General features: G+C 65.9%; 44 protein-coding genes and 1 CRISPR repeat array. Of the genes, 8 read left to right on the forward strand and 36 right to left on the reverse strand.

Annotation, left to right across the window (positions count from 1 at the left end):
• Both NV1_RS38775 and NV1_RS38780 read left to right on the forward strand, forming a co-directional pair.
• Positions 1-617, forward strand: a 617-nt coding sequence (locus NV1_RS38775; protein WP_067903628.1) for a DUF5919 domain-containing protein, incomplete at its 5' end; no start/stop codon positions are given.
• A gap of 16 nt (positions 618-633) precedes the next feature.
• The gene (locus NV1_RS38780; protein WP_067903631.1) at positions 634-1,101 is read left to right on the forward strand and encodes an NUDIX hydrolase; all 468 of its coding nucleotides are present in this window, start codon (positions 634-636) and stop codon (positions 1,099-1,101) included.
• Here the strand turns inward: NV1_RS38780 and NV1_RS38785 are convergent.
• From NV1_RS38785 to NV1_RS38795, 3 genes are all read right to left on the reverse strand, one after another.
• On the reverse strand, positions 1,089-1,652 hold the full coding sequence (locus NV1_RS38785; RefSeq protein WP_067903634.1) for an HD domain-containing protein: 564 nt from the start codon (positions 1,650-1,652) through the stop codon (positions 1,089-1,091). The genes NV1_RS38780 and NV1_RS38785 overlap by 13 nt on opposite strands.
• 338 nt (positions 1,653-1,990) lie before the next feature.
• Positions 1,991-2,599: a GNAT family N-acetyltransferase gene (locus NV1_RS38790; RefSeq protein ID WP_067903637.1), complete on the reverse strand. Its 609-nt coding sequence runs from the start codon at positions 2,597-2,599 to the stop codon at positions 1,991-1,993.
• 269 nt (positions 2,600-2,868) lie between these two features.
• Positions 2,869-3,452: a CRISPR direct-repeat array (repeat unit 28 nt; unit sequence GGATCATCCCCGCGTGCGCGGGGAGCAT).
• A 120-nt stretch (positions 3,453-3,572) separates the two neighbouring features.
• Complete coding sequence (locus NV1_RS38795; RefSeq protein WP_157117666.1) at positions 3,573-4,103, reverse strand: AAA family ATPase; 531 nt, start codon at positions 4,101-4,103, stop codon at positions 3,573-3,575.
• Between the two features lie 220 nt (positions 4,104-4,323).
• Here NV1_RS38795 and NV1_RS38800 point away from each other — a divergent pair, with 220 nt between their 5' ends.
• The 3 genes from NV1_RS38800 to NV1_RS38810 are packed head-to-tail and all read left to right on the forward strand — an operon-like array spanning position 4,324 to position 8,193.
• Positions 4,324-5,346, forward strand: coding sequence for a tyrosine-type recombinase/integrase (locus NV1_RS38800; protein WP_084526557.1), 1,023 nt, complete (start codon positions 4,324-4,326; stop codon positions 5,344-5,346).
• Positions 5,343-5,696, forward strand: coding sequence for a helix-turn-helix domain-containing protein (locus NV1_RS38805; RefSeq protein ID WP_067903642.1), 354 nt, complete (start codon positions 5,343-5,345; stop codon positions 5,694-5,696). The genes NV1_RS38800 and NV1_RS38805 overlap by 4 nt, the downstream gene beginning before the upstream one ends.
• Positions 5,689-8,193, forward strand: a complete 2,505-nt coding sequence (locus tag NV1_RS38810; RefSeq protein ID WP_067903645.1) for a site-specific integrase — start codon at positions 5,689-5,691, stop codon at positions 8,191-8,193. Before NV1_RS38805 ends, NV1_RS38810 begins: the two co-directional genes overlap by 8 nt.
• A gap of 129 nt (positions 8,194-8,322) precedes the next feature.
• Here NV1_RS38810 and NV1_RS44235 read toward each other — a convergent pair whose 3' ends face one another.
• Both NV1_RS44235 and NV1_RS38825 read right to left on the reverse strand, forming a co-directional pair.
• The gene (locus tag NV1_RS44235) at positions 8,323-9,255 is read right to left on the reverse strand and encodes a hypothetical protein (RefSeq protein ID WP_157117667.1); all 933 of its coding nucleotides are present in this window, start codon (positions 9,253-9,255) and stop codon (positions 8,323-8,325) included.
• Positions 9,256-10,014: 759 nt separating this feature from the next.
• The gene (locus tag NV1_RS38825) at positions 10,015-10,608 is read right to left on the reverse strand and encodes an HIT family protein (protein ID WP_067903654.1); all 594 of its coding nucleotides are present in this window, start codon (positions 10,606-10,608) and stop codon (positions 10,015-10,017) included.
• Positions 10,609-10,987: 379 nt separating this feature from the next.
• On the opposite strand from NV1_RS38825, the gene NV1_RS38830 reads away from it, so the two are divergent.
• The gene (locus NV1_RS38830; protein ID WP_157117669.1) at positions 10,988-11,584 is read left to right on the forward strand and encodes a P-loop nucleotide/nucleoside kinase family protein; all 597 of its coding nucleotides are present in this window, start codon (positions 10,988-10,990) and stop codon (positions 11,582-11,584) included.
• Between the two features lie 78 nt (positions 11,585-11,662).
• Here the strand turns inward: NV1_RS38830 and NV1_RS38835 are convergent, their stop codons facing one another.
• The 5 genes from NV1_RS38835 to NV1_RS38850 all read right to left on the reverse strand — a co-directional run bounded on the left by NV1_RS38835 (position 11,663) and on the right by NV1_RS38850 (position 15,248).
• On the reverse strand, positions 11,663-11,953 hold the full coding sequence (locus tag NV1_RS38835; RefSeq protein WP_157117670.1) for a hypothetical protein: 291 nt from the start codon (positions 11,951-11,953) through the stop codon (positions 11,663-11,665).
• Positions 11,950-12,195 (reverse strand): hypothetical protein, encoded by a 246-nt coding sequence (locus tag NV1_RS44245; protein ID WP_157117671.1) that lies wholly within the window; start codon positions 12,193-12,195, stop codon positions 11,950-11,952. Before NV1_RS44245 ends, NV1_RS38835 begins: the two co-directional genes overlap by 4 nt.
• Positions 12,192-13,016: an alpha/beta fold hydrolase gene (locus NV1_RS38840; RefSeq protein ID WP_169813528.1), complete on the reverse strand. Its 825-nt coding sequence runs from the start codon at positions 13,014-13,016 to the stop codon at positions 12,192-12,194. The genes NV1_RS44245 and NV1_RS38840 overlap by 4 nt, the downstream gene beginning before the upstream one ends.
• Positions 13,017-13,322: 306 nt before the next feature.
• Entirely contained in the window at positions 13,323-14,576 is a 1,254-nt protein-coding gene (locus tag NV1_RS38845; protein ID WP_157117672.1) for a coiled-coil domain-containing protein, read from the reverse strand.
• 147 nt (positions 14,577-14,723) lie between these two features.
• Positions 14,724-15,248, reverse strand: a complete 525-nt coding sequence (locus tag NV1_RS38850) for a hypothetical protein (RefSeq protein WP_067903666.1) — start codon at positions 15,246-15,248, stop codon at positions 14,724-14,726.
• A 576-nt stretch (positions 15,249-15,824) separates the two neighbouring features.
• On the opposite strand from NV1_RS38850, the gene NV1_RS38855 reads away from it, so the two are divergent.
• Entirely contained in the window at positions 15,825-16,037 is a 213-nt protein-coding gene (locus tag NV1_RS38855; protein WP_218027351.1) for a hypothetical protein, read from the forward strand.
• Here NV1_RS38855 and NV1_RS45330 read toward each other — a convergent pair.
• Together NV1_RS45330 and NV1_RS45335 are read right to left on the reverse strand one after the other, a co-directional pair.
• A complete protein-coding gene (locus NV1_RS45330) occupies positions 16,034-16,369 on the reverse strand; it encodes an SAM-dependent methyltransferase (RefSeq protein ID WP_218027352.1) in 336 nt (111 codons plus the stop codon). The genes NV1_RS38855 and NV1_RS45330 overlap by 4 nt on opposite strands.
• Positions 16,350-16,793 carry an SAM-dependent methyltransferase gene (locus tag NV1_RS45335; RefSeq protein WP_218027353.1) on the reverse strand — a complete coding sequence of 148 codons (444 nt, stop codon included), beginning with the start codon at positions 16,791-16,793 and terminating at the stop codon, positions 16,350-16,352. Before NV1_RS45335 ends, NV1_RS45330 begins: the two co-directional genes overlap by 20 nt.
• 197 nt (positions 16,794-16,990) lie before the next feature.
• Here NV1_RS45335 and NV1_RS38865 point away from each other — a divergent pair, with 197 nt between their 5' ends.
• Positions 16,991-17,518, forward strand: a complete 528-nt coding sequence (locus NV1_RS38865; protein ID WP_067903673.1) for an NUDIX domain-containing protein — start codon at positions 16,991-16,993, stop codon at positions 17,516-17,518.
• 13 nt (positions 17,519-17,531) lie between these two features.
• On the opposite strand, the gene NV1_RS38870 is transcribed toward NV1_RS38865, so the two are convergent.
• From NV1_RS38870 to NV1_RS38985, 24 genes are all read right to left on the reverse strand, one after another.
• Positions 17,532-18,443 carry an OST-HTH/LOTUS domain-containing protein gene (locus tag NV1_RS38870; RefSeq protein ID WP_067903676.1) on the reverse strand — a complete coding sequence of 304 codons (912 nt, stop codon included), beginning with the start codon at positions 18,441-18,443 and terminating at the stop codon, positions 17,532-17,534.
• Positions 18,444-19,349: 906 nt separating this feature from the next.
• Positions 19,350-19,550, reverse strand: coding sequence for a hypothetical protein (locus tag NV1_RS38880; RefSeq protein WP_067903682.1), 201 nt, complete (start codon positions 19,548-19,550; stop codon positions 19,350-19,352).
• Between the two features lie 177 nt (positions 19,551-19,727).
• The gene (locus tag NV1_RS38885) at positions 19,728-20,234 is read right to left on the reverse strand and encodes a hypothetical protein (RefSeq protein ID WP_067903685.1); all 507 of its coding nucleotides are present in this window, start codon (positions 20,232-20,234) and stop codon (positions 19,728-19,730) included.
• A gap of 516 nt (positions 20,235-20,750) precedes the next feature.
• Positions 20,751-26,312, reverse strand: a complete 5,562-nt coding sequence (gene mobF / locus NV1_RS38890; RefSeq protein WP_169813529.1) for a MobF family relaxase — start codon at positions 26,310-26,312, stop codon at positions 20,751-20,753.
• Positions 26,313-26,711: 399 nt separating this feature from the next.
• Complete coding sequence (locus tag NV1_RS38895; protein ID WP_157117673.1) at positions 26,712-26,891, reverse strand: hypothetical protein; 180 nt, start codon at positions 26,889-26,891, stop codon at positions 26,712-26,714.
• A gap of 81 nt (positions 26,892-26,972) precedes the next feature.
• Entirely contained in the window at positions 26,973-28,379 is a 1,407-nt protein-coding gene (locus NV1_RS38900) for a hypothetical protein (protein WP_067903694.1), read from the reverse strand.
• Between the two features lie 400 nt (positions 28,380-28,779).
• Positions 28,780-29,337: a single-stranded DNA-binding protein gene (locus NV1_RS38905; RefSeq protein WP_067903697.1), complete on the reverse strand. Its 558-nt coding sequence runs from the start codon at positions 29,335-29,337 to the stop codon at positions 28,780-28,782.
• Positions 29,338-29,467: 130 nt separating this feature from the next.
• The gene (locus tag NV1_RS38910; protein ID WP_067903700.1) at positions 29,468-31,234 is read right to left on the reverse strand and encodes a ParB/RepB/Spo0J family partition protein; all 1,767 of its coding nucleotides are present in this window, start codon (positions 31,232-31,234) and stop codon (positions 29,468-29,470) included.
• A gap of 125 nt (positions 31,235-31,359) precedes the next feature.
• A complete protein-coding gene (locus tag NV1_RS38915) occupies positions 31,360-31,593 on the reverse strand; it encodes a hypothetical protein (protein WP_067903703.1) in 234 nt (77 codons plus the stop codon).
• Between the two features lie 44 nt (positions 31,594-31,637).
• On the reverse strand, positions 31,638-32,720 hold the full coding sequence (locus NV1_RS38920) for a DUF4192 domain-containing protein (RefSeq protein ID WP_084526551.1): 1,083 nt from the start codon (positions 32,718-32,720) through the stop codon (positions 31,638-31,640).
• Between the two features lie 41 nt (positions 32,721-32,761).
• Complete coding sequence (locus NV1_RS44250) at positions 32,762-32,917, reverse strand: hypothetical protein (RefSeq protein WP_157117674.1); 156 nt, start codon at positions 32,915-32,917, stop codon at positions 32,762-32,764.
• Between the two features lie 157 nt (positions 32,918-33,074).
• Complete coding sequence (locus NV1_RS38925; protein ID WP_067903709.1) at positions 33,075-34,046, reverse strand: DUF4192 domain-containing protein; 972 nt, start codon at positions 34,044-34,046, stop codon at positions 33,075-33,077.
• Between the two features lie 83 nt (positions 34,047-34,129).
• Positions 34,130-34,429 carry a DUF2786 domain-containing protein gene (locus NV1_RS46670; RefSeq protein WP_307631251.1) on the reverse strand — a complete coding sequence of 100 codons (300 nt, stop codon included), beginning with the start codon at positions 34,427-34,429 and terminating at the stop codon, positions 34,130-34,132.
• Positions 34,332-35,048 (reverse strand): hypothetical protein, encoded by a 717-nt coding sequence (locus tag NV1_RS38935; protein ID WP_067903714.1) that lies wholly within the window; start codon positions 35,046-35,048, stop codon positions 34,332-34,334. Before NV1_RS38935 ends, NV1_RS46670 begins: the two co-directional genes overlap by 98 nt.
• 209 nt (positions 35,049-35,257) lie before the next feature.
• The gene (locus NV1_RS38940; RefSeq protein WP_067903717.1) at positions 35,258-36,049 is read right to left on the reverse strand and encodes a class II glutamine amidotransferase; all 792 of its coding nucleotides are present in this window, start codon (positions 36,047-36,049) and stop codon (positions 35,258-35,260) included.
• A complete protein-coding gene (locus NV1_RS46185) occupies positions 36,037-37,233 on the reverse strand; it encodes an amidoligase family protein (RefSeq protein WP_245714155.1) in 1,197 nt (398 codons plus the stop codon). Before NV1_RS46185 ends, NV1_RS38940 begins: the two co-directional genes overlap by 13 nt.
• Before the next feature lie 208 nt (positions 37,234-37,441).
• Positions 37,442-38,341: a DNA-processing protein DprA gene (gene dprA, locus NV1_RS38950; protein WP_067903720.1), complete on the reverse strand. Its 900-nt coding sequence runs from the start codon at positions 38,339-38,341 to the stop codon at positions 37,442-37,444.
• A gap of 77 nt (positions 38,342-38,418) precedes the next feature.
• A complete protein-coding gene (locus NV1_RS38955; protein ID WP_067903723.1) occupies positions 38,419-39,189 on the reverse strand; it encodes a class II glutamine amidotransferase domain-containing protein in 771 nt (256 codons plus the stop codon).
• The gene (locus NV1_RS46190; RefSeq protein ID WP_245714156.1) at positions 39,177-40,271 is read right to left on the reverse strand and encodes an amidoligase family protein; all 1,095 of its coding nucleotides are present in this window, start codon (positions 40,269-40,271) and stop codon (positions 39,177-39,179) included. Before NV1_RS46190 ends, NV1_RS38955 begins: the two co-directional genes overlap by 13 nt.
• Before the next feature lie 147 nt (positions 40,272-40,418).
• Positions 40,419-41,171 carry a class II glutamine amidotransferase gene (locus NV1_RS38965; RefSeq protein WP_067903730.1) on the reverse strand — a complete coding sequence of 251 codons (753 nt, stop codon included), beginning with the start codon at positions 41,169-41,171 and terminating at the stop codon, positions 40,419-40,421.
• On the reverse strand, positions 41,159-42,175 hold the full coding sequence (locus NV1_RS38970; protein WP_245714157.1) for a hypothetical protein: 1,017 nt from the start codon (positions 42,173-42,175) through the stop codon (positions 41,159-41,161). The genes NV1_RS38965 and NV1_RS38970 overlap by 13 nt, the downstream gene beginning before the upstream one ends.
• Before the next feature lie 318 nt (positions 42,176-42,493).
• On the reverse strand, positions 42,494-42,946 hold the full coding sequence (locus NV1_RS38975; RefSeq protein WP_157117675.1) for a hypothetical protein: 453 nt from the start codon (positions 42,944-42,946) through the stop codon (positions 42,494-42,496).
• Positions 42,947-43,135: 189 nt separating this feature from the next.
• Entirely contained in the window at positions 43,136-43,495 is a 360-nt protein-coding gene (locus NV1_RS38980; RefSeq protein ID WP_067903735.1) for a hypothetical protein, read from the reverse strand.
• A gap of 624 nt (positions 43,496-44,119) precedes the next feature.
• Positions 44,120-44,362, reverse strand: coding sequence for a hypothetical protein (locus NV1_RS38985; RefSeq protein ID WP_067903738.1), 243 nt, complete (start codon positions 44,360-44,362; stop codon positions 44,120-44,122).
• Positions 44,363-44,673: the final 311 nt, after the last annotated feature.

A 44,673-nucleotide genomic window follows, 5' to 3' on the forward strand; every position in this document is an offset into this window, starting at 1 on the left:
CACGGCCTCGCCATCGCCGCCACGTCGCCGAGTATTTGTGTGTGGACGAACAGTTCCTGTGGCCAACCGAAGACGAGATAGCCAGGGAGCCAGACGGTTCCGAGGTTGTCGGCACCTACCTCAACCGTGCGGAAGTTCCCCGCGAGCAATGGTTGTCGTTGCTGACCGAAGCTACCGAGCAGATCGACATGCTGGTCTTCTCCGGCACGTTCATCGCTCAGACGAATCCACGGATCGCCACGATGCTCACCGCCCAGGCGGCCCAGGGTGTGCGGATCCGGCTCTGCTTCGGCGACCCCGACGGCACCGCCGTGGCTGTTCGTGGGCGCGAAGAGGGCATCGGAGATACGCTCGCGGCGAAGGTCAAAGCCTCGCTGACCTACTACCGGTCCCTGGTGACCGAGGCGGGATGTGAGATCCGGTTGCACGACACCACCCTGTACAACTCGCTCTTCCGATACGACCAGAACCTACTGGTCAACCCGCACATCTGGGGACAGCCAGCCAGCGCCAACCCGATCCTGCGCCTCAGACGCGTCGACGAGCACGGGTGGTTCGACAGGTACACCGAGAGCTTCGATGCAATTTGGGCTGACGCGCAGCCCTGGAAACCCTAAAGGAAAGGGCAGCACGATGGGCAGGATCGAGTACTACTACGACCCGACAGCACCCAAACCCAATTCGCTTGTGGTGGCCTGCAATATGCTCGTCACCGACGACACCGGGGCAATCCTGCTGCAGCGCCGCCGGGACACCGGACAGTGGGCGCTGCCAGGCGGAGCGATGGACTTCGGCGAAACCGCCGGCGAGTGCGCCATCCGTGAATGCCGCGAAGAGACCGGCATCACCGCCGAAATCACCGGATTCCTCGGCATCTACAGCAACCCGAATCACATCGTCGCCTACACCAACGGCGAAACCCGCCAACAATACGAAAACACCTACATCGGCCGCCCCATCGACGGCGAACCCACCATCAACGACGAAGCCGACGGCGTCGCCTTCGTTCGCCGCGAAGAGCTGGACGAGTACGATATCCACCCGAGCATGCGCCAGCAGATCGGCGACTTTCTGTCCGGGAACTATCCCTACCTCGGGTGAGTTGCCAGCGCATGCTCGATCCGGCTGACAGCCGCGAGGATCTGTGGCGCAGCGCGGTCGATGAACCTGCCCACCACTGTGTCGGAGCGATACCGGGCGCGGATCTCGGCGATCCTGGCGGGAGCGGTTATCGACATTCCGTCCGGGCTCGTGGTCATGTCGCAGTACGTCAGGGCATCCACCAGCACCGGATCGTCCAGAACCGGGAACTCGGCTTGCAGATCCGCGCGCAGCCCCCGCTCCTGGGCCTCCAACAGGGCGAACGTGTGGTTGGCGACCAATCGCCATAGCCGCTCATCGCCGAACTGGTTGTCCCGCAGGAACCGGGCACCGTCCAAAGGGTGAAACCCTGTCATCGCCAAGCGAAGCGCGTAGCCGACATCATGCAAGATCGCCGCATCAGCCAAAAGCTCACCGTCACAACCCAACCGGGCAGACAGACCAGCTGCTGCGGCAGCGACTCCCTGCACATGGGCCCATCGCCGCGGCAAGACCGCAGCCAACTCCGACCGAGCAACCCGCCACGCCCACGACGACTCGCAATCTGCCACCAGATCACGCTACCGCGCTCAATCGCTTTCACCCGCAACAGACTCACCGGCTCGGTGCTCGCATTCCGCGGCCCGGAGCCGGGGCCGACCAGACCTTCACGTATGCCGGCACCACACCGGATTCCGAGGACTCGCTGCGAAACTGAAGAGACTGTCCCGCAGCATGTTTCGAGCAACTGTGCACCTTGCCAGGAATCTGGGTCATCGGATGATGTCGCTGTCATTGGCCTCGCCCCGAGACCAATGACGACACCCAGCCCCCGAACAGGGCCTGAGCGCCCGATTCATCTGTGTACCGAGACGAATCTAGCTGGGCGCCTGCTGGACACCGCCAGTCGTCAGCCGGGCAGTTGGGGCTGGACAGTCGGCCAGGGCCAGTGCTGGCATGGTGTGCGGATATCTTCGCGCGCAAGTGTGGCGATCCACCCGTCGAACGCGCCGTCGGGTTGCACACACAACCCGCGCACACACCCTTCCAACCGGAATCCCTGGCGCCACGCCGTTTTCGCCGAGGCCCAGTTCCCAACCACAGCCCGCCACGTCATCAGTTCCTGGCTATCGGGTCCGAACGCGTAGTCCAGCACTAGTGCCAGCGCGCGAGACATCAGCCCGTGACCGCGGTGGGCGGGATGCAGCCCGAAACCCACGATCGCTGTCCCATGCCCGGACGGCCGGTAGTCGATCGTACCGGCGAACCGAGCCTGTATGGTGATGGCCCAGATCCGGCGGGACGTGGGCGTGTGCTGCGCCCAGTTCGAGCGCGCGAGTTCGAGGAACTCATATGCGTCGCGGTCGGTGTACGGCCGCGGAATCGTGGTGTACCGGAGCATGTCCGGGTCGGCGCATTGCTCGATGATTGCGGGCAGATCCTCGCGACGATGGGCGCGCAGCACCACCGAATCGCCGTCGCTCAGCACGGGCACATTCACTGTCGGGTCTCGTACCATACCGCCAGCAGACCCGGCGTTCGAGCTCAGAGCAACCCCTTTTTTTCCAGATTCCGCAGTCGCCGCTGACCCGCAGTATCATGCGAGCCTTCTCGATCTTCGCATGGAGGTGACTTCATTTGTTGACGGCTTCTGCGATGTGCCGGGCGGCCTGGGCGGGCGTGAGGTGCGTGGTGTCGATGACGACGGCCTCGGCGTGCAGCCACGTGCGGGCCGCCTTGGAGTAGGGCTCGATGTAGTCGAGCCGGAACGCCGAAGGGCCGAGAGCCGGATCATCCCCGCGTGCGCGGGGAGCATGAGGTGCTGGATCAAGCCTGCCGAGCAGTGGGCGGATCATCCCCGCGTGCGCGGGGAGCATAGAACCACGACGATTCCGACGCTGCGGCCCTTCGGATCATCCCCGCGTGCGCGGGGAGCATGAAGACATATCTCGCCATGGCGACCAACGTCGAGGATCATCCCCGCGTGCGCGGGGAGCATGACCCTCATGCTCGCCTGATCAACCTCGAGGACGGATCATCCCCGCGTGCGCGGGGAGCATCGATGGCATGAGCATCCGCCAGATCGCCGCCCTCATGGACGGATCATCCCCGCGTGCGCGGGGAGCATATTCCTGGGGCTCATGCGGCTCCAATCTACTGAGGATCATCCCCGCGTGCGCGGGGAGCATGACCAGCAGCCGCCCATCGGTGGTCACGATCGCGGATCATCCCCGCGTGCGCGGGGAGCATCGCGATGAAGGCATCCAGGACACGATCACCTCGGGATCATCCCCGCGTGCGCGGGGAGCATCGCAGGGATCACCGGTCTGGTGGGGTGCCCGGGGGATCATCCCCGCGTGCGCGGGGAGCATACTTCCTGACCAGCAGGTCTGCCGACGATCAGACGCATTTTCATTCACTTTCGTCCTACCTGATTAAGCCTCTCCAACCGGCCCCCTAGCGCCCCAACGCCGCCATCGCGCATGCGCTGATCAAGTGATGTCTGCATAGATGGTCTCGACGATATCGGCCACGGCCGGGACTGCGTCGATACGAGCCTCGGTCACGAAACCCAATGGATCCCAACCGTGATACCAACCATGCATCTCCTCGGCACCGAATTCGCTGGCCTTGGGACGCCGAGCGTGGCGGTCCAAGGTTTCGGTGAAAGACAGATCGAATGCGTAGAACCAAGCGCGTTCGGCTCGCGCGGCCAGTTGTTCGAGCATGGCTCCGTAACGACGGGCACTGAGAATACCTTCCACGATCACCGTGACCCCACGAGCCAACCCCAGCTCGGCGATATCGCGAATCAGCTCGATATTCTGACCATCAGGAATATCGGACTCGCGCAGGAACTCCCGCCGCACCACATCCTGCGGGATCAACAGACACTCCGCCCGAGCAAACCGCAACTGCAGCGCCTTGGCCACTGTGGTCTTCCCACTTCCGGAATTGCCCCGGATCACCACCAACCGCCCGCTTCCTCCGGAATTGCGTTTGATGACCGATTCGTGTGTCACATAGTCCCCTTTCTGCGAGAACGCAGGTTACCGAGTGTCGGCGTGTACACCGCCGTCTAGCTGCATGTTTGACGATAATCTTTCGTCTGATGCGTGTTCTGCTCGTTGAACGGGAGGTGGTGTGGTGGGGCCTGAGACCGGGAGGCCGGTCGGATCGGCGCGCTTGGAGCTGGCCGACGGAGTCGCGTTGCTGCGGGAGCAGGACGCGGTCCTGGAGGCGATGCTGTGCGGCTGGGAAAAGCAGCAGCGCGGCGGCCGTCGGCTCGACCCGACAACCATAAAATCTCGGCAAGGACATGTCCGAGCGCTCGTTGGGTTCACCAACGAGTACCCCTGGCGATGGACGGCGTCGCTGGTGGAGGAGTGGACGACCCATCTGCTCTCGGAGTTGCATCGCGCACCCTCGACGATCCGCGGCTATCAGGGGTCGATTCGATTGTTCTGCGACTACCTCACGTCGGCTCACTACGAGTGGCCCGAGGAGTGCCAGACCCGGTTCGGCACGCATCCGATACAGGTCTGTCACGAGTGGAACACCGCTGTCCACGTAGAAGAGGACGAGAGCCGACCGAGTCGTAGACCACTGAGCCGCAACGAGATTCAGCTGTTCCTCGACCACGCGGACGAACAGGTCGACCGGGCCGCGAGATCGGGACGCAAGGGGGCGTTGGCGGCGTATCGCGACGCGACGGTCTTCAAGGTCCTTTACGGCTGGGGACTTCGGGTCAACGAGGCATGCCGGTTGGATCGCCACGACTTCTACCGAAACCCCGAGGCTCCAGAACTCGGACAGTTCGGTGTTCTCCACGTCCGCTACGGCAAGGCCTCCCGTGGTTCTGGTCCCCGTCGCCGCGCCGTGGCCAGCGTCATGCCGTGGGCTGTCGAGGCTGTAGAGGACTACCTGGTCAACATCCGGCCTCGGTTCGGCAAGATCGAGCACCCGGCGCTCTGGCTGACCGAACGCGGCGGACGGCTGCAAGGCCGCGACGTCGATGATCGGTTCGCCCGCTACCGTGACGACCTCGGCCTGGACGCCGACCTTACGCCGCATTGTCTGCGGCACTCCTACGTTTCGCACGGTGTCGAGGATGGGATGGACCCCGAGTTCCTGCGTCAGCAGGTTGGGCACCGCTTCCGCAGCACCACCGGCATATATACGACGGTGAGCACCGACCACATGAACACGATGATGCGGAAGGCCCTGAACCGGGCTTTCGCACCGATCCAGGAAGGAGACCGATGACCGCGAAACTGGACTACCGATGGCACCTGCGCACCGTGATGGCCGAACGAGGCATGTTCTCGACCACGAAACTGCGGCCACTGCTGCTCGAGCGCGGGATCGAGTTGTCGGACAGCCAAATCTACCGTTTGGTGACCGAACGGCCCGAACGACTGAGTATGAAAGTGCTGATGGCCTTGCTGGACATCCTGGGTTGCCGGATGGAGGACCTGATCGAGCCGATCCCCGCGGCCACGGCCCGCCGCCGCATCGCTTCGGGCGAAACAGCCTCGCCCACAGGCAAACCGGACAAGGGAGTCGGCTCGTTCCGCCCCAAACAGGCACGGATCGTGCCGCGAACCGATGACTGAGCCCGGCACGCCACCCCGGTACCTGACCGATCCGCTCGGCACGATCGCCGACCTGGTCCGGCATATCGAGCCCGACCTCGACGGCGAGCAGATCACCGCGGCGATCCTGGCCACCGCGTCGACCAGAGCCCGGCTGCGCAAGCTTGCCCAGGCGTTGAACGACGACCCGGGCTTGCTCACCTCGACGCGCCCGCAGGGACCCCGGACGATAGAACAGCTGATCAGGGCCCTGCAGGACTGCGGAGCCCGCCATGTCGAATTGCCACGCTGCGCCCGGTGCGCCCGGCCCCGGCCGCTGGTCAGCCTCGACGCCAAACGACAGCGGATCTGCGGTTCGTGTTTCAGTTCCGAGAGCACCCGAGTCGAAGTCTGCAGCGGCTGCGGGAAGCGGCTCGAGGTCCAGACCCGAGACCGCGCCGGCGCCGCGCGCTGCCGGAACTGTCCACCAGAGCCGGACTGTGATCACCTCAGCGTGATCGTCGCGCACATTCGCCGCGTGGCCGGGGACCACGACAGCGCCCGACTGCGGCAGATTGCGGAACAGGCCGTGCCGCAACCGTTCCAACGCCGCGAGGTTTCGTGGGAACTCGACGCGCACCCTGAGCTTTTGACCGGCGACGCCGCATCGGGTTCGCCGCGGCTGATCGCGTTGGTCGAGCAACTCGTCCTCGCCCTGGTGCCCGGCGTGGTTGCCCCGCGCTGCCCGCTCTGCGACCGCGAGGTCGCGTTGAAGTTCCGCCGCGACGGTCGACGCTGCTGTCGCCGCTGCTACGACGCGGCGCGTCTCGAAACCTGCTGTCGCTGCGGCGAATCCAGAGCTGTCGCCACCCGCACATCCGCCGGAGACCCGCTTTGCACGGCGTGCATGCGCCGCGACCCTGCCGGGCACGAACACTGCACGAACTGCGGACAGACCCGCCTGATCGTGCATCGCGACGGAGACCAACGCTACTGCCGACAGTGTCGGCGCGCCCCGACGGCGGTCTGCTCGATCTGCGGCAAGACCAAGCCCTGCCACCTCGCACACACCGCCAACTCCCGATGCGAGAGCTGCTCGCGCAAGTTGTTCGGCCAAGCCTGCATCAATTGCGGGCGAGTACGGGCCGTGCATCGACGCACCCCGGAAGGACCCCTCTGCCACACATGCGGCCAACGCCGTGCCCCATGCAGCCGCTGCGGCCGAACGATGCGCGTTCAGGCCAGCCTCGCCGTCGGCCCACTGTGTCCTACCTGCTTCCGAAACGAACCCGCCTACTTCCAGCAGTGCATCGAGTGCGGCGTGGTCGAGCACCTCTACCACCACGGCAAGTGCCAACACTGCGCCTGCCCGCCGCTGCTGCGTGCAGTCCTGGTCGGACCCGACGGAGTCGTACGACCCGACCTCGAGCCAATGATCGGCATACTGCTGGCCAGCCCACCCCGAACCGTCCTGTCCTGGATCAACAGCCCCGGCAGCCGAGCGGTCATGACGGCCTTGGCCGCAGCGTCGGGGCCGGTGACTCACGAACTCCTCGACACGCTCACTCCCGAACGGGAAGTCTTCCGCCTGCGGCAGATCCTGGTCGCCGCCGAACACTTGCCCGCGCGCGACGAATACCTCCGCCGACTCGAACAATGGCTCGACACCACCTTGACCACGATCAGCGACTCGGTCGAACGCAACCTCGTCCGCCGCTACGTCACATGGAACCACCTGCGAAAACTCCGGCAGTCCGGCCCGATCACCAACCGCCAGCAGACCACGGTCAGATCCGATGTCAGCAACATCATCAGCCTGTTGAACTGGTTGCGCGACAACGACAGAACCCTCGCAATCTGCCGTCAGGTCGACATCGATGACTGGCTGAACGACGGGCCCGAGGCCAGATGCACGATCCGGAAGTTCCTCACCTGGTGCGCGCACCGCCGCGCGGCCCGCAAACTCACCATCCCGGCGCACATCCGCCCCGAACTCCGAACCGTCTTCACCGAAACACACCATCGCTGGGCCCTGGCGCGGCGGCTCCTGCACAGCGACAGCATCGACGACCGCGACCGCGTGGCCGGCCTGCTCGTCCTGCTCTACGCGCAACAACTCACCAGAGTCGTCGCACTCACAACCAACGACGTCATCGCCGACGACCACGGTGTCCAGCTCAAACTCGGGTCGAAACCCCTCCAGCTGCACCCTCCAATGAGCGAGCTGCTCCTGCGCCTGGTCGAAAACCGCCGCGGGCATGCAGCTCTCGGTCACACCGACGACCACCCTTGGCTGTTCCCTGGAGGAATCCCCGGCCGCCACCTGACCGCGTCGCAGCAGATGCAACGACTTCAACAGCTCGGTATCCCGGCCCGGATCGGCCGTAACACCGCACTCATGGACTTGGCCACCGAGCTGCCCTCCGCCGTGATCAGCGACCTCCTCGGCCTGTCCATCCACACCGCCGATCACTGGACCACCGCAGCAGGAAACACCCATCACGGATACGCCGCCCAACTCGTTCAACGACAGCCCTAATCCGATGGCAACGCACGGACCTACCGCACCGTACCCGTACATCAGCTACCCATTCCGAAAATTTAAATTTAGCGATTACCGCTACGACACTTGTGAATCCAGAACATCATCGAGTCTCCGGCTGCGTCTTCAGTCATTGCCGTACTCGGGCTCGAACCAGTCGTCCAGAGATTCCGGATCAACTTCGACGGTAAACGCGTCCTCACCTAGATCGGCCGCGACGATCAGCTCGTACTTATCGAGCAAGAGATGGCAAGTTGGACAAGTGAAACACTCAGGGCTAACATCGATTTCGGCGATCATTCCGATGAAGTGATCGCCTTCATGATCACCATATTCGCCTACACGACGATCGACAATGTCATTGCCTTCCAGCCTCCCAGCACCGTGACATGCCGGACATTCTGCGGGGATGTGATAGTCCATGATTGGAAACCGGGTCGGGGCGTCCTGCCACTTTGCTTGTTCACTACCACTCATACGTCCCTCGCGAAACCGAGCCAGGGACAGTTTCGCAGTCTCGATTCGCGATGTGAGCTGATGCTCGATGTTCTGTTGGTTCTGCGCGAGATAGGCTTCGACTTCGTCGACCCGTTCAACCCCTACTAACTGCGAAATATCAGCACCCTGTGCTGTCAGCAAGATGTGTGCCTGGGCCCAAAACCTCGGCCACCATGCCTGCGCAGGGATATTGGTGATCCCCAACGCCGCACCGTGAAGGTACTCATTTCGCCCCGAAGCGATCTTCGTAGCTTCATCCTCACTGAAGGGACGAAAGGCCTTCTGGCACCGCTTGAATATCGTCGATGCCCGCGCGGTTGTAAAATGGGTCTCTCCTTCGATCAACCCAGCCGCTCTCAGTGCATGGGATCCATCCGCTGTTGGTTCAGCAACGAGGATGGGCGACACCTTGGATAATGCCGCTTTTGCGAGAAGTTCAAGAGCCAGCGCAGCCCACAGCTGTTTTTCATCCTCAGTTCTATCACCCGATGGGCCCATGGCTCGATTCAGGAACAGCTTTGCCTTGATCCAAAACTGCTCCTCGCCGTATGGAGTCGTCACCGCAGGGGACCCGTCTTGTAGGCAATCCTGGTCAGCTCACGATTTTCACCTTCCACAGTTTTTGCACGGCCATGTAGAACCTTCCGATTTCGAATCAGTAGAAGCGTGTTTGGCTCACTCCAGACATGTTCGTGGACACCTTCGTACGATGTCAGCAGGTCGTATGCTTCCCGTGACCGACTGTCTGCGGGAGCCATACAATAAGGATCAAACCGCAGCCCATTGTAATCGTAAGCACACGCAAGAAACGAGTCACGGCCGACACCGACGATGAATACGCCGTGCTTTAAAGCGGAGGAATTGAGTATTTCGAACTTCGGCCTCCAGATTCGGGTAATAGTCGAACTCACTGTCTCAGAATGCATTACAACAATATCTGGAACAGCGTAGAGATGCGCTCCATCAACATGGAGCATTTGAGCATCCAGTCCAGCTGTCGCGCTGATAGACCGCGCCGGAGCTGCTGCGGCTGCGGTAGGGGTGAGATTTGCCACTGCGGAGTCGCCTCGCCTCGTCGCGATCGGTTCCCATCCCCGCCGACCTGCATAGCTTTGGAACTGAGACAGTGGGATCGTCGCAGTCGCCCATCCAGGCATGGTGCTGGCAGCGACCAGTTGGTTGAGGACCTCATCGGGCGATGTAAGCAATCGCCGGACTCCTTTCATGATGACTCTGCCGAACTACGAAACCCTTGATTTTGTTCACGCATCGAACCCCCATCGTGCCAAAGGAACTGAAGCTATTCCGCAGGTTTGAATTTCACGGGTTACCGGTAGAGGGCTCCCCCACTCCCTCGGGCATGGCGGCGCCTGGCCTGGGACTCGTGGCGGGCAGGCCGGCGCGAATCTTCCGACCCACCATGGCGAACTCGTCACTGCTGTAGTTCAGGACCCCGTGCTCGGCATCGAGTGCCCGGAACTGCTGCTCCCTGTACGGCACTCCTACGGGCAAGGGCACGATATGCCAGTGGATGTGCGCGTTGCCCTGCTTCGAGCCCATCGAGGCCACGTAGACCCGTTCGGGATCGGTCACCGCCGCCACCGCGCGAGCCACGGTATGCACCGCGGCCTGCAACCGCAGATATTCTTGAGAGTTCAGGTCCCGCACAACGTCCTCGACATGGCGACGTGGCACCACGAGCACAGAGAACGGCAGAGTCGGGTACTTGTTGAGAAAGCCCACGTGCTCGCCATCGTCGTAGACCATCTCGTGCTCGAAACCTGCAGTCCCCGAGAGAAATTCGCATATGAAGCACGGCTCCGTCCGCACCCGCATCTCGTAACCATCCCGGTCCCACGGGGTGCGCTGATACACGCCGAACGCACCGAACTCCGCAGCACCCTCACTGACCATCCGCGCGCCCCTCCCACACCTTGCTATCCGGACCGGAACTCATCGGACGATACAACCGAGCACCGACCACTAGACCCGCGCTGCCTGAACCCCGACCCGCGAGGGCGGCCCCTGAACCCGCTGCCTCTGCCACGACCCATAACCACCCTGCTGAACTTTTCGACGTCGGCACCCTCAACGCGAATGTGTGCCAGCTCCTTGCTCTCCCGCAAGTCGCCACCCTCACTTTGTCGCGCCGACTGGGAACCGGTCAGCCAGGCACCTGATGCTTGACTGGGACTGCTGCAAGATCAGGTAACAGCTCGACCCGGCAGGGTGCGGTGGCGTGACCGTTGATCGTGTGTGGCGGAGTCGATTGCCTTGCGGCACAGTCGTGACCATGTCTCTCGACCTCGGCTCTACGACTCAGGCTGCGTTGCGTCAGTGCGCGGAATATCTGGACGGCTCTGGCGCGATTGTGTGCTGCGGGTTTCCCGCGTCCGGAAAATCGACCACCGCACGGTTCCTGGCGTCGCTGACCGATGCGGTCGTGCTGGACAAGGACCGGTACGCGCACGACCTCGAGGTATCGGTGATGACGGTGCTGACCCAGCCACACGATCGTGACAGCGATGTGTACAAATCCGTTGTCGCACCACATATTTACGCCGGGCTGATCCGCACAGGGTTGACAGTGGCGGCCAAGTGCCCAGTCGTGCTGGACGCCCCGTTCCTGACCACGATCCAACACGCCGCGGATCACGGGACAAGTTTGCGCGAGCATCTCCTCGCGATCGCGGACCTCGACGAGCAGGTCCCGGTGACCACCGTATGGATTGACTCCACTCACGCCGACATCCGGGCGCGGATGCGCGAACGGGGATTGGACCGCGACGCAGGCAAACTCGCGGACTGGGATGCCTATCGGACCGCGGTACTCGACAGCGGCCTACGCGACCTGGCCTGCTCGGTTGTGGACCTCGTCATCATGAACTGACCAGACCCCAGGCCAGCAAACCTCCGACAGCACGGTGAGGCTTGAAGTCGTTGCAGGCGAGCCGGATACAGCGGCGAGCTACCGTTCACGAAATTCGCCGAGGATGCCGTGAACGGTCCGGGTGATGTCGGAGTGCTGGTGGCGTGTCGCGGCTACCAGGGGCGGCCGGACATGGGTGGGAAAGCCCGGCAGGCGTGCGACCGCCGCTGCCTTGGCGAAGGCGATGTCCGAGAGCCCGCTGGCTTTGCGGTGATCGGTGTAGCGATCGAACAGCGCCTGCCACCGCTGCGCGCTGTGCCGGTCACCACTGCTGACCGCGGTGGCGATCGCGACCGGAAGCTCTGCGACCGGGCCACCGGCACCGGTCACCACCCTGGCGAGCCCCAACCGCGCACCCGCACTCCCGCCCGGCCATCGCCCAGGAACACCTGCAGTCGCGGCAGCGTCGCCCCGAACACCTCGGGCGCCTCAGCGAGTGCGCGCAGCCGGATCTCGCGAAGCAGCGCCCAGTCCCGGCCGGCGAGCAACCGAACCCGAACGAGGAAGTTCGAGGCTGGGGACAGGGCAGTGTCGCGAGGTTGTCCGTCACGGCACGGGTCGGCGGGAGTCACTGCGCCGGGCAGGATCCGCCTGCGTATCGCAGTTGAGCGGCAGGGATGGTGACCGGCCGGTGGTCGGAGGCCGAGGCGTGTACTGCGCTGATGCAGGCGGCGACCAGTTCGGGTTGGTCGGTGGGGATGTGGTGACCAGCCCAGTCCGCGGTGATCAGCGTCGCGTTGAGCTTGCGCGCCAGCATTTGTTGCTCGTGCTGCCACTGCTGGTCGAGTTGCTCGGGGGTGAGCGGGGCGTATGCGGCCGTGTCGGCAGCGCAGAGGCGAGTCCACCGCCCCGGCGCGCTGGCCAGAACCGCTGTCGGCACCTCGGGCACGGTCGTGGTGGTCAATTCAGTGACCGACCCGGGGACATCGAGGATCGACGACCCCGGGTTCTCTTCGCCGCCTTCGCGTGTGGGCCAGCGGGAGTTCGCCAGGTGCGTGACGGGGGTGCCGTCCACGAGCACCAGCCCGGCGGTGTGGTCGTAGTGCCGGGCGGTGTACATCAGGGCTATCAGCGCACCGATGGAATGCCCGACGACCACATACGGTGGCCGGGCCATCAGCGCATCGAGCATGCGGTGGAGTTCCTCGGCCAACGCGCCGAGGGTTCGGGGCTGGTCGAGCAACTGTGGTGGCAGCGGATCGCTGTCGCCGATGCCTGCGCGGTCGTAGGTGATGGTGGTGTGCTGAAAAAGGCGCGGCACTACGAGATCCCACTGGTCTTGCGTCGTGCCCAGAGCGTTCACATGCACCACAGGTATCGATGTGTCGCCTGGTCTGATGCATGCGGTCAACTCGTAGCCCCCGAGATCGACCGTCTCGTATCGCAGCCCCATCGCACCACCATAACCGGACCGCAAGAGGCCCGTGGTCTCGAAGCTCCGGCCCCTCGGGCGGTGAGTTAGGTGCGAAACCTGATGACTGTCAACGGTCTTGGCTACCCCCGCCTGATGTGGCATCTACCGAGATGCTGGCCCGATCCGCCGGGGTGACGGCGTTCGGTGCTACGCACAAATCCGCGTCCTCGTGCGCGGGCTGGCGGTAGATGGGCGGTGTTTCCGTTGGGATCATCACTGCCACAATCGGTCTCGTGATGTGTGACGCCCCCGCGACCAGGAGACGGACTCCCATCGTTGGCCCGGTTACCGTTCTCGCGGGCCTCGCTCCACGCCCGGGGCCTCAATTGTTTTGATGCGCTTCTCTTCTGCGCGTTCGCGGTCGTAGCGGCGCTGTTCTGCTGCCGTGACGTCCCGCGAGCGCGAGTCCACCACGGCTTGAAACCCGGCGCGTTCCTGCGGGGACATCTCGCCTCGTTGCACCGCCCGATCAAGTTCCACTACCCTCCGTGCCTGTTTTTCTTGGTGTTTCCGCTCGAGCACCTGTTGTAGTTCCCGCTCCTTTTTCTCCCGCGCTTCGACCTCGGCACTCACGGCCACGGCCGCGCCGATCGCGTCGATTCCGCGATTCAGGTCGGCTCGGTTCCGCTCTCGCCCCTCGGCGAGGGTCCGCTGCATCGTTTTCGCGTCCTGCCCGGTCACCCCGATCCCGCGCAGCATTTCGCGCGTCTGTGCTTTTTCTACTCGCCGGACTTTGCGCATGGTGCGCACCACGTCCCTATGTGCGTCGTGCAATTCCTGCGACGAGAAAACTTCGCCTTGCTCGCGTGCTGCCTCGATCTGCCGCGTATTGTTCTCGACCACGCGCGCAACGTCCCGTTTTCGCTCGGCGAGTATGCGGTCCCGCGTTTCCCGGTCTGCCCGCTCGCGTGCCTCCCGTTCCATCCGCTTCTCTGCCGCCTGCGCTTTCTTCTCGTGCCGCGCCCTGTGCTTTTCGATGGTGAGCGCTAGGCGTTGTTTCTCGCGCGCTTCTTTCTCGCGGGCGGCCTGCCAGTCGCGGACCTGCTGTTGGGTCCGCTCTTTCTCTCTTTCTTTCGATATCGCCTGCTGCTCCAGGGCCAGCGAACGAACGCCCGGAAGCTCGATTTGCAGATTGCGGGTGAGCGTCTTCCCGAGATCGACAGCTTTTTGCGCTTCCGTCGCAGAAACTACAAGATGCCGAAACCTTCCCTCGAAATCTCGCTCCAACGCTTGAAGTTTTTCGCGTACCTCTTTAGAGAGTTGGCCACCCTCGACTGTGATCCATTGCCCGGACACGTATCGACCGGAAGCAAGTAACTCCCGGTCAAGCTCAAGCTGTTTCAGTGTTTTTGCGTCGCCATCGACCCGGCCGGACTTATACTCCGAAAATTCTCGACTCTGGGCGTTGATCAAACGCGCCTGATCAATTCGCCGGGAGTCTTTCCCATCCGCCCCTAGCCCATATTCGGTGTGCTCGCGGACCCAGCCGTTCTCGCGGGTCTCGCCACGCCTTTCCGCCATTCCGTAGTGGAATTGCATACCGCGTTCATTATTTTCTTTCCCGCGACTTCTATCCCGGGCTTGTTGGGCACGGAACTTCTCCCGGTCCTGCTGTCTCCGCAACTCATCATCAGGCATAAAATGCCACCCATCCCCCGAGGCATCCGAAGAGACTGAATTGCGGCGTTACTTATTATGCAACTTCCACTCAGCGACATCAGATTTATAACTTTGGGCCGCCAGCCAGATATCGACCCACCCCTCATACATGAACCAGCCCACCAGCACCATTGCTGGAAACTCAATCTCTTCATCGTGCGGAAAAACAACAGCAGGCCCGATCGAGTCATATATCGGCTCGCCGTTTCGATGTGGTGCCTGATTCACCCATTGCGCGCCGGAAAAGTGCACAAAGTGTTCACCGACGAACCGCACCAACTGATCAATAACGTCGGCGTTGTCCGAAGTGACCATGTCCTCTTTATCTATGAACCGCTCGGTTATCGCCGTACCGATGCGCTTCAGCGACTCGTCGTCGTCCCACCATTGAGCCGTTGGCGTGTCCTGTTCGATATCGGGCAGTGTGTCGTGGACCAACTTCCGTATTTGCGATTCCATCCGGTCCGGCGCAATCCAGTCCGTCCACGCCCTCGCGCGCTCGTCGACCGTCACCTCGACGCCGAGGTCCAAACCCATTTGTTCGTCGGACATACTGATTCCCCTCTAGGCGCTCCGGGCCGGGCCCGCGGATGCCTCCTCATAGTCAAGCGAGTGTGACTGGACGCGGGTCATCCTAGCGACTGCCCCAGTGCATTTCAGCTGCTTCTGCTGCTGGTCGCCGACCGAACAGTCCGGACGGATCGAGGCCCTCGGGGTCGGCCGGTCAACTGCGCTGGCTCGCGCTCAGCAAGACGCAGTCGGGCGGCGAACCAAGGCCGGCAACGAGTTCCGATCGTTACCGCGCAAGTCACTACCCGGCGTTCCAGGCCGTGTCCGCCGGAAACTCGGCTACCACCCTCGCCGAACCCGCGGGCTCGCGCCGTCCTGGCCCTCGCACCCATCTCAGCCCCTATCGCCACGCTCACCAAGCCCCGCGTCTCCGCCGCGCCGCGCTGGCCGCCACCGTGGCATCGATGCAAGTATGGTGGAGATGATCTGAATAACGGGAGGGGATACTCGATCATGGAATCATTCGATCACGACTACTCACAGGTTCCGATCACGGAACTGACTGCGCGCTTGGACAATTGGCAGTCCAAGTGCGCGCTCCTCGCTCATGATTTCCCCGTGATCAAGCCAGCGCTCACCGAGTGGCGCGAAATCTGGTCCGACGCGGTCGCGGCGTTTCCCGACCCGGTCGGCGCGCTGAGAAACGAGGTAGCCGACAGCGGTGCCATCGACGACCCTATCGGTGCGCTGCTGTGCCACATGGCTGACAGTGACGACATTCTCACTCCGCTGCTGCGACGGGTCAGCTACAGCCGGAGGCAGGCCGTCTAGGGCTTGCGCCCTACCGCAGCGTAGAACGACACACGCGCATCCAAGCCGTCACCTTCCACGTTCGGCGACCGGTCCGGCCGCCAGCGGTGCGGCACTTCCACATTCGGGTCCACCAGTTCCAATCCGGTGAAGAACCCGGCGAACTCGTCCCGGGTGCGGAACTGCGCGGTGATGCTGCCCTCGGCGTAGATCTGCCGGATCTTGGCGAAGGTGTCCGGGGCGAAATCAGTTGTCGCGGTGGTCAGTACGAGGTAGCTGCCCGAGGGGACGGCGTCCATCAGCGTGGCGAGGATGTCGTGGGGCCGTTTGTCGTCAGGGATGAAGTGCAGCAACGCGATCAGGCTTACCGCCACCGGGTTTCGTGAGGTCGAGCGTTCCGCGGAGGTCAGGAGCGTCCAGGATCGCTCGGGGTGTGGTGACATCGGCATCGACATACGCGGTGCGGCCCTGAGGGCTGCTGGTGAGCAGAGCGCGGGCGTGGGCCAGGACAGTGGGGTCGTTGTCGACGTACACCACCCGGGACTCGGGTGCTTCGGCCTGGGCGACTTGATGCAGGTTCGGCTCGGTCGGGATACCGGTACCGATGTCCAGGAACTGGCGGATGCCTTGTCCGGCGAGCCAGCGGGTGGCGCGGTGCATGAACGCACGGTTGACTCGTGCCGCGACACCGACCGAGGGGAACACCGTCTCCACTCGCGCGGCATGTTCGCGGTCGATCTCGTAGTTGTCTTTGCCGCCGAGGTACCAGTCGTACATGCGCGCGGTATGCGGCTTGTGCGTATCGACGTCTACGCCAACAATCCTGACAGCCCGACCGCAGTTCGGCAGTGCGTTGCTCCTGCCAGGTGCTCTCGCTCGCACGATGCTGGACAGCTGCGACGAGTGACGGCGCCACGCGGTTAAGCAGCAAAATCTGATCCCCCGACCCAACGCCGGAAACGATCGGTGATCTCATGAATCCTGCGCAAGAGCCTCTGTGGGAAAGCGACCCCGACAGTTACCAGGAGCGCCTGGCCCAGGGCAACGCCAGCCAGCCGCGCAAACGCGTCGGCGCGGACGCCCTGATCTTCGACGGCGCCGGTCGCATCCTGCTCGTGGATCCGAACTACAAACCCGACTGGGACCTGCCCGGCGGCATGGCCGAGGCGAACGAACCCCCCGACCATGCCCTACGCCGCGAACTCGCCGAAGAACTCGGAATCCAGCGTGCCGATTCTCTTCCGCTGCTGTGCATCGACTGGGTATCACCCCACGGCGTCTGGGACGACTCGTTGATGTTCATCTTCGACGCCGGTCAACTCACCGACGAACAGATCCGCCACCTGCACCTCACCGACGACGAACTCGACGCATTCGAATTCTGCACACTCGAACAGGCCGAACAACGCCTGCGCCCGTACGTGTGGGCCCGCACCGCCGCAGCGATCCGGGCCCGGGAAACCAGCCACGTCGCCTATCTCCACGATGGCGAAGCGCCCTGACTGTGCTTTAGCGTCACCGGTCAGTGCTGGGTTGAGCGTTTGGCCTGATGTACATCGTGGGGGCGCCCTTGCTTTGGGGGACTTTTCGGATCAGGAACAGCCCGGTCGCGTAGACCAGGCGGGTCAGATTCGGGTGCCCATAGGTCTGCGGGGCGAACGTGGGATCGATCTTCCGGATGACGGATCCGACTTCGGCCATCGAGGCCCATCCGTCCCGGCCGGCTGCGTTGGTCGCTGCCCGGTGCAGCAGGTTCACCAGGGTGGTGTCGTGTTGGAGGCGGCCGATGGGCCGCGGCCCGTGCTCCCCGGCCCCGGCGGCTGTTTGTTCCAGGCCCTTGCTGGTGGTCAGGAAGGTGTGCAGGCGGCCTTGCCAAGCGTCGGCGATCTCCGAGGACATCGCGACTCCCACGGCCAGTGCCTTGCTGTCGGCGGGGTCTGTGGCGAACCGGATGGATGCGGCGAGTCCGGCGTTGAGTACCTCGGCCAGTTTCGGTATACGCGCGGCGACGATGTGGGGGCCATGGACTTCGATCGCGGCGCACGCCAGATCGGCGGGCATGGTTGCCGCCTGGAAGGGCAAACACGCGTACTTGTCGATGTCGGCCAGGCTGACCCATCCGCTGATCGGGGTAGGGGTGCGGTTGGTCGGCGGCAGCCCCGGGGCTTGTTCGAGGTAGCGGATCGCCACCGCGCAGGCGGCGTGGTTGTGGTTGCGCGCGATGACATATCGGTGCGGGACATCCTCGTCGGGCCATTGCTCGACCAGCGCCACGACGACGGTGGCCAGCATGGTGAACCCGTTCCATCCCGCCAGCAGTACCGCGCCGAGGTCCTCGGCGGGGGCGCGCAGGATTTCGATGATCGTGTCGTCGACCAGCTGCAAAGAGGTCGGCAGATGCGCGCTGTTGTGATCTGTCCCAGTCATGACTCATCCCTTCGGGGTGGGGTTTCCACGCCGAAGCACCGGACAATTCGATAGCGCTGAGTGGTCGGTGCCCAGGCATGGCAGATTTAGACGGCCTTGAACACCTGGGTCGACCAGTAACAGGGCCACAGCGGGTTGCTGTCCCTGTGTATCCGTCACCGGCCCCGGGGCTGGTGACGGTCGCATACACACTTGCCGTCGTGATTTCGAGGCGGGCCGACCGTCACAGCCCACCTTGCTATCGGTAGAAACGCACAGGCGCACGGCGGCGTCTTCGCCTGCGTACCGATCCTGGTCATAGTAGAAGCACTTCCTCCCCGCCATGCCGCAAACGCCCTACACCAGAACCGAATCCCGCGTGATCCGGGCATACAGGATCGTGGCGTTGCCCTTCTCCTGCCCACCGGTCATGGTTGCACGGATCTCGTCATACGCCATTGCTACGGCTTCACAGCTCGAGCTGCGCGTTGAGCGCGGTGCGCGCACCTCATGGGTATGGTGCGCGCGATGCGCGCAGTCCGAATGTTCGGGGACGTCGGCGTGCGCGAAGTGAACGGATTCGGCGCAGCTGCATCATGGTGTGGCCCGCATCCCGTCCCTCGTGCCGATTCATTTCTCATGGACTACGGCACGGGCTCGTTCGGCATCGTGGGATCGGACGTACTTTCTTAAGCGTTGATCTTGTTCTCGTACCAGTCGCGCGCATGGTGCGCGGTCATATCGAGCGCGCTACCGACGGCGGACCAGCTGTCACCAGAGCCTCGCGCGCATCGCATGACGAACGAAAGCAGCAGCCATGTACCGGTGGGCCACCACATCACCGCCCTCACCAGTTCGCCCACGCGGCCGGGGCCCCGAGGACGAGGTCCCGATGCTCGCTGGCGCGGTCACGGACGCTTGCAGCCATCACGACTGAAGTTCATTCGTATGACGGTTCGGCGGCTGGTCGCCGGTGTACTCGTCCAGCTGGGTCCAATAGCCGGGCGTATAGAAGCGAGCGATACCAGCGGCGCTCACAGCGAGCACCCCGCTCGGACCGAAGGTATAGCTGTAGCCCGCTCCGTAATCCACGGCGGTCGAATCGGCAAGATATACGACGAAGCCCATACGATCAGGCTATCGCCCGTCCGAATCACCACGGCCCAGTTTGCCGGATAGCTCGAGACGGCTCGAGTGCCGATGGCACGCGATCTACCCAGACCTGCCACCGGCAACGACGGCTGACTCGGCACATGGCTGTGGCGCGGAAAGTCGCTCCAAGCGTTCGGCTGGCGCGGGGCTTTATCAGTGGATGGTGACGAGCCGAGTACTCGGATCCAATACGTGTGGCCAGCCTCGAGCCGGTGCATCGCCCCACCAGCCGCGGCCGTCGGGGGCGTTCCACTCGGGCCGGGCCGGGGGGCCGCCGCCGAGTTGGACGGAGTAGAAGTTCGATGCCTGCTCGAAAGCGGAGTACGGCGGATGCTCCCGGCCGAACAGCGGGGATATCTCGAGGCGCGTAAAGCGGGCGGCGAAGCGGCCCCCGGTGTTGCTGTAGCACAGACACATTGCCAGATCCGTGTCGATCCAGCAGTCATCGATCGTGTGCAGTGCGTGGGGCTGACGCGAGTACCACACCACGTTCTCGGCGACCGCGAGCACCCAGCGCTGCCGGTTGCCGGGCAACAGGTCGGCGTAGAGCAGGTCGGAGGGGCACGCACCACGATCGACGGCCGGGGCCGGAGTAGAGGACTGCGCCCATCCCGGTCCGCCGGCATAGTGCTTGTGCCCGGTAGAGCCGAGGGCGTTCAACGCGCCTGAAGGTTGTTGAGCCAGTCAGGGCATCGAGGCATGTTCTCACAGTACGCGGTGATCACCCCGACCTCTCCTTGCCGTGACCCCGGCCAGCCACCGCCGCAACCCACCGACGGGACCATTCTCTTGTAGCGCAGGTTCCGACGGCGATCTGGGGGCACGGCCGGTGACAGGGTGGCCGGGCCAGGTGGGAGGAAGTCCGGGACGTCGTCGAGTTGCACCGGCGGTGCGATGATTTCTCGCTCGTCCCCGTTGGTGCCGTAGCCGAGAGCGCGTTCGGCGATGTGCGCGTGATGGCCGCGACGTTGCCGCCATCAGCGACGAGCTGGTTCAAGACGAGTTCGGCGGCGACGCGCTGCACCCGACCATCCTGAGCCCTCACTCCGCGCTCGCTCCGTGGGACGAACTCGACCGGCCAGGGCCTTGGGACGGCTTCGGCCGGTAGAGCATCGCCCGTAATCGCCGTGACTCGCAACTGCCGTGCGAAATCAAACGATCTCCGCAGCACCGGGCTCACAAACCGAGATCCTCGTGTCGCGCAGAAGGGTCCCGCCCGTCCGGCGTGGTGCCGTGGTTCGGGTCGGTGGTGAGATCTGGGCGGTGGTGTTGGCGCAGGAGGTGTTCGGCTCTTGCCAGGTCGGGGGTGAGTTGGGTGCGGCGGTGCTGTTCGGCGTGGAGATCGGCGAGTTCGTTGTGCAACCAGCCCACGTGCACTGTTGCCTCGGTCTGTTTTTCTTCGTCGTCGGGGGTGGCGGGTCCGAACAGGATGTTTTCGTCGGCGGGCATCGTGAGGCGGTGCTCGGTGTGGGTGATGTTTGCGGTGAGTTCACTATCGGTGAGCAACTGCACGGGATCGGACACATCGATGGTGGGAGTGGCAGCGTGCGGTGTGTCGGGGAACGGGTGCTGGGTGACCCAGGTGTGGATGGCGTGGCGGTCGCGGCGGGTGGGTGCGTCGCGCCAGTCGCGGCGGAGTTTGGCTTGCGCTTGGTCTGGTGGGTAGGTGGCGGTGATGTGTGCGCAGCGGGCAGGGATGTGGTCGGCGGCTGTGTGGTCCGGGATGCCGGGGTGGCCGCCGTCGCGGCACTCTCCGCATAAGCCGTCGTCGCCGCGGCGCCCGCGTGTGGGGGTGGTGTCGTGGACGGCGCGTTCGATTCCGCAATGCAGGCATCCGAATCCGTGCGTGCGGGGAACCGCGGCGCGGGTGTAGTCCAGGGCGGCGTATCCGTCAGGGCGTGGTGTATCGCGTCCATCAGGTTGGTAGTGGTGGTTGATCCCGTGGGGCAGTGGTAGGTGGTTGGGGTCGTCGTCGATGGTGCCGCGGGTGTTGAGGTAGCCCTCGACGAAGTCCTGACCTGTGTCGGGTGGCCGGCTGGTTCGGCGGGTGTGGTCGGTCCATTCCCGATGATTGCGTGCGGCGGTTTCAGCCCTGGTGTGAGCGGAAGTCGGGTGGCTGGCGCCGTTGTCGGGGTTGTAGATGTGTGGGTCGGTGTCGGGGATGCACGCGATGATGAGGTCGCGGTGTTGTGGGTGTTGGTCTGCGGCCCATCGCAGTCGGGCGCGGGCGACCGGGAAGCTGTTCGCGTAGAGGGTGTTCGCGACCTTCTCCAGGATGTCGCGTTCCTCGAGGGACAATTGTCGAGTCATGGTGCCGAAGCGGCTGGTTGCTTCATCGATGCGGCCGCTGCGGAACAACTGACTGACGGCGTGAAGTTGTTCGGGTATCGAGGCATCGGGGTCCGTACGAGGTGGCCGTGCTGCTGAATCCGGGCGTGGGTCGGTCTGTGAAGGGCTGTGGTGTGTGTCCATGTCGTGTGCCGTCTCGGTTGCGGGTTGAGTGGCTGGTTCGGGGGTGGTCGGTGTTTCGGGGCGAAGGAGCGCTTCGATGCGCCAGGCGAGCGCGGTGGTGAGTCGGTCGGGGCGGGGTTCGGTGGTGTCTGGTTGGGCAGCGCGCAGGAGTTCGTAGGCGGTGGTGAGCAGATCGGTGGGTGTCCAGTCCGTGCCGGTCGCGCGGTCCAGAGCCGCGACCAATCGCGGCCAGGCGAGGTCGGCGGTGACGCGGTCGGCGGTGTCATCGCCGAGCAACTGGTGCAGGTGATCGGTCCACTCGGGCCGCAGATGCTGCGCTGCGGCAGTGGTGGACAAGGCCGCGGGATCGAGTCCCAGGCGCAGCCATAGTGCGGCGGCGGGCATCTGATCGGGTAGCGGGCGCTGTGCGGCGGCGTCGGTGAGGAGGGCATCGATGTCGAGTCCGGCGGTGGCGGCGGTGTCGAGGCGTTCAGCCAGGACTGGCCACCACGGGTCGGCAACTATGCGGGTGTTGACCCGTTTGGCCAAACCCGACCACGTACTGACAGCGGTGTGAAGGTCACCGACAATGTCGGTGACACGGGCATCCAGCAGCGCTTGGTGGTCGCGTTCGAGGACCGGATGACGCGCCGGGCCGGTGGGGCGCAGGTCGGTGTCGGGGACATGGTTGGCCGCGCGCCAGGTCGCGAGATCGGTGATCAGGCGTGGGTTTCCGAGCAATGGCCGTGCCCAGACCGGTGCGTTGGCCGCGTTCCAGTCGCGCGCATCACGAGCGATGTGGCGGGCGAGGTCGGTGATGATCCGCGCTCGGGCGTGCAGTTGTTCGGTGATCGCGTTGTCGGGCAGCTCCGGCGGTACCCCGCGGATCCAGGGCAGCGGACCGGTACCGGCGGAGTGCTTGCCGGAGGGATCGAGCCGCCAGTCCAGCACGGCGGCAGGGTCGTCGGCGGTGTCGAGTTCACGAGCCGCAATTGCGTTGCGCAGGGCGGTGATCGGGTCGCGGCCGGATATCGCGATCGTGGCGAGGTGTTGTCGCAAGACCGGGTAGGCGGGCGCATCGGTGAGCCCGGGCCGCAGGTGTTCGACGTTGTCGTCGAGTCGTGCGACCGCGTCGGCGCCGAGGGCGTGTTCGGCGGCCAGGCCAACCGCGTCGAGGTAGATGTCGACCGCGTGACCGATCCGCCGGTACGGATCGAGTGCGTCGCGCAGCTGTGCGTGCGCGGAGATCTGTGTGGTCTCGCTGGCCAGGATCCGCAGCAGCACATCCAGTTCGGTGCGTGGCATGAGGCCGGGTTCGGTCCAGAACGATGCTTCGCTGCCGTCGATCGCGGTGGGTATGTACAGGTGGTTGGCGTGCGCGCCACGGGTCAACGCCACATACAACTGGTTGCGGGACTCGGCTCCGGTGACCACGATGTGGCAGGTATCAACTGTGATGCCTTGCGCGGAATCGACAGTGATCGCGTAACCCAAGCGCACATGCGCGCGCACGTAATTCGCGGGCAAGACGGTGGAATGGCCGGCGTCGCGGCCGGGCTGTAGGTGAGCGGCGGTGATACTGCCGTCGGGATGGACGGCGGTGACGATCCATCGGTAGCCGTTGCGGACCCAATCGTGTTGGCCGAGACGCAGCTTCGGGTCGTTGCGGCGGGTGCAGATGATATCGCCGGCCGAGGCGGACAGCTCGTCGGACAGTAGCGCATGTAGGCGGGTGTCGGTGGTGCTGCGGGCGAGGCGGTCGGCGCGGGCGCGTTCGTTCAGTTCGGTGACTATCGTATGGGTGGGGGCGAGCATGACGGTGTCGCGCCCGCTGAGATGGTCCTTGATCCAGCCGATATACGCGTGGTCGTGCACGGTGCCCGGGGCGCCGGAATGTATGCGTTGATGGTCCAGGTGGAACGCCAGCCCGGTGGGGTCGCCATCGCGCAGGAGCAGACTCGCGGTTGCTTCGGTGGTGTCGGTGAACCGCACGACGTGGCTGAGGGTGGACGCGCGGGCGGCATCGGCGGTGTCCGCGGCGCTGCCGGCGGCCTCGATCGCGGGGAGTTGGCGGTCATCGCCCACGCATCGGATGGTCGCGCCGCGAGCGGCAAGGAATTCGAACAGGCGCAGGCGTTTGTCGTCGCCGAGCTTGATGTGCTCATCGACGATCACCAGTGTGCGGCGGTCGATCTGCAACACCCACTGCGGTAACGCGGCCGGAAACCTGTCGCGGTACCGGCCGGTGCGAGCGTCGGCGGGGCGGTGAGCGTCGATGATGGTCAAGAGCCGGTCGACCGTTTCCGCACGCGCGCCGGTCGAAGCGCCCAGTTGCGCGGCCGCGCTGGCGGTCGGCGCCAGGCCGAGCACGGTCCCGTCGGAGGAATGCCAGGCATCTACCAGTACGCGCATGGCGGTGGTTTTCCCTGCGCCGGCGGGGGCGTTGGTGGTCTCGATCCGCCACGGCGAACTGCCGAAAGCGCGCACCACCGCTATCTGGCCCGCGTTCAACTGGCGCTCTGTGTGGACCGGGTCGCGGTTGTATGCGTCGATCGCGGCGGTGATCAGGGGCTCGGGGATGGTGCGTGCGCCCGGCTGCAGCGACAGGTCGATCAGCTTTTCGGTGACCCCGAGTCGGCGGGCCGAGGTGTAAGGCGTGCTGGCGTCGGTGCTGTAAACGCTGGCGCCGCTAAGGCGTCGGAAGATGTCGGGGACGTGGCCGAGGACGGGTTCGGCGGCCGCGTCGGGGTCGCCCCGCGGGATCGACTGCGGCGGTGCCAATGCCTGTGCGGTGACTGCTTCGACGGTCTCGGCCCATCGGTCGCGGTCCACCAGCCCCCGCAGGCAACGTTCGGCTTCGGCGCGGATGTGATGCCACTGCCACGTCGAGCGCTGCGCGGACACCGTCTCCACGACGTCCCGTGAAACGCGCGCCACGGCGTGAGCGTCGAGCATTCGTCGTGACGTCACTGGCTGGTGGAATACCGCGGTGAGCGTGTTCGCGACCGCTTCACGCCCACCCAGCACCCCGAGTGCTTGCGCACGCCAGTCCGCGCGTTGCTCGGCCCACGACCGCAGCGCGTGTTTGCGTGGGCGGGTTTCGAGGGTGGCTTGCTGGCTGAGTCCGTACATTTCCTTGGGCATCGGTTCGCGCCCGACCCGCGTCTGGAACGCGGTGGCCAGCTCGCCAAGGCGGGCGGTGATCGCCGCGTCGCGGCGGGACCAGTGCTCGATCAACAGCCAAGGCATACCGATGATTTCGCGGATCGGCCGCTTGCCAGGATCGGTTCCGGGACGCTCGGCGAAACCTATTCCCAGGTCCGCGGTCAGGTGATGCTCGAGGCGGGAGTTGTAGATTTCGCTGACGGTCACCACGAGGCGGTAGATCATCGCGCCGTCCAGGGTCCGCCACCGCCCATCGAGGGTGCGCACGCGGTTCGCGATAACGAGGTGGGTGTGCAGATCCGGGTCCCCGCACCGTGATTCACGATGCGTGAACCGCGCCGCGACGATGCCCTCGACATCGACCTGCCGGACACCGTTGCGGCCCATCCGGGTGTAGATGCCGTGGCGTTCGAGCCATCCCATCGCGTCATCGACCGCCGCCTCGTGCGCGGCGGCGATGCGCTCGGATGTCGCCTTCGGGGCGATCGCCCACAACGCGCTGACCGACTTGACGGGACTGAACGTGATATCGAAACCCGCCACCGCCGCGCCTTTCGGACGCGAGGCGCGTGCCACCCAGGAGGACAATTCACGCGCATCCAACGGTGCACGCCCGAACTCGCCGGTGAACATTGCGGTCGCGACTTCGGTGCGGATGCGCGCGCGAGCGTCATTGGAAATAGCGGCCGCAGGGTCATTCCCGTGGCTAATATTGTGCGCACGAAACGCTTGACCGCACCGTTCTCGGTATTCGTTTTCGGAGTCGTATACACGGTAGGGGTTACCTAATCTGGTGGCTTTTTCCGCCGTATCGCGCGCGGCTTTCGTGGTAGCCCCCCGAGCGACCTCATGATCGAACACGCGGTTCTGGATCGCGATCGCGTCCGGGTGGCGTCCCTGTCCGAACAGTGTCTTCATCTGCTCCTCGGTGACATGGTCGCCAGCGCAGAGGCCGAGCGCGGTCAGTCCGGTGCCGTGCCAGCGGCCGGGTGCTTCCCCGTGCGCGGAGTAATAGTCCGCCAGCGCGTCCGAACCGAGGTTCGTGGAATCGCCTGCGGCTACCTGACGCAGGTAATACAAGTAACTGTTCCCGGCGAGAATCTTGTGCAGCGTCGCTGTCACATATTCATCGAGCACCCAAAAGTCTGGTGATATCAAGGCTCGAAAGTGATGCTGTTTGCATCACTTTCAACAAAACCGCTGGTCGTTATCGAAATGCAACAACAATGCTTCTCGAAAAAAGATTAAATGTGTACGTGGGAAGTGTTTCGTTGCCCATGCGAATCAGGAACTGTGAGGCGGGCAGATATATTGGCAGCCAGTGCCTCGGCGGTGGCTACGCGACCTGGAGGCGCTGCGATCTCAGTGAAACGCTTGCACTTCAGACCTCGATGCAAGAGGTTTGCTTGTCGTGAATGAGTGAGGGAGAGGGGATGTGTGGAAGGGGGAGTGGTCGGTGGAGGTGAGGGGGAGGAGGGAGTGGGGTGGTAGGTGGGCAGGTGATGGGTAGCAGGCGGGTGGTTACTGGTTGTGGTGGGTGGTGGGGTCGGTGAAAGTGCGACCGCACCAGGGGTTCCCGGGCGACTGCGACGGGGACCGCTGGTCTCGGTCGCGGTGGTTGACTTCGATCGAGATGAGCGGTTTGCCCCGGGAGGCCCAGCCGAGAGCGAGTCCGAGGAGGTAGAGGACGGTGTCGCGCACGGCGATCTCCTCACGGGGGTGGTGGTCCGGTCCGCCGCGGGACGGGTGCACCGCGGCGGACCGGAGAACGGGTTGCCGGTGTCAGGCGGCGGTGCGCTGGCGTGGGGGGATGGTGATGAGGCCGAGCCAGACTCGGCATTCGGTGCACATTCCGTCGGTGTCGTTGACGGGGCGGATGCGGGTGCAGCCGTCGCAGCGGGCGCGGTGCTGCCCGGCTCCGGCGACCGGGCCGCGTGAGCGAGCGGGCCGGGTGCTGATCGCGGTCGGCTGCGGCGACGGTTCGGGATCGGCGTCGGTCGGGACGGCCGGTGCGGGCAGGTATTGGTCGAGGATCTCGGTGAGCCAGCGGGGTGCGCGGCGGCGGACCTCGCGCAGGAGGGCGTGGACCGCGCCGGGTTGGGTGTCGGTGAGGAACCGGCAGTAGGTGTGGGCGAGATCGGCGGCGGTGAACCCGGGCGCGAGTTCGGGCAGGCGCGCGATGGTGGGGTCGGTGCGGCACATGTCGCACAGGCCATCGTCGCTGCGGCGTTTCCCATCGCGAACGTGGATGGGTCGCTGATCGGTGAGGGAGCGTTCGATACCGCAGGACAGGCACCGCCACCCGGTGACCGGGTGCATCGCTTCGTGGTCGTAGTCCAGGGCGTTGCCGCCGAACGGGATTGACGGGCGGGCGTCGCCGCGCAGGGTGGTCCGGCGTTCGGCGTGACGAAGGGCGTCTTCCTCGGAGATGGGTCGCTGGCCCGCCAATGCGACAGCATGGTGTCGCTGTTCGGCCACGTAGGCCACCAATTCCTGATCCCAGTTCTCGCGCGCCTGGTCCGCGTCGAGGTGTCGGGTGCTGCGCCGCGAGTGAGTTTGCTTGGTGGGGTGCAGGAGTCCGCGTGCTGCGCGGTGTTCGTCGGTGGCTTGGGCGTGGGCGATCTCGCGGGCCATGGTGTCGACGTAGAGGTTCTGCGCGGCGTAGGCACGGACCACATCGGGCTCCCACCGCTGCACGGGGCGACGCTTGGCGCGGGCGTGAACCCGGCGGGCGATCTGCTCGGGTGCGAAGCGAGACTTGTCGGTGGCATAGCTGGGGGCGGCGTATTCGCGGGTGGGCGGATTGCGCCACATGCGGATCGACTGGCGCGGCATCTCCGCGGCGGCCAACTGCGCGGTCGGTGCCGTGCCGGTGGTGTTGTGGGCTGCGAGTGCGGCCGCGCGGGCGGCGCGGTCGCGTTCATATAGGCGGGGGTTGGTGTCGGGGGTCAGGACCGCGAGCCGGTCGCGGTTGTGCGGCTCGTTCTCGTACCGCTGCTCCAACAGCTGCATCGCTTTCGGGAACGGGTGCGCGGTGAGGGTGCTGACCAATTCGTCGAGGAATGCGCGGTCCTCGGGCGTCGCCGAGGCGAGTGCTCGGTGCGCGGCGTGGAGTGCGGCGCGGCGGTCGGTGGAGATCAGGGTGTGCAGATCGTTGATGGTGTCGAGGAATGCGCTGGTTTCGGTCACGTCGAGGGTTCCTGTTCTGGTTAGTGATTTGAAAGGAGGGCATCCGGCCCGGGTGAGCGCGAAGCCCTCGAGACATGCGGGATGACCAGCTGGTCCGGGCGACCAGCCGAGGGCGGCACGACCGGGTCACACTGCGACGCGCCGGGCGAGAACGCGCCGGAGCGGCGGGGCCGAATTCCCTGCGCTGACACCGCAACCCGGGGAGCACGCCGGTCGCCGCGCTGAGGGAATTCGGTTTCGCCGGGCGCGGGCTCGTTCGGAGCGGCGCGGGGTGAGCTGGTAGCCCTCGCGGTTGGCTGGTCGCCCGGACCAGCCGGGCATCCCACCCCCGCCACCTATGACTCACCCCGCCGCGATGCCGAAGCATCGAGGCGGGGTCAGACCACAGACCAGGAGCTGCTCAGAACCCGGGATCGTCGTTCAGGCTCCGCGAACCCCCGCCGCCGACTCCAGCGCCGGCGAGGGCGGGCTCGGCCCACGGATCGTCGGAGGCGGTCGTCGTGCCGGTCTCGGTGGTCGTGCTGGGGTGGCTGAATCCGTTGCCGCTGTTGGTGGTCCGCTGCCGGGGGCTGTTGCCTGTGGTGGCGTAGGCGGGGGCGTTGCGGGTGAGTTTCGCGGTCGCGTATCGCAGTGAGGGGCCGAGTTCGTCGACGTCGAGTTCGATGACGGTGCGTTTATCGCCCTCGCGGGTGGTGTAGGAGCGTTGCTTGAGACGGCCGCTGACGATCACACGCGCCCCGCGAGTCAACGATTCGGCGGCGTTCTCCGCGGCTTGCCGCCACACACTGCACCGCAGGAACAGCGGGTCACCATCGCGCCACTCGTTGGCGGCCCGATCGAAATACCGTGGGGTGGAGGCGACGGTGAAGTTCACGACCGCATCTCCGCGCGGGGTGAAGGTGAGCTCGGGGTCGGCGGTGAGGTTTCCGATGAGGGTGAGGGTGGTGTCCTGAGCCATGGGGCAGTGTCCTTCCGTTTCAATTCCAGTGAGTGGTGGGGCACGGCTTCGGATTTCGTGAGTGATGCGGCTGCGCCGCCGACCTGTCGGTGACAAGTCGGCGGCACACCGGAGCGATCCGGCAGGCGAGTTAGACGTCCAGGTCGATGTCGTGGTAGTCGATGAGCCCGACGGCGGCACGCTCGACGTCGGTGAGCGTCCAGGGTTCCTCGTCGGCGGTGGTGGGGAGTTGTGGAGCGATCTCGGCCAGGAACGTCAGGTATCGCGGATGGCGTCCGTAGCTGGCGCGCCAGAACGATTTGTCGATCTGCGATTCGAACGCACCCAGGACCAGCGCCAGAGTGATCACCTGCGCCCGCTGCGCGCTCAGCGCCCCGGTCGTAGCGGCCAGATCGCGCGCTGATTCCGAGGTGCCGAGCAACTCGCGTGCTTTCAGCCCCGCTCGCGCGCAGTCGAGCAGATCCGGATACCGCACCAGCGATTCGGCGACGAACGCCGCGGCCCCGGTCGGCGGCTTGGACCGGCGCAGCAACCGGGTCAGGAATTCTTCGCGGCGCTCGGCCGCGGCCAGGGCTTGCTTGTTGAGCTCGCGCACGCGCCGCCGTTCGAGCCGGGCCAACTCCCGCTGCGCCGCGGCCGCGGCTGCGGCTTGGCGGGTCCGCTCGGCCGGGGAGAGACCGTCGGGCGAATCCTGCTCGTCCGCAGCATCTTCCGTGTCCGGGACATCGAGCGGCCGTACCTGCAGCCCCGACTCGGGCAACTGGTCGGCCAGCAGATAGTAGGAGGGCGTCCAGCGGTCGCGGTGCTCGACCGTGTCTGCGTGCCGCAGCCCAGCGCCCGGTTCGCGTGTGCTGTCACCGCGGGTGTCCCAGTCCACCAGGTCCGGGTCGACGAGTTCGCCGGTGTCGCGGTCGATCAGGTCTGCGTCGTGCTCGACATCGACCCACACCACCCACCGCGCCGCGTCCGCGCGGATCAGCTCCGCGCCGATGGGTTCCGCGGCTTCGGTCTCCAGCGTGTCGGCGGGCAGGAACCGCGTCTGGGTGTCGGTGGCGTCGGGTTCGGCGGTCAGCACACCGAACCCCAGCGCCGCGTACAGCGCTGAGGTGTGCAGGCGGGCGCGGGTCTCGGTGCGGTCGTGGGCGATCTTGCGGGCCCGGAACTCGAAGTCGTAGCGAGGGGCCGCGGCGAGGCGCTCGACCGCGTCGGTATCGCCGAGACGCTCGTATTCGGCGATCACCGCGAGCTGATCCAGAGAGAACGTCCCCGCATCGACCAAGCCCTTGGCGGTCGGGGAGGCCCCGATGACGGCCTGTTTCTTGACCTGAGACCGTTTGCGCTGCAACCCGTCCGCGATCCGGGTGACCGAGGCCCCCAGATCGAGCATCAACGCGATCCCGGCTGCATCGTCGGCCGCGGTCATCGGCACGCGCCGATAGTTCACGTTCATCTGCTTCAAGGTGGTTCGGATGCGGCGCTCGTTGTCCGGCAGGCTCGGGTCGGCGTCGGTCACCCACACCGGGACGGTTTCGGTGCCGACCTCGATGGCCGCCAGGACCCGCAACTGTCCATCGATGGCGTGGTGCGTGCCGTCGGGTTGACGTTCCACCAGCACGGGGGTCTCGACGCCGAATTCCCTGATCGAGGCCAGTACCTCGGGATGATCGGCGAGGTCGAACTGTTTGCGCACGTTCTCCGCGATCACCAGATCCTGCGGCGGCAGATACATCGCCCGCGCATACGGCGGCCGGCGAGCGGCCTGACCTGCCGTGGCCGCGTCGACGTCGCCGACAGGGTCGAAGTCCGGCCCGGCGAAGACCGCAGGGGCGGAGTCTTCCGCGGGGTCCGGGGCCGGGTCGAGAATCGCGGTGCTGGTGAGGGTTTCGGTCGATGACACGAGAATGCCTCCTGAACATGACGGTGGCGGGGCCGCCCTCGACCGGAACCAGGTTCGGTCGGAGTGACCCCGCCACAAGGCGAGAACGGGGGCGAACAGTCAGAGGTGGTGCGTGTGCCGGAGAGTCAGGCCGCGTGCGGCGCGCGGGCGGCACGGGTGATGTTCAGCGGGTGCAGCCGCAGCACGCCCGGTGAGTGTTCGGTGTAGGTCCAGTACCGGCCACGCCAGTCCGGGAACGTGGACTGCCACTGCTCGGGAACCGATGCGGTGTTGAGCGCGGAGACTTCTCCGGCCAGCCCGCGGTGGGCGAGTTGGTCGAACTCGGCGCGCGAGACCCGCGACACAGCCGATGCGGACATGAGCAAACCTCCTGAAAGTGGACGACGAAACAGAGGGGATGTGGTCAGTCGTGCAGGCGGACACCGATTTCCCTCGCGCGGGCGTGGCCGGTGTCAGCGAGCTCACGGACCTGATCGGGCGGCAAACCAGTACGCAAGGCGAGGTCGAGCAGCCTCGCGACGGCATGGTCCGGGTTGGCCTCGAGTGCGGCTTCGGCCGCGAGGATCGCCAGCGCGCCGCCCCCGCCGAGGTAGGCGTGGAACGCCAGCAGCGTCGCGGCTTCGGCGCGGTCGGGATCGGGCAGGTTGCGGGCCAGTAGAGCCCAGAACTGTTGGGCCGCTTCGGCCCGGCGGGTGGTGGCCAGCCCGAACATGGACTCCCTCACGAGCCGATCCCGCAGCACGGTCGCCGCCTCAGCATACTCGGGCGGGGTCAGCTCACCCCCTGCGGCCACGGCATCGATCCGCGTGATCAGCTGCGCGACCATCGTCCGCCGCTGCTCGGGCGTGGTCTCGTGCGCCGTATCGCCGATCGCGTGTGACTCCTGCGCTGGAACAGGAGGGGACAGGGTGTCGCGGACCCGGTCGGCCACAGCCGGATTCACCCGGAGCTGGTCGGCGACGTGCTCGCGGGAGGCATGGATGGCGTGCGGTCCCCGGCGTTGCCGGTAGGCCCTCGCAAGCGCGGTAGTTTCCGGGTCCGGGATAGCCCCGGTGTGGTCGGGGCCCAGCAGGCTCCACCACCGTGAGCCGGCCGCGATCTGCGTTGTCGCCCACGCTCCGTCGACGGTGATCCCGCGGCAGGCCAGCGTCGAGACGAGCGAGTGCACCACGCGGTCGTGCAGACTGTCGCGGCTGCGGGAGGCTATTTCGTCGGTGGTGCTGTCGACGATGACCGCCAGCACGCTGGCCGCCTGGTCGTTGATGGCGATCGCGGCCGCGTGCGCGGTAGCATCGAGGAGCTGCTCCCACGGGACCAGCAGGTCGTGCCGGGCCGCCAAACCCACGACCCGTGAATCTGTGCCGGATTGCTCCCGCAGCGTCAACAGCACGAGTGAATCGGACGGGTAGAACCCGAGCGCCACAGGCACCGAGGCGATCACCTCACCCGGGTCCCGCGCCGTGCCGCCGGGGATCGAAACAGACATACAGGACAGGTATCCCTTCGCTGAACAGGAATCAGTGCCAGTCAGATCAATTCGTCGGCCAGGTAGGCCAGCCGAGGTGGGACGGGCCGCAGCTCGCCGCTGCGGTCGGGGATGCCGTGGTCGGCGGCCATGGCTTCCACGTACTGGATCAATGTGGTGGTCGATCCGCCGAACCAGCGCCGCGCCAGCTCTTGCACCGCGCGATGATCGTGCAGCGGCAGATACTCGCGCCCCGTGAGCCGGCCACACCCGCACGCACACGAGCGCGGTCGCTGACTCTCGCTGGTAATTGTTTGGTGTGCAGCAGATTCCATGCGGCTCCTGTCCAGGAATTCTGGGTCCGGTGAGGCCGGGTTACTCGATCTGCAAGCCGATCTGCGCGGCCGCGGCGTGCCCGGAACGCGCGAGGTCGCGGATCAGGTCGCCGACGCTGCGGTTCGGCAGAAGACTGGAAAGGCGTTGGGCGAGGCGGTGGTTCGGGTCGTCGATGAGAATCGCGGCGACGGCGGCCTGGGCGGTGGACCAGTCATCGGTGGCGATCGACGCCACGGCGGCCAGCAGCGCAGCATCAACACGATGTCCCGGTGGCAGCGTCTGCCACGCCAAGGTCCACAACCGCCGGGCGGAGTCCTCGGCGGTGGTGCCGATGAACCCGTACGCACAGTCCCGCACCACCGAATCGCGCAGACAGGCCGTGAGTTCAGCCACCTGCTCCGGGGATGGCCAGTCCCCGGCCGCCACCGCTTGCACGAGGGTGAGCACGAATCGCACCCGCTCCTGAATCCAGGGCAGGTCTGGTTCCTGGCCGCTCACGGGTGGTGGCTGGTGTGTGAGCAGGGCCGCGGTGCGCGCGGCGCGGTCGGGTTCGGGCGCCAGGACGCCCGGTGACGTGGTCGGGCCGGGCTGGGTGTCGGTGGTGTCCGGGTACAGCAGGCTCCACCAGGAGCGGCCGGGTTCGATCGCCGGGGTGACCCAGGCATCGAGCAGGGGGGTGCTCCACACTCCGATGCGATCGTTCAGCAGCGCGATCATCGCCCGGTACCGGCGTGCGGGCGTGGTGGTGTCGACGGTGTCGTCGACCACGACGGCGCACGCCCCGTCCGGGCGGTAGCGCCCGCACAGCGAGAACGCGGCCATCGCCACCTGCTGCGCGGCGACAGTTCCATCGGGCAGGTCCAGATCGACCCGCGCGATATGCCCCACGCGGACCGTCTGCGCGGGAGTGTCGGTGTCGAAGAACAGGATCAGCACCACCGACCGGCGCGGCACGTATGCGAGCCATCGGGGGATCGCCGCGATCAGAGCACCAGGGTTGTCGATGTACACGAGGACGAAACTCCTTCCGCACGAACGAACCCCACAGTCCAAGAGGGCGGAAAGTGGAGTGGGGCAAGGGCAGTGGCCGGGCTTCAGCGCTGCCCGAGGTTTATCTGCCGCCTCACCGGCACCGCGGCGCGGTCGCGGGTGTGGGCCAGGGCTACGGCAGGATCGATCGATCGGCCGGGCGGTCGGATCCGCTGCGCCGCGGCCAGAAACGCCTCGGCCTCATGAGGATTGGTGCTCGACTCGGCCTGGCGCAGCGGCCCACCCACCCAGCCGGCGCATCCGAACTCACGAGCGATCTTGCCCAGTGGTGGTGGACAGGCGATCCGGCGCGACCTGCACGGCCAGCAGATCCAGCACAGTCGGCGCACCCCGGCCGGTGTCACCGTCCTGATCCGGGGCTGGGGTAGCGTCACGGACCTTGCGGATCGCTAGCAACCGCACCCCGCGCATCCGCACGCCGGTCAGCGAAGGGGTGTTCTCGTCGCCACGGTGGTGGACGATCTGGTAGTCGTCACGATCCAGCCACACCGCGTACCAATCGTCGATGGGTTTGCCGGCCCGCCGGTCCTCGGGATAGCCGGTTTGCGGTGGCAGCCAGACGCGGCATTCACACGCCGGGTCATCGCAGCGGGTGAGCCGCGCGGCCGCGGCACGTGAGCGGTAGTGCGTGATCCGCCCAGCCAGCACCGGACACCCACGTGCCGCGTACGCGGCGCACTCGGGATGCAACCCGGGCTCTGGCGCCACACCGAGCACCCAGTCCTGCGGGCGCAGCAACACCACGACCCGGTCCCTGAGCCGCTGGCCGCACACTTGGCACAGGGCGAAGGAGAACACCAGGTCCAGATGGGCCGGGTCGATCGCACCCCAAATCGGGTCCCGCCGGCCGCGGTGACACAACGTGACGAACGGAATGGTGACCCCACCAGCGGTCGGGGCATCGTGCAACCGGGCCAGGATCGGCGGACGCGCCGAACCCGACGCCGGCACAACAGAATCCATGATCAAGACCTCCTCGGAAACGATGACGGGTGAGCAATGCGGTGGCCGCAACGACGTGAGGAGCCTTGGCCCGCCGTGAAGACATCGCTGCGGAGGTGGGCGATGACGGTGCAGGAAGCACAGGGCTTCGCTGGTCAGTGACCGAGGTGAGAGTTGACGAGTTCGCCCGCCACGCGGTGCCTTCGGCCTTGGCGCGGGGGCAACCGGCATCATGCGACCGCGGGCTGCGGGTCGTGGTAGATGTCCAGGTCGGCGTTCCGGCTGTTACCGTCGAGGTCGTCGCAGCCGCAGCGGGGGAACACGTGCCCGCAGTGCTGGCAGAACCCGCAGAAGGTGCAGTGCGCGCCCGGGCGTTCGGGGTCGAACTCGCCGCACATTCCGCAGTACGCCTCGTCCTGGTAGTCCTCGCGGTCGCCGTGCCAGGAGGTGCCCAGCGCCCACTTGTAGGTGGTGTTGGAGTACCAGATTCCGTCATCGGTCCAGTGGCCGCCGTGTTCGTTGAAGATGTAGGCGGTGTGCCGGTAGGCCGGGTCGACGGTGAGTAGCACCATCTTGTCGGTGCGTAACCAGGTTTCGAGCCCGCTGCGCCCGACCCATGAATCCAGCGGCCCGAACGGCTCGCCGGGAAGGAAGTCTTCGGCCGCGATCCGGGTGTCCGACCGGACATCGCCGACAGGTGGTTGCACTGTCGCGGGCAGGACCCCGTTGTGCGCCAGCACGGTTCTTTCGTCACCGCCGACGAGGAAGGGGTGACAATTGTCGGTGGTGATGCGTCCGTGGGTCGCCAGGCGCGAATGAAACAGCGCCCGAGTGTCGGGGAATCGTGCACGCACCGCCGCGAATTCGTCGATGACCTCGTCAGGATTCAGGCCGTGGCCGGTGATTATCCGGTCGTCGGCGATGACGGCGTAGCCGTGCCCGTCCGGATTGACCGCTGCCCCGGCGGCGAGGGTGTGCAGGTCGGGGATGATCCCGGGTTTGAAGAAGGTCAGGATGCACATGCCAGCTCCTGCAACTCGGCCAGCAGCGGCGAGTAGACGGGTTGCGCGCGCAGCCAGGTGACGAACGCGGCCCATTCCCAGCCGCGGCGACGGGTGACATCGGAGCTGCTGAGCGCGCGCGTGTATTCGACCGAGGCGGCCACGAACCCGAGAGCGGCTTGAACACGTTGGGGGATCAGAGAACTGGCGAAGATCCGCACCTCGAAGGTGTGCTCGGGCATGGTGTTGATGGCCTGGTAGCGGCCGCCGTTGCCGAGGCCGAATTCATGGCTGCTCTTGGCGAAATCGACGATTCCCGCGCGCGCGTCGGGTTCGAACGCGGCCCAACTGTCCGACCTCCTGCGTGCGAGCCGGGTGAGGTGGGATTCGTTGCGGTAGAAGAACTTCATCCACCGATACACGTGCACCGCCGAGGTGAACCCGGCGCGGGCGACATGGACGTGAATTCCGACATCGCTATCGGTGTAGGCGCCACGTTCGTGGAGTTCGGGCAGCAGATCCCACGGGAACTCGGTCATCGCGTACGGGTAGGACATCGGGTGGGTGACGATCTCGAACCCGCAGCCATTCCCGATGGACCCGTCGTCCTTGAGGTACCCGAGGCGGCCCAGCGAGCTGGTGGCCAGGCGCGCGCAGTCCCCGCCGGAGGTTTTCAGTTCGAGTTCGAGCCCGAGGAACACCGGCCCGGTCCCGTGGAACAGCGGGGTGGGTTTGTAGCTGTAGTCGTGGATGTAGCGGCTGGCGGGTGTGCAGTCCGAGCAGTAGTCGTCGTAGCCGGTCGTGAGCTGGCCGCACTCGTCGCAGGCATGGTAGTCGATGGCGCACTCGCCGCAGACGTCGTTGCCGTTGTCGGCCTGGCGCAGGTCCCGGGCCAGGAGCCAGCAGTCGTCGCAGCGGGAATAGCCCGCGGTGCAGTGGTCGCACACCGGCCCGTCGTTCACGGTGTCGGTGGTGTCGTGGGTGTAGCGGTCGCATTGCGCGCAGCGGGTCCAGGTGGTGGCGCAGCCGCCGCACAGCACCCCGTCATCGACGGTCGTGTGCGGTTCGGTCGCGGGCAGCCCACACTCGTCGCACCACGGTGTCTGGGTGCAGGTCGCGCAGAGCTGGTGCACGGTGGGTGGGTCCTCGGGCGGCATCACGGTCGAACACGCCGCGCAACGCGTAAGGCTCGGTGCAGAAGGCATGAGCAATCGCCTTTCGGGACACGGGAAGATGCGGACACGGCAACGCCCTGCCCTCAGCGCGGAGAGCGGGGCGTTGCCGAAACAGAGCCGAGAGACGGGCCGTGTGAAGCTGGGCCGGGCGGTGTCACCGATCGGCGCCGCGCGGTATCGGCCGCGTTGACTCGACGGTGCTGTGGGAGGTCGCCGGGTGAGGTCTGTGTGTGCGGTGTCAGCCGTCGACGGTGTCCAGGATCTGGTCGGTGGTGGTCACCAGGCGTGCCGCGCCCGTGCGGATCACGTCGCGGCAGCCCGCTGACGCGGCCGAAGTGATCGGTCCTGGGACCGCGGCCACAGGCCGGTGTAGGCGGGTGGCCCAGTGCACGGTGTTGCCGGCACCGCTGCGCAGTCCTACCTCGCACACGAGCACCCCCGCCGACAGAGCCGCTACGATTCGATTCCGCGCCAGGAACCGGGATTTCGCCGGCGCAGTACCGGGCGGATACTCCGAGATCACCAGCCCGGTCTCCGCGATCCGCGCCAGCAGCTGGTCACGTGCCGCCGGGTAGGGGCGGTCGAGCCCGCACGGCAGGACTGCGATGGTCGGGGCCTGTTCGGTCAAGGCTGCGGCGTGTGCGGCTGCGTCGATACCGAACGCGGCGCCACTGACCACGACCCGCCCCCGGCGAGCCAGGTCGCTGGCGAACTCGTGGGTGACGCGCTTGCCGTAGCCAGTCGCGACGCGGGACCCGACGACCGCGATCGTGTGGGACGCGAACAGATCCGGCTCCTGCGTGCCGCGTACCCACAGCGCGATCGGCGCGTGCACGTCCTCGCCGAGCCCGTCGAGGTCGGCCAGGCGTGCGGGCCAGACCGGATCGTCGCGGGTGAGCAACCGTCCACCCATCACCGCGGTCCGGAACAGGTCGTCGTCGGCGCGCTCCCAATCCCGGAGGCTATAGCGGGCATCGATCACCCCGCTGACGACCCGGTTCGCGGCCTCGACCGGGCCGTGCGCGTGCACGAGTTCAGCGACCATCCCCGGCGCGGACACCGAGACCCGCGACAGCAAAGCCCACGCACGATGCCGGCGCGAATCACGGGCCTCGGCAGTGTCGGTCCTGGACTGCACAGTGGACTCTCCTCTCGGTGAACGGACGCGAACGAGCAAGACGCACCGCCCGGCGCGGGTAATCCGGGTCCTGGCTCTCAAGCGGTGAGGTACTCGTCCAGGTCGGCGTATCGGTCGCGGCCGTGCAGGTCGCAGCATTCGCAATGCGGGAAGGTGCGCAAGCACTCGGCGCAGAATCCGCAGTAGGTGCAGTGCGACCCGGGCCGTTCGGGGTCGTACTCGCCGCAGTCCAGGCAGTACACCTCGTCCTCGATGCTGTAGTTGCCGCCGTAGAAGCCGGGCGGTGTGCGGTAGGACAGGTTCGAATACCAGATCCCGTCCTCGGTCCGGAAGCCTGCGTGTTCGTTGAACACGTAGGCGCGCTGTGCGAAGGCGGGATCGACAGTGAGCAGCACCATCTTGTCGGTTCCGAGCCACCGCTCGAGCAGCCCCCGCCCAGTGGGGGAGTCCAGTGACCCGAACGGCTGGGTGGGCAGGAAGTCCTCGGCGGCGATGCGGGTATCCGACCGGTAATCCCCGCGTTTCGGGTGCATGGTGGCAGGCAGGATCCCGTTGTGCGCGAGCACGGTTCGCTCGTCCCCGCCGACGGCGAAGGGGTGACAGTTGTCTGGTTCGATTGGTCCGTGGGTGGCCAGGCGGGAATGAAACAACGCCGCACCCTCGGGGTGTTCGGCTCGCACAGCGGCGAATTCGCTGATCACCGTTTCCGGATTCAGACCCCGGCCGACCAGGACCCGGTCTGCGGCGATGACGGCGTAGCCGTGGCCGTGCGGGTTGGCGCGGGCTCCGCCGTGCAGGGCGTTGAGGTCGGGTGCGATGCTGGGGGCGAGGTAGGTCAGGATGCACATGCCAGTTCCTCCAGTTCGGTCAGCAGCGGGGTGTAGGCGGGGCGGGCGCGCAGCCACGTGGTGAACGCGGTCCATTCCCAGCCGCGGCGGCGGGCGACGTCAGCGGCGGTGAGGGTGCGGGTGTATTCGACGGTGGCGTCGACGAACCCGAGCGCGGCCTGAACCTGTTGCGGGTGCAGGGAACTGGCGAAGATCCGCACCTCGAAGGTGTCCTCGGGCTCGGCGTTGACCGCCTGCAAACGCCCGAACCCGCGCTCGCCCTTGACGATCCGAGCGGTCCGCGACCGCGCGGTGGTCGTGAAACTCGCCCACTCGTCCGGATCCCGTCGCGCCAGCGTCGTGGCGTGGGATTCGTTGCGGTACAGCAGTTTCAGCCACCGATACGCGTGCGCTGGAGAGGTGAACCCGGCCCGGGACACGTGCACGTGCAGCCCGACGTGGCGGTCGGTGTATGCGCCGTGCGCGGCGAGGTCCGGCAGCAGATCCCACGGGAATCGTTCGAGCGCGAACGCGTAGTCCATGGGATGGGTGACGAGTTCGAAACCGCACCCGATCGAAGAGTCTTCTTTCAGATAGCCCAGACCGCCGAGCCGGTCCAGGGCCAAGTCGATGCACGCGTCCAGGGCCCAGGGCTCGATTTTGATCTCGAGTTCGAATCCGAGGAACACCGGGCCGGGGCCGTGGAATCGGGGTGCGGGTTTGTAGAAGTAGTCGTGGACCCGCTCATCGTCACGGGTTCCGTAGCCGCAGGACGCGCACCGGGTGTGGTCCTCTGCGAGCAGGGTGTAGCAGTTCGTGCATTCCTCGTAGCGGGTCGAGCAGCCCTCGCACACCACCTCGTCGTTGTCGAGGGAGAACGTGCTCTCGTCGTAGCGGTCGCAGCGAACACACAACCGGTAGCCCGCGCAGCAGTCCTCACACACGTCGCTGTCACTGGTAGTGGGGTACAGGACCGCGGCGGGCCACTCGCACTCCGCGCACACCGGCCGGTCTGCGCAGTCCGGGCACAAGCCGGAGTCGGGAGGGTCGTCGGGCAGCGCGGCAGAACAGTTGCGGCACTGCACCTCAGCGGACACGGGCATGACAGGTCGCCTTCCTTTCCAGAGACGACGACGGCCCCGCACCCGAGCCGGAAAGATCGGGTACAGGGGCCGGCGTCAACGAATGCGAAGGGTGGGTCGGTGCACGACCGGCCCGGAAGTCGGCGGTTCAGGCCGTGCTCGACGCGGTCAGGAGCGGATGAGCCCGCTCGATCCAGGCGTGAGTGAGCTACGCCGGGAAGTCAGCGAGTAGCAGTCGCAGTCAGCGAAGTCGGATAGGCAGATGAAGCACCAGCCGCATCGGCCGCAGTACCGGCTTCCCGGTTGGGGGCCGTGGGTACGGCAGTACCGGCACGCGCCGCGCCACGAGATCGGTGGGCGGGGTTGGTAGCCGGTGTTGGAGTACCAGATCCCCGATTCCCAGATGCCGAGGTGTTCGTTGAACACATACGAGCGGTGCGTGTAGGAGGGGTCGAGGGTCAGCAGGACGAGTTTGCTGCGGCCGAGCCATGATTCCAGGCCCCGGAACCCGCGCCGGGTATCGATCGACCCGAACGGTTGCGCGGGCAGGTAGTCCTCGGCGGCGATCCGGGTGTCCGACCGCGGATCGTACGGGCCCGGGTGCACCCGCTGGGGCAGGGTTCCGTTGTGCGCCAACCAGGTTCGCTCATCACCACCGAGCGAGAAAGGGTGACAGTTCCCGATACTGATGGCGCCGCGGGTGGCCCACCGGGAATGGAACACCGCCGGCCCGTCCGGGTATTCGTTCCGGGCACGGGCGAATTCGGCGATCACCTGATCGGCGTTCATCCCATGCCCGGTGATGATCCGCGTGCCGGCGTGCACGGCCCAGCCGTGGCCGTCGCGGTTGACGCTCGCTCCGACCGCTAGCGCCGGGAGGTCCGGCACCACACCGCCGGGCAGGAATGTCAGGAGGCACATGCCAGGTCCACCTCTCCCAGACGCTGCGCCAGCGGCGCGTAGGTGTCGGTACGCGCACGCACCCAGTGGGTGAACCGCGGCCAGTCCCAACCCTGATGACGCGTGATGTCGTGTGAAGTGATTACGCGGGTGTACTCGACCGACGCGGCCACGAACCCGAGCGCGGCCTGCACCCGGACCGGGTCCAGGGATCCGGCGAACACCCGCACTTCGAGGGTGTGGCGGGGGTGCGGGTTCACTGCCTGGTAGCGGTCCACGTCGGTGCCGTGTGGGTGACCTTTGGCGGTGTCCTTGATCGCGCCCCGCGCCTGCGGGGAAAACCGTGCGTATCGGGAGCGGCGGCCCGCGAGGTCGGTCACCGCGGTCTCGTTGCGGTACAGGAACGTCGCCCACCGGTAGATGTGCGCGGGGGAGGAGAACCCGGCGCGCGAGGCGTGCACGTGCAGCCCGACCCGCCGGTCGGAAACGCAGCCCAGCGCGGACAGCTCACCTAATATGTCCCAGGGGAACTCGCGGATCGCGAACGGGTAGTCCATCGGGTGGGTGACCAACTCGAACCCCGCCGGTTCGATCGAGGAATCGTTCTTCAGATACGCCAGCCGCCCGACCGCGTCGGCCACCGCGGACACCGCCCGGTCGCGGCATCGTTGGGGGACAATGATTTCCAGCTCCATCCCCAAATACAGAGGCCCGTCACCATGGAAGCGGGGATCGGGCTTGTAGCTGTAGTTCCACACCTCCGCACCCGAATGACACGCATCACACACGCTGTAGTCCGGCAGCAGCGTGCCACACTCCTCACACACGGCGAACCCGGCCGCGCAACCGTCGCAGACGCGGCGCCCGCCGGACACATACCGCGTCGTCGCTGCCCACAGCGCGCAGGTGCTGCACCGGTCGAAGTGGCGGTTCGCGCACACCGCGCACACGGTGACCGCGCCGAGGGCGGGAACCTGGTTGTCGCTGTAGCGGCCACAATGCGCGCACACCGCGACCCCGGCCACGCACCCACCGCACCAGGACCCCGCATCCGAGGTCACCACCAACTCGCGGCTCGGGGCTCGGCACCGATCACACCACGCCATCCTGGAAAGACATGCGGTACACACGGTTTCGTTCTCGGCGGTGTCGTGACGGACACCAGCAGTTCGCGAGCCGCACAGCGCGCACGGCGGCGCGAGGGACACCGACAGATAGGGCATGGCGATCGCCTCCAAACAAAGGGATGCAGAAACGACGAACGCCGTGACGGAGGGAACCGTCACGGCGTCAACGACATCGACAAAGCAGGCCGCGGGGGTGCTCGCGCCTCTCATTAGGGGTCAGGGGGATCGAAACGCCTCGGGCGGTGCGAAGCTCACCGCGTACTGTCCGGGCATGGCGGTGATGACCAGCCAGCCGTCCCCTTGGGCGTAGTCGCGGATCAACTCGATCAGACTGCCGCCGTCCGGGAAAGGCTCGCCCAACTCGATGTACTCGGCGAAGTCGTCACCACCAACCGGGGTGCGCCCCAGCGCGGGACCGGTCCCCGGACCCCACCCCACCGCGTAAACCACCCTCGCCGGCCCATCGACCACGCGAGGGTCCGCGAGTTGGCGGGGCAGGCCGTTGCTGCGCACATAGATGCTGTTGTGTTTGGCCCAGACCAATGACGCGACCCCGGGCACACCCTCCTCGTGTTGAGCCAGCGACGGGGAATGCTCCCGCGCCCCGGCCGCGTGTTCCGCGATCTCAAGGACTTCGCTCAGGGGGAAGAACAAATCGATCGATGCCACGGCGGCAATTCCTTCGCATTTCGGGATTGGATGGTTCGGACACACCGAGACCGCAACCGCCAGTAGTGCGGGCACGGTTCGGAACGGCATCGCACGCAAGGCATCCGGGACGTGCCCGGTTCGGCAAACTGCCTGCGGCGAAACCGAATTCGTTGCGGCATCACCTGAGCCAGATGAGCGCGTGAGGATTCAGTGCGCTGGGCCGATGAACCGGCAGTGCGGATCGTGGTGCCCGGTGCAGGTGATGGTGCCCAGCGTTCGCGAGCGGATCGCCAGCTTGCGACGGGTGGTGGACTCAGCGTCATCGATCAGGGGACCGACGACGTCTTCGTAATAGTCGCGGCCAGAGTCGCCGACGGCAAGGAAACCGGCCTTGCGCCACATCCGCAGATACAGACCCACACCGGTGCTGTTGAGCGGCGCGGCGAGGCTGGTGGCCATCATCGCCGCAGCGACTTCAGCCGCGGTGCCCGGGCGGGTATCGGCCCCTGCGGCAACACGTTCGAGCAACTCACGCGCGTGGCTGCGGTACACGAACTCGGTTGACATCACCCGATGAGTCGGCCTACACAGCCCATCGCTGTGCCACAACAAATCCCCCGCAGCAGGATGGCGTTTCTGCGCCCGGCCGATCTCATCCTCCATCCACTCCCGTTGGGCGAACAGCGCTTTCACAGTGGGTTCGATGTGCTCGAAGAGATCACGTAGGTCACCGCGCGGTGACGGTTCCGATTGAGGGGTCACGGTCGGCTTCTCCTCGGTACAGGAGGGACAGAATGGGTGCGACTTGTGCACGCCGGGGCGACGAGCCGACAGCACGCGCAGAGCCCCTTGGTCCGGGTTTGTCGCTAGCGCCGAGGCTCTCGTCCCTGGGCTTGTCGTCTCACGGACGGAAGAACTTCTTCATATCGGCGGAAAGAGGGAGATCGGCGTGGGCAATGTGGTTGCGATAAGCGATCGGGCAGTCGATTCGCATAACGTGGCGTGCACGCGGCTGGACCACGCCGCTCGTCCGAAGCGCCCAGATGAAGTCCGGGCGCGGTATGGTGGTTGGTGCGAGGGACTGACCGGATTCACACGTGTCAGGAGTTCGTCATGGACGAGAATCGCCGCCCCCGCCCTGCTCGAGTACGTCGAGGATCATCGCCAGAAGTTGCGGCACGCCTACAACGTTCACGCCGCCGAGCCATGGATCGTCGCGCCGCAGAGCGTGAACGGGAAAAGATCGTCACTGCCGCAGTGCGGGACTACATCAACGCGTGGCACGCCATAGGGCTCGTGCAACAGCGACGTGACAAAGACATCGCCGACCTCAAACGCCGGATCCAGGATGTCACCACCGGTGCCGAGAACGAGATCGCCGACCACGAGAAGGCTCAGGCCCAAGCGGCTGCTGCAATCCACGAGCAAGGCCATACCGAGAACGAGATCGCCGAGCTACTTGAGGTCAGCTCCAAACATGCGCGACAACTGATCTCGGCAACTCGAAGAGCAGGAGCACAAAAGCCGGAGTCGAGGAAGCCGGATATAGCCCCAGGGTGGCCGCCCGTGTCCGGTGTACTTCCGTCCAGGGACACGCCACGGACTGTGAGCCCGAGCGTTCAACCGCACGTAAGCCAGGACGAACGGGCAGGTGTGCCGACCCAAAAGAAGCAAGAAATCGAACCACCGAGATGAGAAGAGGATCAGACTAATGCCAACGGCTATCAATCCGGGTTTGCCATGTC

Origin of the sequence: Nocardia vaccinii NBRC 15922 (genome assembly GCF_001613305.1) — a bacterium.
Lineage (GTDB): Bacteria > Actinomycetota > Actinomycetes > Mycobacteriales > Mycobacteriaceae > Nocardia > Nocardia vaccinii.

What these genes read in the sequence shown, in the direction of transcription:
- NV1_RS38780 (WP_067903631.1), top strand. Translation starts at nt 634, where the DNA reads ATGGGCAGGATCGAGTACTACTACGACCCGACAGCACCCAAACCCAAT.
- NV1_RS38790 (WP_067903637.1), bottom strand. Translation starts at nt 2,599, where the DNA reads ATGGTACGAGACCCGACAGTGAATGTGCCCGTGCTGAGCGACGGCGAT.
- NV1_RS38800 (WP_084526557.1), top strand. Translation starts at nt 4,324, where the DNA reads ATGCTGTGCGGCTGGGAAAAGCAGCAGCGCGGCGGCCGTCGGCTCGAC.
- NV1_RS38805 (WP_067903642.1), top strand. Translation starts at nt 5,343, where the DNA reads ATGACCGCGAAACTGGACTACCGATGGCACCTGCGCACCGTGATGGCC.
- NV1_RS38810 (WP_067903645.1), top strand. Translation starts at nt 5,689, where the DNA reads ATGACTGAGCCCGGCACGCCACCCCGGTACCTGACCGATCCGCTCGGC.
- NV1_RS38825 (WP_067903654.1), bottom strand. Translation starts at nt 10,608, where the DNA reads ATGGTCAGTGAGGGTGCTGCGGAGTTCGGTGCGTTCGGCGTGTATCAG.
- NV1_RS38830 (WP_157117669.1), top strand. Translation starts at nt 10,988, where the DNA reads ATGTCTCTCGACCTCGGCTCTACGACTCAGGCTGCGTTGCGTCAGTGC.
- NV1_RS38840 (WP_169813528.1), bottom strand. Translation starts at nt 13,016, where the DNA reads ATGGGGCTGCGATACGAGACGGTCGATCTCGGGGGCTACGAGTTGACC.
- NV1_RS38845 (WP_157117672.1), bottom strand. Translation starts at nt 14,576, where the DNA reads ATGCAATTCCACTACGGAATGGCGGAAAGGCGTGGCGAGACCCGCGAG.
- NV1_RS38850 (WP_067903666.1), bottom strand. Translation starts at nt 15,248, where the DNA reads ATGTCCGACGAACAAATGGGTTTGGACCTCGGCGTCGAGGTGACGGTC.
- NV1_RS45335 (WP_218027353.1), bottom strand. Translation starts at nt 16,793, where the DNA reads ATGTACGACTGGTACCTCGGCGGCAAAGACAACTACGAGATCGACCGC.
- NV1_RS38865 (WP_067903673.1), top strand. Translation starts at nt 16,991, where the DNA reads ATGAATCCTGCGCAAGAGCCTCTGTGGGAAAGCGACCCCGACAGTTAC.
- NV1_RS38870 (WP_067903676.1), bottom strand. Translation starts at nt 18,443, where the DNA reads ATGACTGGGACAGATCACAACAGCGCGCATCTGCCGACCTCTTTGCAG.
- NV1_RS38880 (WP_067903682.1), bottom strand. Translation starts at nt 19,550, where the DNA reads ATGGGCTTCGTCGTATATCTTGCCGATTCGACCGCCGTGGATTACGGA.
- NV1_RS38905 (WP_067903697.1), bottom strand. Translation starts at nt 29,337, where the DNA reads ATGGCTCAGGACACCACCCTCACCCTCATCGGAAACCTCACCGCCGAC.
- NV1_RS38915 (WP_067903703.1), bottom strand. Translation starts at nt 31,593, where the DNA reads ATGTCCGCATCGGCTGTGTCGCGGGTCTCGCGCGCCGAGTTCGACCAA.
- NV1_RS38920 (WP_084526551.1), bottom strand. Translation starts at nt 32,720, where the DNA reads ATGTCTGTTTCGATCCCCGGCGGCACGGCGCGGGACCCGGGTGAGGTG.
- NV1_RS38935 (WP_067903714.1), bottom strand. Translation starts at nt 35,048, where the DNA reads ATGGATTCTGTTGTGCCGGCGTCGGGTTCGGCGCGTCCGCCGATCCTG.
- NV1_RS38940 (WP_067903717.1), bottom strand. Translation starts at nt 36,049, where the DNA reads ATGTGCATCCTGACCTTCTTCAAACCCGGGATCATCCCCGACCTGCAC.
- NV1_RS46185 (WP_245714155.1), bottom strand. Translation starts at nt 37,233, where the DNA reads ATGCCTTCTGCACCGAGCCTTACGCGTTGCGCGGCGTGTTCGACCGTG.
- NV1_RS38955 (WP_067903723.1), bottom strand. Translation starts at nt 39,189, where the DNA reads ATGTGCATCCTGACCTACCTCGCCCCCAGCATCGCACCCGACCTCAAC.
- NV1_RS46190 (WP_245714156.1), bottom strand. Translation starts at nt 40,271, where the DNA reads ATGCCCGTGTCCGCTGAGGTGCAGTGCCGCAACTGTTCTGCCGCGCTG.
- NV1_RS38965 (WP_067903730.1), bottom strand. Translation starts at nt 41,171, where the DNA reads ATGTGCCTCCTGACATTCCTGCCCGGCGGTGTGGTGCCGGACCTCCCG.
- NV1_RS38980 (WP_067903735.1), bottom strand. Translation starts at nt 43,495, where the DNA reads ATGTCAACCGAGTTCGTGTACCGCAGCCACGCGCGTGAGTTGCTCGAA.
- NV1_RS38985 (WP_067903738.1), bottom strand. Translation starts at nt 44,362, where the DNA reads ATGGCCTTGCTCGTGGATTGCAGCAGCCGCTTGGGCCTGAGCCTTCTC.